At 54.8% G+C, this 57671-nt stretch carries 49 protein-coding genes, 1 tRNA gene, 1 other RNA gene and 2 pseudogenes (2 of these 53 only partly in view); 37 read left to right on the forward strand and 16 right to left on the reverse strand.

Going from position 1 to position 57671, the window contains the following annotated elements; genetic code table 11:
- The 8 genes from HG15A2_RS04465 to HG15A2_RS04500 form a co-directional block, all read left to right on the forward strand.
- On the forward strand, positions 1 to 394 hold the 3' end of the coding sequence (locus HG15A2_RS04465; RefSeq protein WP_145058248.1) for a DUF499 domain-containing protein. It extends 2369 nt beyond the left edge of the window; 394 of the gene's 2763 nt are visible here — the last part of the coding sequence; its start codon lies beyond the left edge, outside the window; it ends in the stop codon at positions 392 to 394.
- Positions 394 to 1425: a hypothetical protein gene (locus tag HG15A2_RS04470; protein ID WP_218932320.1), complete on the forward strand. Its 1032-nt coding sequence runs from the start codon at positions 394 to 396 to the stop codon at positions 1423 to 1425. Before HG15A2_RS04465 ends, HG15A2_RS04470 begins: the two co-directional genes overlap by 1 nt.
- A gap of 27 nt (positions 1426 to 1452) precedes the next feature.
- A complete protein-coding gene (locus HG15A2_RS04475) occupies positions 1453 to 4725 on the forward strand; it encodes a hypothetical protein (protein ID WP_218932321.1) in 3273 nt (1090 codons plus the stop codon).
- A gap of 3 nt (positions 4726 to 4728) precedes the next feature.
- Positions 4729 to 5244, forward strand: a complete 516-nt coding sequence (locus HG15A2_RS04480; protein ID WP_145058250.1) for a hypothetical protein — start codon at positions 4729 to 4731, stop codon at positions 5242 to 5244.
- Between the two features lie 37 nt (positions 5245 to 5281).
- Entirely contained in the window at positions 5282 to 8041 is a 2760-nt protein-coding gene (locus HG15A2_RS04485) for a DEAD/DEAH box helicase (RefSeq protein ID WP_145058252.1), read from the forward strand.
- A gap of 13 nt (positions 8042 to 8054) precedes the next feature.
- On the forward strand, positions 8055 to 9221 hold the full coding sequence (locus tag HG15A2_RS04490) for a hypothetical protein (RefSeq protein ID WP_145058254.1): 1167 nt from the start codon (positions 8055 to 8057) through the stop codon (positions 9219 to 9221).
- 15 nt (positions 9222 to 9236) lie between these two features.
- Positions 9237 to 10832 (forward strand): phospholipase D-like domain-containing protein, encoded by a 1596-nt coding sequence (locus HG15A2_RS04495; RefSeq protein ID WP_145058256.1) that lies wholly within the window; start codon positions 9237 to 9239, stop codon positions 10830 to 10832.
- Between the two features lie 495 nt (positions 10833 to 11327).
- Complete coding sequence (locus HG15A2_RS04500; RefSeq protein ID WP_145058258.1) at positions 11328 to 11669, forward strand: hypothetical protein; 342 nt, start codon at positions 11328 to 11330, stop codon at positions 11667 to 11669.
- A gap of 165 nt (positions 11670 to 11834) precedes the next feature.
- On the opposite strand, the gene HG15A2_RS24765 is transcribed toward HG15A2_RS04500, so the two are convergent.
- Positions 11835 to 12347 (reverse strand): ISAs1 family transposase, encoded by a 513-nt coding sequence (locus HG15A2_RS24765; RefSeq protein WP_145057890.1) that lies wholly within the window; start codon positions 12345 to 12347, stop codon positions 11835 to 11837.
- A complete protein-coding gene (locus tag HG15A2_RS24770) occupies positions 12307 to 12978 on the reverse strand; it encodes an ISAs1 family transposase (protein ID WP_218931927.1) in 672 nt (223 codons plus the stop codon). Before HG15A2_RS24770 ends, HG15A2_RS24765 begins: the two co-directional genes overlap by 41 nt.
- Positions 12979 to 13229: 251 nt before the next feature.
- Here HG15A2_RS24770 and HG15A2_RS04515 point away from each other — a divergent pair, with 251 nt between their 5' ends.
- The 3 genes from HG15A2_RS04515 to HG15A2_RS23795 all read left to right on the forward strand — a co-directional run bounded on the left by HG15A2_RS04515 (position 13230) and on the right by HG15A2_RS23795 (position 15523).
- Positions 13230 to 13994, forward strand: a complete 765-nt coding sequence (locus HG15A2_RS04515; protein ID WP_218932322.1) for a lectin-like domain-containing protein — start codon at positions 13230 to 13232, stop codon at positions 13992 to 13994.
- Positions 13995 to 14392: 398 nt separating this feature from the next.
- Positions 14393 to 15139: a DUF4339 domain-containing protein gene (locus HG15A2_RS04520; protein ID WP_145058264.1), complete on the forward strand. Its 747-nt coding sequence runs from the start codon at positions 14393 to 14395 to the stop codon at positions 15137 to 15139.
- 219 nt (positions 15140 to 15358) lie between these two features.
- The gene (locus tag HG15A2_RS23795; protein ID WP_218932323.1) at positions 15359 to 15523 is read left to right on the forward strand and encodes a hypothetical protein; all 165 of its coding nucleotides are present in this window, start codon (positions 15359 to 15361) and stop codon (positions 15521 to 15523) included.
- Between the two features lie 123 nt (positions 15524 to 15646).
- On the opposite strand, the gene HG15A2_RS04525 is transcribed toward HG15A2_RS23795, so the two are convergent.
- Positions 15647 to 16465: a hypothetical protein gene (locus HG15A2_RS04525; protein WP_145058266.1), complete on the reverse strand. Its 819-nt coding sequence runs from the start codon at positions 16463 to 16465 to the stop codon at positions 15647 to 15649.
- A gap of 508 nt (positions 16466 to 16973) precedes the next feature.
- On the opposite strand from HG15A2_RS04525, the gene HG15A2_RS04530 reads away from it, so the two are divergent.
- On the forward strand, positions 16974 to 18191 hold the full coding sequence (locus HG15A2_RS04530; protein ID WP_145058268.1) for an IS256 family transposase: 1218 nt from the start codon (positions 16974 to 16976) through the stop codon (positions 18189 to 18191).
- Between the two features lie 442 nt (positions 18192 to 18633).
- Here the strand turns inward: HG15A2_RS04530 and HG15A2_RS04535 are convergent, their stop codons facing one another.
- Positions 18634 to 20250, reverse strand: coding sequence for a hypothetical protein (locus tag HG15A2_RS04535; RefSeq protein WP_145058270.1), 1617 nt, complete (start codon positions 20248 to 20250; stop codon positions 18634 to 18636).
- Positions 20251 to 20766: 516 nt separating this feature from the next.
- Positions 20767 to 21018: pseudogene (locus tag HG15A2_RS04540) on the reverse strand (transposase); the annotation flags it as partial.
- A 91-nt stretch (positions 21019 to 21109) separates the two neighbouring features.
- Between HG15A2_RS04540 and HG15A2_RS04545 the strand changes: the two are divergent.
- Together HG15A2_RS04545 and HG15A2_RS04550 are read left to right on the forward strand one after the other, a co-directional pair.
- On the forward strand, positions 21110 to 22024 hold the full coding sequence (locus tag HG15A2_RS04545; protein WP_145058274.1) for a metallophosphoesterase: 915 nt from the start codon (positions 21110 to 21112) through the stop codon (positions 22022 to 22024).
- 1205 nt (positions 22025 to 23229) lie between these two features.
- Positions 23230 to 23730 carry a hypothetical protein gene (locus tag HG15A2_RS04550; protein WP_145058276.1) on the forward strand — a complete coding sequence of 167 codons (501 nt, stop codon included), beginning with the start codon at positions 23230 to 23232 and terminating at the stop codon, positions 23728 to 23730.
- 212 nt (positions 23731 to 23942) lie between these two features.
- On the opposite strand, the gene HG15A2_RS04555 is transcribed toward HG15A2_RS04550, so the two are convergent.
- Positions 23943 to 24125, reverse strand: coding sequence for a hypothetical protein (locus tag HG15A2_RS04555; protein ID WP_145058278.1), 183 nt, complete (start codon positions 24123 to 24125; stop codon positions 23943 to 23945).
- A 151-nt stretch (positions 24126 to 24276) separates the two neighbouring features.
- Here HG15A2_RS04555 and HG15A2_RS04560 point away from each other — a divergent pair, with 151 nt between their 5' ends.
- The 6 genes from HG15A2_RS04560 to HG15A2_RS04585 all read left to right on the forward strand — a co-directional run bounded on the left by HG15A2_RS04560 (position 24277) and on the right by HG15A2_RS04585 (position 28574).
- The gene (locus HG15A2_RS04560; RefSeq protein ID WP_145058280.1) at positions 24277 to 25401 is read left to right on the forward strand and encodes a hypothetical protein; all 1125 of its coding nucleotides are present in this window, start codon (positions 24277 to 24279) and stop codon (positions 25399 to 25401) included.
- Positions 25402 to 25498: 97 nt separating this feature from the next.
- Entirely contained in the window at positions 25499 to 25699 is a 201-nt protein-coding gene (locus HG15A2_RS04565) for a helix-turn-helix transcriptional regulator (RefSeq protein ID WP_218932325.1), read from the forward strand.
- A 107-nt stretch (positions 25700 to 25806) separates the two neighbouring features.
- Positions 25807 to 26190, forward strand: a complete 384-nt coding sequence (locus tag HG15A2_RS04570) for a hypothetical protein (RefSeq protein ID WP_145058284.1) — start codon at positions 25807 to 25809, stop codon at positions 26188 to 26190.
- Positions 26187 to 26534, forward strand: coding sequence for a hypothetical protein (locus tag HG15A2_RS04575; protein ID WP_145058286.1), 348 nt, complete (start codon positions 26187 to 26189; stop codon positions 26532 to 26534). Before HG15A2_RS04570 ends, HG15A2_RS04575 begins: the two co-directional genes overlap by 4 nt.
- On the forward strand, positions 26531 to 27898 hold the full coding sequence (locus HG15A2_RS04580; RefSeq protein WP_145058288.1) for a DNA primase family protein: 1368 nt from the start codon (positions 26531 to 26533) through the stop codon (positions 27896 to 27898). Before HG15A2_RS04575 ends, HG15A2_RS04580 begins: the two co-directional genes overlap by 4 nt.
- Before the next feature lie 436 nt (positions 27899 to 28334).
- On the forward strand, positions 28335 to 28574 hold the full coding sequence (locus HG15A2_RS04585; protein ID WP_145058290.1) for a hypothetical protein: 240 nt from the start codon (positions 28335 to 28337) through the stop codon (positions 28572 to 28574).
- A 74-nt stretch (positions 28575 to 28648) separates the two neighbouring features.
- Here HG15A2_RS04585 and HG15A2_RS24480 read toward each other — a convergent pair whose 3' ends face one another.
- Positions 28649 to 28885, reverse strand: coding sequence for a hypothetical protein (locus HG15A2_RS24480; protein ID WP_246117879.1), 237 nt, complete (start codon positions 28883 to 28885; stop codon positions 28649 to 28651).
- Positions 28886 to 28966: 81 nt separating this feature from the next.
- On the opposite strand from HG15A2_RS24480, the pseudogene HG15A2_RS25035 reads away from it, so the two are divergent.
- A pseudogene (locus HG15A2_RS25035) lies at positions 28967 to 29773 on the forward strand (tyrosine-type recombinase/integrase); the annotation flags it as partial.
- Between the two features lie 290 nt (positions 29774 to 30063).
- Here the strand turns inward: HG15A2_RS25035 and HG15A2_RS04595 are convergent.
- Both HG15A2_RS04595 and HG15A2_RS04600 read right to left on the reverse strand, forming a co-directional pair.
- Positions 30064 to 30137, reverse strand: a tRNA-Met gene (locus tag HG15A2_RS04595).
- A 320-nt stretch (positions 30138 to 30457) separates the two neighbouring features.
- Positions 30458 to 32734, reverse strand: coding sequence for a tetratricopeptide repeat protein (locus tag HG15A2_RS04600; RefSeq protein ID WP_145058292.1), 2277 nt, complete (start codon positions 32732 to 32734; stop codon positions 30458 to 30460).
- Positions 32735 to 33335: 601 nt separating this feature from the next.
- Between HG15A2_RS04600 and HG15A2_RS04605 the strand changes: the two genes are divergently transcribed.
- From HG15A2_RS04605 to HG15A2_RS04645, 9 genes are all read left to right on the forward strand, one after another.
- Entirely contained in the window at positions 33336 to 33848 is a 513-nt protein-coding gene (locus tag HG15A2_RS04605; RefSeq protein ID WP_145058294.1) for a TIGR03546 family protein, read from the forward strand.
- A gap of 58 nt (positions 33849 to 33906) precedes the next feature.
- Positions 33907 to 35703 (forward strand): TIGR03545 family protein, encoded by a 1797-nt coding sequence (locus HG15A2_RS04610; protein WP_145058296.1) that lies wholly within the window; start codon positions 33907 to 33909, stop codon positions 35701 to 35703.
- A gap of 90 nt (positions 35704 to 35793) precedes the next feature.
- Positions 35794 to 36738 carry a methenyltetrahydromethanopterin cyclohydrolase gene (mch, locus tag HG15A2_RS04615; RefSeq protein WP_145058298.1) on the forward strand — a complete coding sequence of 315 codons (945 nt, stop codon included), beginning with the start codon at positions 35794 to 35796 and terminating at the stop codon, positions 36736 to 36738.
- Positions 36735 to 37607, forward strand: a complete 873-nt coding sequence (locus tag HG15A2_RS04620) for an ATP-grasp domain-containing protein (protein ID WP_145058300.1) — start codon at positions 36735 to 36737, stop codon at positions 37605 to 37607. The genes mch and HG15A2_RS04620 overlap by 4 nt, the downstream gene beginning before the upstream one ends.
- Positions 37608 to 37693: 86 nt before the next feature.
- Positions 37694 to 39439, forward strand: a complete 1746-nt coding sequence (locus tag HG15A2_RS04625) for a fatty acid CoA ligase family protein (protein WP_145058310.1) — start codon at positions 37694 to 37696, stop codon at positions 39437 to 39439.
- Between the two features lie 7 nt (positions 39440 to 39446).
- The gene (locus tag HG15A2_RS04630) at positions 39447 to 40460 is read left to right on the forward strand and encodes an NAD-dependent epimerase/dehydratase family protein (RefSeq protein WP_145058312.1); all 1014 of its coding nucleotides are present in this window, start codon (positions 39447 to 39449) and stop codon (positions 40458 to 40460) included.
- 234 nt (positions 40461 to 40694) lie between these two features.
- The gene (aspS, locus tag HG15A2_RS04635; protein ID WP_145058314.1) at positions 40695 to 42467 is read left to right on the forward strand and encodes an aspartate--tRNA ligase; all 1773 of its coding nucleotides are present in this window, start codon (positions 40695 to 40697) and stop codon (positions 42465 to 42467) included.
- Between the two features lie 25 nt (positions 42468 to 42492).
- Positions 42493 to 43227 (forward strand): TlpA family protein disulfide reductase, encoded by a 735-nt coding sequence (locus HG15A2_RS04640; protein WP_145058316.1) that lies wholly within the window; start codon positions 42493 to 42495, stop codon positions 43225 to 43227.
- A gap of 259 nt (positions 43228 to 43486) precedes the next feature.
- Positions 43487 to 44842 carry a cytochrome c peroxidase gene (locus HG15A2_RS04645; RefSeq protein WP_145058318.1) on the forward strand — a complete coding sequence of 452 codons (1356 nt, stop codon included), beginning with the start codon at positions 43487 to 43489 and terminating at the stop codon, positions 44840 to 44842.
- A gap of 8 nt (positions 44843 to 44850) precedes the next feature.
- Here the strand turns inward: HG15A2_RS04645 and HG15A2_RS04650 are convergent, their stop codons facing one another.
- The 3 genes from HG15A2_RS04650 to nrdR form a co-directional block, all read right to left on the reverse strand.
- Complete coding sequence (locus HG15A2_RS04650; RefSeq protein ID WP_145058320.1) at positions 44851 to 45294, reverse strand: dual specificity protein phosphatase family protein; 444 nt, start codon at positions 45292 to 45294, stop codon at positions 44851 to 44853.
- Positions 45295 to 45307: 13 nt separating this feature from the next.
- A complete protein-coding gene (gene mutS, locus HG15A2_RS04655; RefSeq protein WP_145058321.1) occupies positions 45308 to 47974 on the reverse strand; it encodes a DNA mismatch repair protein MutS in 2667 nt (888 codons plus the stop codon).
- Between the two features lie 213 nt (positions 47975 to 48187).
- The gene (gene nrdR / locus HG15A2_RS04660; RefSeq protein ID WP_145058323.1) at positions 48188 to 48658 is read right to left on the reverse strand and encodes a transcriptional regulator NrdR; all 471 of its coding nucleotides are present in this window, start codon (positions 48656 to 48658) and stop codon (positions 48188 to 48190) included.
- A gap of 266 nt (positions 48659 to 48924) precedes the next feature.
- On the opposite strand from nrdR, the gene HG15A2_RS04665 reads away from it, so the two are divergent.
- The 3 genes from HG15A2_RS04665 (at position 48925) to HG15A2_RS25040 (ending at position 50162) form a co-directional block, all read left to right on the forward strand.
- A complete protein-coding gene (locus HG15A2_RS04665; RefSeq protein WP_145058325.1) occupies positions 48925 to 49548 on the forward strand; it encodes a PH domain-containing protein in 624 nt (207 codons plus the stop codon).
- Between the two features lie 78 nt (positions 49549 to 49626).
- On the forward strand, positions 49627 to 49872 hold the full coding sequence (locus HG15A2_RS04670) for a hypothetical protein (protein WP_145058327.1): 246 nt from the start codon (positions 49627 to 49629) through the stop codon (positions 49870 to 49872).
- On the forward strand, positions 49869 to 50162 hold the full coding sequence (locus HG15A2_RS25040) for a type II toxin-antitoxin system RelE/ParE family toxin (RefSeq protein WP_145058329.1): 294 nt from the start codon (positions 49869 to 49871) through the stop codon (positions 50160 to 50162). The genes HG15A2_RS04670 and HG15A2_RS25040 overlap by 4 nt, the downstream gene beginning before the upstream one ends.
- A gap of 16 nt (positions 50163 to 50178) precedes the next feature.
- On the opposite strand, the gene rpoN is transcribed toward HG15A2_RS25040, so the two are convergent.
- The 4 genes from rpoN to ffs form a co-directional block, all read right to left on the reverse strand.
- Positions 50179 to 51699, reverse strand: a complete 1521-nt coding sequence (gene rpoN, locus HG15A2_RS04680) for an RNA polymerase factor sigma-54 (protein ID WP_145058331.1) — start codon at positions 51697 to 51699, stop codon at positions 50179 to 50181.
- A 283-nt stretch (positions 51700 to 51982) separates the two neighbouring features.
- Complete coding sequence (locus HG15A2_RS04685) at positions 51983 to 52357, reverse strand: YbaB/EbfC family nucleoid-associated protein (RefSeq protein WP_145058333.1); 375 nt, start codon at positions 52355 to 52357, stop codon at positions 51983 to 51985.
- A gap of 165 nt (positions 52358 to 52522) precedes the next feature.
- On the reverse strand, positions 52523 to 54469 hold the full coding sequence (gene dnaX, locus HG15A2_RS04690; protein ID WP_145058335.1) for a DNA polymerase III subunit gamma/tau: 1947 nt from the start codon (positions 54467 to 54469) through the stop codon (positions 52523 to 52525).
- Between the two features lie 255 nt (positions 54470 to 54724).
- Positions 54725 to 54819, reverse strand: an RNA gene (ffs, locus tag HG15A2_RS04695) — signal recognition particle sRNA small type.
- A gap of 252 nt (positions 54820 to 55071) precedes the next feature.
- On the opposite strand from ffs, the gene HG15A2_RS04700 reads away from it, so the two are divergent.
- The 4 genes from HG15A2_RS04700 to fliG all read left to right on the forward strand — a co-directional run.
- Positions 55072 to 56058, forward strand: coding sequence for an alpha/beta fold hydrolase (locus HG15A2_RS04700; protein ID WP_246117880.1), 987 nt, complete (start codon positions 55072 to 55074; stop codon positions 56056 to 56058).
- A gap of 24 nt (positions 56059 to 56082) precedes the next feature.
- Entirely contained in the window at positions 56083 to 56964 is an 882-nt protein-coding gene (locus HG15A2_RS04705) for a triphosphoribosyl-dephospho-CoA synthase (protein WP_218932326.1), read from the forward strand.
- Between the two features lie 29 nt (positions 56965 to 56993).
- Positions 56994 to 57485 (forward strand): 6-pyruvoyl trahydropterin synthase family protein, encoded by a 492-nt coding sequence (locus HG15A2_RS04710; protein ID WP_145058337.1) that lies wholly within the window; start codon positions 56994 to 56996, stop codon positions 57483 to 57485.
- A 174-nt stretch (positions 57486 to 57659) separates the two neighbouring features.
- A protein-coding gene (gene fliG / locus HG15A2_RS04715) for a flagellar motor switch protein FliG (RefSeq protein ID WP_145058338.1) crosses the window boundary here: on the forward strand, positions 57660 to 57671 show its 5' end (the start). 978 nt of this gene lie beyond the right edge of the window; 12 of the gene's 990 nt are visible here — the first part of the coding sequence; the start codon lies at positions 57660 to 57662; the stop codon falls past the right edge of the window.

Genomic DNA, 57671 nt, shown 5'->3' on the forward strand with positions numbered 1-57671 from the left:
CAGCGGCGGCAAGCCGATTGTGACTGAAACCGGCGGTGCTACGGGCACTCCCGAGCCGGGAACTGACCCAATATCGGGAGGCTTGTTTGGCGGAGGTACACCAGACGCAACTGGTACGGGTGAACCGCAACCGGGGACTGACCCAACAGGCAGTGGGACAGCGGGCGTAGGTACCGGCACGGCCGTACCAACCACGTCACATTCTGCTCCCGCCACGTCTGCACTGAATTTACTTGGCCAAATCGAAGACTGGGGCATCAACCCGGGAACACCTGTTACCAACGTAAGGGTATCTGTTGGTCAAATGACCGGTGCACAGCTGCAGAAGCTTATCAAAGACTTACCCGATGGAGTCACTTACAGTCTGGAACTTGAGAAAGAGGCGGATAACTAATGTCTCTTGCATCAGCGCCATTATCGAGGGGACTACTCGACACGATTACCAGCGGCTCACCCCAGCAAGCTTGGGATGCGATTGGTCAGTCGTTATGGGAGACATTCTCGGCACCTATAAGTGCGGCCAGCAAGCAAACCGCCACGTCCGAGATTGTTAACCGCGATGCGAATATCAACGAACTTGAGAATGTAGTGTCTGGCTCCTGCTGGGATTTGTGGCAACACTTCGGCGACTGCGTTCCACGTACCAGTCAGTCGCTTATCGAATTCTGGGGCCGTGTTGGTGGTGGCAAAGCGGTCCTCATTTTGGACGGGTTGTCGCTGCGTGAATCTCCTTGGCTGCTCGGCGCGCTAAAAGAGCGGGGTTACACAATTCACAAAGCGGGCTATCGAGCATCCGAGCTTCCCTGCGAAACAACTCCTTTTGCCCGTTCGCTTGGGTTCCAGCAGAGAGCCGACTTGGAGAACAATGGAGCGAGCAAGACGCACAGTCTGACCGGAGCTGCCACAGAATCCACCGGGCTCCCTTGGGAAGATTGTGTGGCCAGCGTCAAATCGCAGGAGCACTTTGTTTATTGGCATCATTGGCCAGACAGCCGCATTCACGAACTGGCCAAGCCTGGTGAAGGGCTGAGAAAATTAGCTGCCGAGGCCCAGTCCCGGCTATCAGAAGATGCTTTTTGGGAATTCGTTGAGCGGCTTGCTCATGGTCGCCGCTTGGTGATAACTGCCGACCACGGCTTCGCCGCTTGTGGAAATTTTCCTGACCTGGGCAAAGAACAATCGAATTACATGAAAGCCCTATTCAAGAGTGGCCGCACAGCGGTGGTTCCACCGTCGACGGAGCCGACGGAACCCGCTGCATGGATGCCGCCAATCGACTTAGAGCTGGAAACGGAACACGGCAAGCATCGCTTTGCATTGGGCAGGCGTAAATGGAAAGTCTCTGGCGAAAAGAATCGCTTGCTCGCACACGGCGGGCTCTCGCTGCTGGAGGTGTTTGTTCCTTTTTTCGAATTGTCAACGTAAGAGTGCGAAGCCGCACGGGGAAATCACGTGGCGAGAATTAAGAAGAAGACGAAGGCACAGTTGCTACAAGAAGCGATCGCGGAATCCGTACGCGCAGGAGAAGCAGTGCAACTCGACACGGTCGACTTCTCTGACCCTGATCGCCCGTCAACCTGTCTCGAAGTAGATTTTCCGATCCTCCCCGTGAATCGTGTTGCCGCCATTGAAGGCAACGCTGGTAAGCCGGTTTATCAAATGTCAAAATGGTGGGCCCGACGACGTTCGAGCGTATTCCGCGCGTTACTTCTTGCGGCAGCCACGAGAGCACCAGATGATCCTTTGGAAGCCGCCAATAAGATCTGGGAAGCCTATTATGGTAACCATCAATCCAATGAACGCTTCCGCCAGCTCACCGTCGCTGATGTCTTCATGGGTGGTGGAACTACAATCGTTGAGGGTGCTCGCCTCGGAATGCGGATGCTTGGAAACGACCTGAATCCGGTCGCTTGGCTAATCGTCAAGAACGAGCTGTCGCAAGTTGCATCTGAAGACGTACAAACACTGCTCGATGACATTCGTGCAGAAGTTCGGCCGCAGCTTATTCCCTTTTATGCTTGTGATTGTCCACGCGGCCACAAAGGCCAATGGACACATTCAGACGGCGAGATAATGCCGCCATCTTTTGACCCACTATCCGTACCACCGGAGGATAGGTCTCAATACGATTATAACGGTCCGGAAATCATCTACACATTCTGGTGTAAGCATGGCCCATGCACAGCTACAGAATGCGACCATCGCACACCGATCATGACTAGTCCCGTGATTGCAGTAAAGGAAATATCCGCAAAAGCGTGGGCACAATGGTCTTGCTCAGAGTGTCAACAGCTATTTGACATAGAGCAGAAGCAAGTCCGAATGGCCCCAGCGTCGCCATTGATAGTCGCGGAGGATGAGGCTCCCTTTGCCACGATGGACGAAATGGGCAACTACACTTGTCCGCATTGTGGCGTAGCGTTTCAGGATGAGGCGGCGGCTGCGACGGGCGAGTCTATCACATTGAAGAAAGCAAAGAACAAGAAGGTCAGTTTGACCTTGCTAGTACACCCATCGTGGTTGCGTGGAGCGTCAGCGCAAGATGCCGTCGGGCCGTATGGCGGTCGTGCGATCGATGGTGCAGAGGCGACATCTCGTTGGAATCACGCTCGCTCTAAGACACTATCATTCATCGAAGTTCGAGGTAAGCTGCCAGACGAAATCACAACGCCCGATACAAATGAGACTGTTGCAACGGGAAAGAAGGGAGGAACTATACCTGGAAAGTCAGCCTTTACATGTCAGGAAGCAACATGCGGATTGGACCAGGACATTCTTACTGCTATTCGCCAAACTGAAACCACGGGCCCACTTGCAGCCTACGCGGTACAGGGGTACTGCTCAGCCTGCAACGAAGACAAACAGCCCTATGGTGGTCGCTTCTTTGCAGAACCTAAAGCTGACACTATCAATGCCGCATTTGCGGAATGGCAAAGCCGAGGCAAAGAAGAGCTAGATGCATGGTGGCCGAAGACCGAATTGCCATTCGGATTTATGACACACCAGAACAACGGAGGAATTCCAAATCACGGTTTCACGCATTGGTGGACGATGTTTAATCCACGCCAGCTACTTGCTCAGTCACAGCTCCTTCGGGCAATCACGACGGTAGGCGAACACGATTGGACAGTGCGAGAATTCTTGCTCGGTGGTTTTCAACAAACTCTTCGTAATAACAACCTCTTCTGCATCTGGAATCCGCAACGTGATACTCCGGAACCGATGTTTTCGAACAGCAACTATCACCCGAAGGCCACAATGGTCGAGAACTGCGTTTTCGCAAATCTCGGTCGTGGAAATTGGCAGTCGTCGAGTGAGAATACACTGGAAGGCTTGGGATGGTGCGATGATCCATGGGAACTTGTTTCTAAAGCGGGTTTGGCGACGACGGCACCAGAAATTGCAGAGTCAATTGGTGGCAAGAGTGCTAAGACATTTCCAAACGACCCCGTTACCGAAGGACATGTATTATCATGCCGTTCATCAAGTGACTTAAACGAACAAGGAGACGAAACGGTTGACTTGGTAATTACTGATCCACCTTTTGGTGGCCTCCTTCATTATTCGGAGTTGTCAGATTTTTTTCACGTATGGCTGCGGATTCCATTGCAAGAACGCTTTCCCGACTACTTCTCAGCCGAGTACACGCCTAAAGCTCTGGAGGCGGTAGCCAATCGCGCAAGAAATCCAGAGGACCCAGACGGCTTTTATCAGCAATTGCTGACGGAGTGCTGGCGAGAATCGGCTCGAATCCTGAAACCATCTGGCATTCTCGCTTTCACCTTCCACCACAGTGAAGATGAACCTTGGGTCGCCGTTCTCGAAAGCCTATTTAATGCTGGATTCTATTTAGAAGCTACCTACCCAATTCGCAGCGATGAGACTAAGGGCGAAGGTGGAAAGCCGGGGACTTTTGGTTCACAACTAATTGAGTATGACATAATTCACGTCTGTCGAAAAAGAACCGAAGAACCAGAGCCAATCAGTTGGGCTCGACTACGTCGTACTATCATGCGTGATGTTCGTGAATTACAGGACATTCTCGAACAACATCATGGGGATGGTCTAGGTGAGGCTGATTTACTGGTCATTCGAAGGGGGAAGGCGCTTGAATATTTCTCGCGGCACTATGGTAAGGTCTATGTTGAACGAGGTCGTGAAGACGAATTCTCGGTGCGAGATGCGCTTCTCGGTATCAATCAGCTGCTTGACGACACTGACGAAGACTCAGGTGACACCACACCTGTGACAGCCGAACTCTACACCCGACAGTTCCTCCGCTTGTTTACGGATAAGTCAGAGCTTTCACGCGACCAAATACAGAAGTTCCTTCGTGGAACGGGCGTATCGAGAGGCTGGTTCATAGATCGCGGCTGGTGTTACGAAGAAAAGAAGGTGCTCTTTCTAAAGCCGCCATTGGAATGGGCTCGCGAATGGAAGGGAAAACATCGAAGCAACATGTCTCGCGACTTCGACCAGGCCTATTTCTTGATTGGGGCTAGTTACGAAGAGAGCGGTATCCGCCTCAGCGATACACTCCAGAGCGGCAGCTTTATACCGCATCCAGCCATTAGCGATCTACTCGATTGGTTCGCTCGCCACGGGTACGACCAAGACGTGAAAGATGCGGCATCCCGGGCGCGCCAGATCTACAGACGATGGGAAGCAGAGCACGTCGCGGAGGTATCCTCGCAAAAAACCTTATTCGATATGGATGAGGAGTAACTGATGGACAAACCACTCATCAATGATGACCTCTGGAAGCGTCGCGGCATTAGCATTCTCTGGGATGCGGATTCGCTCAATAGTCTTTGCCGTTCAGACGAAGTCATCAGTCTGCGACATTTTCGCCAACTGTTCAACGACCGGTGGTCAGATGTGGATGCCTCAATGGTTGACGAAGAGACGCTGGTCGTTGCCGGTTTGGAGAGTTGTATTGATGCCTTGCCTCCCGAAGAAGCCACCAAGTGGCTGCAGGACGTGTTCTACAAGGCTATGGTCTCATACCAGGGCGAAGTAGCCGACGGTGGCACTCAAGCTGCTCTCATCTTGTGGTTTGTCGATTCACGGCGGCTGAAATATAGAACCAGCGATGATGGATGGAGCATGCATTGCGCCGGTGAATTCAAGGGCCAGCAAATCCCACTCGGACGTTGCCTCTTCAACGGCGCCGCAAAGGACCTCAAGGAAATCCAGGACGCCGACGGAAACAGTCTCGGACTCTATCACCCTCGAATCTCATAACCCGTGCCGGACACCATTTTCCTCTGCTGCCAAACTCATGAGCGAAACGCCACTCCAGCCTGGACAACGAGTACGCCACGCTCAATACGGTGAAGGTGCGGTGCTCGTTGCCGGTACGGATGGATTTGCTCGTGTGTTGTTTTCTGGTGATGCGGGTGAACGCCAGGTGCCGTCCGCCTCGTTGTCAGCAGCACTTAGTCGTGCTGAGCTTGTCGTGCAGAACGTTGCCTCGGGCCAGCAACGCAACCTCCGAGCGTGGTTGGCTTATCAAGCTCATGCGCTCCCCCTAATTGACAGTGCGGCAGCTCTGACATCAGCTCGAATTGATCTGCTGCCGCATCAAGTTGTCCTGACCCATCGCGTAGCCACTGCTTCTCCTCGCCGCTATCTGATTGCGGATGAGGTAGGGCTAGGTAAGACCATTGAGACGGCTTTGGTACTTCGTGAACTCGCCAGTCGTGGAGAATTGAATCGCGCGTTGATGGTGGTGCCCGCTGGTTTGGTGAATAACTGGCATCATGAGCTGAACGAAGTCTTCAATCTGGATTTTGAGGTCTTCGGTTCGCAGGGTGACGTCACCGACCGGAAGTCCAATGCGTTTGCCAAACACGATCGGCTTATTGCCAGCGTCGATACGCTCAAAATGAAACCGCGTTTGAGGAGACTCAAAGACGCACCTACTTGGGATTTGGTGGTTTTTGACGAAGCCCATCACTTGAGTGCCTACCGCAACGGCACCAAGGTCCGTCGCACCGAAAGCTTCAAATTGGCCGAAGTACTGCGAGACCATTGCCGTGACTTGCTCTTGCTGTCGGCCACGCCTCACCAAGGCGATCACTTTCGGTTTTACATGCTGGTCCAGCTGCTAGAGCCGACGCTGTTTACGAGCCCCGCCGACATGATCGACAACCGGCATCGGTTGAATTCGGTCATTTTCAGACGCACAAAAGCGGATGCCTGCCGTCCCGACGGCTCGACACTGTTTGCTCGGCGGTGGGTGCATACCGAGTCGTTTGTGATGTCGGACGACGAGCGGGATTTCTACAACGAACTGAACGTCTACCTGATGGACGGCTTTGCCCTGGCGAAGAAACAAGGCAACAAAGGCCGAGCCTTGGGATTCGTGATGACGATATTCCAGAAAATCGCCGCCAGTAGTTTTGCGGCTGTGCATCGTACGCTTCGCCGCCGCCTGATTGCGTTGACGGTCCAAGAAGGCTTGATGCACGACAACAATTTGGACATCGAGGCTCGGGATGCGTCGTACTCGGAAGCTCGCGAGCTGATGCGGAACGAATATGGCTTGCCTGACGACCAAATGGGTCGAGTTGAAGCCGAGCGTCTGGTTGCCGACATGAAACGGCGGCTACTCAAGGACATGAAAGACGAAGACTTGGCTGTCTTGTCGAGTGAGTACTCTCAAGAGACCGCCACCACTTCGAGTGAAGACTCGGTCGCGACAGCCGTCAAGCTGGCGCTACCCGAAGAGCGAAACCGCATTCGAGACCTACTTCAAAAGTTTCCCAAGCAAACGGAGACTAAGGTACAGAACCTGATGCAGGCGCTCGGTACTCTTTGGAAACAGAATCCCCAAGAACGAGTCGTTATTTTTGCGACGTACTTGGGTAGTGTTGAAATGCTGGGAGAACAGATTGACCAAGCCTACCCTGGCCAAGGTGTTGTGGTACTAAAGGGTGGCGACCACGGTACCAAGGCAGCTGCGGAGAAGCGGTTCAAGCAACCGGAAGGCCCTCGAGTGATGATCTGCACAGCAGCAGGTCGCGAAGGTATCAACCTGCAACACGCCCGGATCCTCTTCAACTTCGACTTGCCGTGGAATCCGATGGACCTCGAACAGCGGATTGGGCGCATTCATCGCTATGGTCAAAAAGATACAGCCCAAGTCTATAACCTCGTGCTCTCCGACACGATCGAAGGCCGTATCTTCTTGTTGCTCGACGACAAGCTGAAGGAAATCGCCAAGACACTGGGTAAAGTCGATGAGCACGGCGAAGTCGCTGAAGACCTTCGTAGCCAAATTCTTGGCCAACTCTCCGAGCGACTCAGCTATGAGCAACTCTACGCCCAAGCCATTTCTGACCCGAAACTAAAACGGACCAAGGTCGAACTCGAAGCCGCGCTGTCGAACGCTCAAGAAGCTCGTACAGCCGTCCATGAACTCTTTCAAGACCTCGATGGGTTTTCGCTCGACGACTACGAACCGCTAGCGGATACAAGCAAGGGAATGAATGATATCGTCGCATTTGTGAAGGCAGCAGCGCAACAAGAGGGTCGAGATTTGCGAATGGAGCCCAATGATTTGGTGACCTTGTCGGCCGCTAACGGAGACTCGGAGAAACAATTCACAACGGACCGCGAACAATCATTAGATTCCGATACGCTTGAGCTTCTGGGTCTCGATCATCCACAAGTTGTTCGCTACATCGAGGAGTTTCGTGAGCTCGACCCGGTACAGCTCGGTATCCGAGTCGCTAGCGCTGACGGACAAAGCGGCGTCTTGTCTCTCTGGCACGTCACGACCCACGGTGACCGTGGCGAAACAAAGAACTTGATCGTTCCGTTGGGAATCGACACAGAAGGGGCTCGCGTTCCCGTGTGGGAAAAGCAAGTCAATCAGCTTTTCCGCTTACCGCCCGCGAGCGGCTCTGCCAGTCCCCTCAAAATCGCCACGGATGTTTTCGAGCCGATGATTCAGCGCGAGTTGTCGCACCGCGGCGTACTGGGCAAGGACCGAGGGTACGATTCGCGATTAGTTGGCTGGGTGGAAGTTATTTAGGGATGAATCGACGATGACACTAATTGACCTATGGAACAGTGACCGAACCCAAGTTACAAGCAAACGATTAGAGCAACTAATTGCGTTTGCTGGTGAAGGGAAGCTTCGGGATGGCAACGAAACCACCGCCGAACTGAGAGCGTTGCTGGCCGTTGTACCTAGCGACATTCTTGGTGAATGGATTGAAGAGTGCCTGACATCACGATTCTCCGATTTCGGTTTCGTCGTGCAGGACATAGTAAACGAGATTGGTCACCGGCTGAATTTTGTTGTCCGTCCGGGTGTGTATCGAGGTCATAGTAACGAAGGGTACGATGGCCTGTGGCAGATTCCCAATGGACAATCAATTCTAGTAGAATCGAAGTGCTCTACAGCCTACTCGATCAATCTCGCCCGAATTGCTGACTACCGAAAGCAGATTGCTCCTGACCTAGCTGTCGAACCAGAAAGCATCTCCATCTTGCTGGTCGTAGGTGATGAAAGTACCGAAGACCTCGAAGCCCAAGTTCGCGGTTCACGGTTCGCTTGGGACATCCGTCTTCTCGGCATGCGCGCTCTGTTCCGTCTTTTGCAGCTAAGGGAGTCGCTAGACGACCCCGCTGTCGAGCGGCAAATTCAGAACTTGCTAATCCCCAAAGAATTTACACGTCTCGATAGTATTGTTGATCTGGTGTTCTCTACCGCTGAGGACGCACAGGACAATACCGAGGAACCGGAAGTCGAGCACTCAGAGCCCCGAACGAAGGATACTCCTGCTGCAAACTTCCACGGCGAGATTCTTCCTAGGCTGGAAAGACGATTTGGCAAGTCGTTGGTAAAGCGATCTCGCGTTGTCTGGGGATCGCCTGACGATTCCGTCTTGGTCTCCTGCCAAGTGTCGCGAGAATATGATTCTGGAGGCTACTGGTTTGGTCTTAAGCGTACGACAAAAGAATCTCTCGAAAAACACGGCAATGCTCATTGCGCATTTGGTCTTAACTCGCCCGATAAAGTGCTACTAATCCCATATAACGACCTCGCGAAGCAGCTCGATAACTGCCACACGTCGCCAGATAGGGACGGGAGCATCCGCCATTGGCACATCCGGCTCGAAACAAATGAGGCTGGAGAAATTTCGATGTTGTCTAGAGGCGACCATGCCCACCTCCCCGTCAGTGAATTCCTGCTCGATCGTACTTAGAACCCTTGAAAGACTGTGACAACATTTTTCAGCGAGAATCTGGTTTCAAGAGAGTTTGTGGAGCGGCTTCAGGGCGACCTGCGCGAGTGCCTGATGTGCCGATTCCTCGTTGCCTATGTTTCGAATGCCGGAATTTGCACCATCGGCCGGCCGTTGCTTGTCGATGCCATGAGCAAGACCGGTTCATTTGGAATTAGCTCTCTCAGCTGTAGTTGCGGTTTTGACCCGCTGCTTGATTTGCAGGGCGCCATTGGTTCCAGTCGCGCCAAGCTCAAGTACTTCATGGACCCAATAGTCCGCACGAGGCGCGAACCTAGGCTTGTCTTGCTGCATTCCAAGCTCATCTATCTTGCGATTCCGTCACAAGGGAAATCGGTCGTCTACATCGGTTCTCACAACTGGACAGGCTCTGCACTGTCTGACGATGGCACGGTCAACGCAGAAGCATCATTGAGAATCGAAGTCCCCTATGACACCGAACATGCGTATGGCCGAGGTGACTCTATTGCCGGACAAGTCAATCGGCACTTGCTTGAAGCCAAGGATCTCCCCGCGTGCCGTGACGCTGTTGAGTCGAATCGCCAGCTATTCGAGCAGTGGTACGACAAAGGTTGTCGAACTAACCCATCGCCGAGCACTGATGATGCGTTCATCCTCCTTGCGGTTCTCAAAGATGCCGAACCGATCTCCCCGTCTATTTTCGATGAGCTGGTTGATAAAGGCATCTACTTGCGAACCGACAACACCGGCAAACGAATGTATCTCGCTGAGCACCGGCGGTTGATTATCATGCTCTGGCTCTCGGAATCGGATTTGCAGAATGGCCAACAGCCTATTCTTATACGCTGTCGGCGTTCGACCGATGCACCCGACGTATCCGCTGACGTGAAGTCTACGAATACCTCTCCGTCTCCCATCGAGGGATTCGGAGCCGCTATTTTTGGCAGTAAGAAGCTAACACTGTGGTCCGGGCGTGAAGCGCAAGCCTTCGACTTTGCATTCCAGTCGGGTCCCACCAGTTCACAATCGTTTGACACAACTCTGGGCGGCCGAGCGCCCAAGTACCGGTTCCATCTGGAAGTGATGAATGTGGTCTTTCCTGCTTTTGGCATGGATGAGCTTTTTTCTTCGCAATCGGCCAGTTCGGAACAGGCTCGCGCTGAACCTCAAGGAGATGAACAGAAGTCGGCCAAGCCTCCCTGCTGGTACCCGGATTCATTTGCTGTGGCGAACAAACGCAAAGACTTCGCCTTTATCGGCATCAATGGGTATCTGGTCGGAGAAGAAGATGAACAAAGCATCGCGAAATGTTTCAAGGATGTTTTCAGTATCACTGAGAACGATGCGACCGTGTGGCCGACTTCGAAGACGGCAGAAGAACCGCTTGGCAATTTCGTGTCGAGCCACCCACTCCACGAAACCTATTTGCATGGCATCGAGCATCAGTCTCTCGCCACGAAAGTCAAAGACTTTGCAAAAGCGTTGATACCACAGCTCCCTAAGGAGGCGTCGGAAGAGGACGGTGACAAACGCACACTCCAAGCGATCACGCGTGTTCAGCACGGTGTCGTACGACAGCTTGATGAATTGTTTGGCCAGTGGCACGAATGATGGTTCCTCAACCGCAGTAGCTTTATTGCTGCATGTGTCTTCTTAGCGAGGCTTTCTAGGATTCGCTGAATCGGGGTCGTAAAGCTCCGAGTCCATCTCCAGCAGCACGCATCCATTCAATTCGAACGTAAATCGCTCCGCAAAGTCTTCTGGCTCGTCCGGCTTGCCGAGCTAGCATCCCTGCTTGGGGATCGTGCCACGTGCCTTAGCCCAAGGCTTCTTAAGTACCTTAATCTGCTCCAGACGCGGACTATCACGCAGCCCATGACCCCGGTTCCGCCAGATCCACTCTCAATGCAGGGGAGCGACTCCTGTTGAATGAAGCTGTCCTGCGACAACTGCGCTAGCTCTGGGAGGTGCTAGGCTGCAATCGCCCTCAGCAGGCTTGGCAGGCCGTATGAGGACAGCTCAGACTTTCAGATGCTATAGCTTAAGGAGGTCGGGCCCCTTCTTCCGGAGGCCTCACTTTTCAAGCGCTATTCACAGGATCTCACCATGGCTAGGGACCGAAGCAACAACGGGCGATTCTTAAAGGGGAACCCCGGTGGGCCTGGGCGGCCTCGACGAGCGGTTGAAGCTGACTATCTTGCCGCAATTACCAACCGCGTCACTCTCGAAGATTGGCAGGAGGTCGTCGGCCGGGCAATCGAGGATGCCAAGAAAGGGGATGCCCGGGCGCGGGATTGGTTGTCTCGCTATCTAGTGGGTGTCGATCCGCCTGAATCTGAGGACCAGCAAGAGCCCTTGCGTACAGTCATCATCAATTGTCCCGACAACGGGCGTGGGCCGAAACGTGACGCTGACGGCAATGTGATACCGCATACCCCCGGTGTCTAGGTTCTCCCGTGGGTACTCCCACACATGTCCGTCAATTCAGGACCACCTCGCAGGGTATGTGAATCCAGGCAATTGCGGGAACGCTTACTAGACTATTCAATCTTCTCAAGGGCTTTCTTGTTTTACTGCTGCTCTTGGCATTCTCTTATACCCCCTCAGGGCGATTCAAAGTTTCATGATACCCAGCTTGGCGAATAGCTTATCGACTCGGTAAGCGTTTTCTCTGATAGCACCGATGAGGCTGGGGACTTTGGCTAAACGGAGCAGATTGATAGCCGCATTGCGGAAGCAGGCTAAGTTTTGGCTTCCACGGTGATGACGGACCCCACAACGGTCTTCTTGCCAGAGGACATCACGAACCCAGTGCAAACGGTTTTCAATGCCCCAATGGCTACGCCAGATCTCAAGCAGCTTCTCCGCATCGGCACGCTGCGGAGAGAGACTGGTGATGGCATACTGGACCTCGGTGATCGTCTCGTTGTTGCGACGACTCGTACGCTCTAAGCGAATCACCTGCCGAAGTCCGGGCCAGCGAGAGAGGTGCGGAACGATCCGCGTGCTGGCCTGAAGATGCCGCGTGATAACGCGACCATGCTCTTTGGTGTGCGTCCGGACCTCGGTTTGGAACGCCTCTTTTTTATGCTGACTGGCGGGGGGAAAAGGCCGGTAAGAAATCACCGGCGATGTCTTCTTCTAAGTTTCCCTGATTGCCTTTTACGACAATCAGGAAGTCACCGCCCGAATCGGTAATGGTCCTACAAATCTCGGTCTGTGCGAACATCGCGTCTCCGGTCACCACACGTCCTTCCAAGACAAGCGTCTGGAGAATTTCGGGGGCGGTCTTAATCTCGTTCGTCTTTCCCGAGACAGGCATTTGGCTGAGTACGCAGCCGGTCTGCTGATCAAACAGGCTCAAGAGATGGACCGACTTGCCGTACCGATCCAGGGTCTTACAAAGCGTCTTTCCATCAATGGCTAGGCAGGCCATTGCTTGGGGGTCGACTTCTGCGTGAGGAGTGATCCAAGCACGCAAGGCTTGTTCGAGTTGCTCCGGGTCCATCATGTTCAGTAAGTAACGAAACGCGCCTTCTTTGGGCGGCGTGCGAAAGTACCCCAGCAGATACCAAACGCTCTTCTCTTGAGCGTGAATCCACTGGGCAATGGCTTCATAGCCTCGCGCACCGCACAATACGGCACAGGCAACGGTGGCCAGCATGGCCTGCAATGAGTGGCGCCTTCCTTTAGCCCCACGCGGGTCGGGAATCTGCTGCAAGTGAGCTAGCAGACTCTCCGCGTGAGCGGCATTCACAGTAAAACCTCCTGAAATTAAGGACGAAACGTTAGTTGCTCTAAAACACGTACGCAACCTGATCTGCACAGGTTCATTCTTTGCGTAGTCCTGTATACCCCCTCGTTTTATTTGAAGTTCTTCAATTTTCGTGGTAAATTGCCATCCAATTTGAACTACCTGATAAACGATCAATTCAACTGGAAAAAGTACTAATGCAAAGCAAAACCAAGGGTCGTGGACTACTAAAGTTCTGCTTGTTCGCTGGACTTGTGGGAATTCAACAGCGATCAGCACATGCGATTACATTTGAATACACTGATTTTTCAGACACATCCGCGCTGATAATAAATCGTGACGCTAGTCCGGTGACAACACCTGCTGGAGTGGTGATGCGGCTAACTCCAGCACTCGGAATTCAGTCAGGTAGTATTTATCGAAACGAGGAGGCGAGTGTTTTCAAGTTCAGCACGGCTTTTAGCTTTCAAATTGCTAACGACTCTAACCCAGGAGCCGACGGACTTGCCTTCGTGTTGCAACCCGGTGGTACTCTTGCTGGCAATTCTGGAGGCAGCTTGGGGAATGCTGTTCCAAATACCGTCGCGGTAGAGTTCGACACTTGGAACAACCCCGAGAACAACGATCCAAACAATAATCATATTGGTATCACACTTTTTGGAATGGAAGATCATGGAGCGGGCTCCCCTTTCACAGTCACAGCTCCCAGCGATCTGAATGATGGACTCGTAAAATATGCTTGGATCGACTATGACGGAACGAATTTGGAAGTCCGGTTCTCTGACCTTGCGGCGAGACCTGAATTGTCGATTCTTACGCAAGCAATCGATATCTCAACTGTACTCAAGGGATCTTTCAGAGCATTCGCCGGTTTAAGCGCTGGAACGGGCGGCGCTTCTCAGAATCATGATATCTTGAGTTGGTCTTTTGAGGGCATTCCCGAACCAAGTTCTTTGTTCCTGATCATGACAGCGACACTCGCTGCTTTGGCGCACCGCACTCGCTATACAACCAGGTAGGGTCAGCTGTGCGGGACGCCGGAAACGACTTTTCTAATCCTGAGTTAGTGATCACAGCGATGGCTCTTATCTCCTGTCCTGACTGCAAGCATGACGTTTCTGACAAAGCTACCGCCTGTATACATTGCGGTTGCCCTTTAAATACGAAAGAGGCGATCGAAGTGAGACCGCCGGGATCGGTGGGGAAGTGCCCCGCGTGTGGTAGTTTGAACACGGTCGATCGGATTGCATTGGAACGAAATGAGGGCGGTTTCTTTCGAGCACTAGGGGCGCGTGTCGGACGACGTTTCGCTGGCCACGGGAGATACGAATGCAGAGATTGTCCTCATACTTGGGAATTCGGCCAAAATATCTAAGCTTTTCGAGAATGGAAAATAACCTTTAGTAAGGTGAATAAAATGTCTGCTGAATGGTATTACCTGATCGAAGGTATCGAAATTGGACCTATTTCTGGTGACGAAATAAAGTGTCTCGCGGATACCTGCAAGATACTGCCATCAACATCAACTCGTAGGGTCTTTAGAGGCGAATCGACACCTTGGACTCGCGCGGGGGCCATTAAAGTTCTTTACTCTGACAATGTCATAGACAAGCTTGGCCCACCTATTTGTGACGATTGTGGAAGTACTCTAACAGGAGATGTCTGTTGCAATTGCCAACCAAGCGAAGCCGCGTTGGCCGAAGGAATTGCACTAACCTGTACCGAAACTAGCTTCATGCAGCGCTATTCTGGTATGTCAGCACACGATATTGAAAGCGCACTCAAGAATCGCGAGTATCGAGAAAAGGAAATTACTAAACCCAGAAAAAAGGTGAACCCAGTCAGAAAACGCCGATCAAAACCTCAGCGCAAAGTTTCTCAAACTAGCCAAGAGAGCGAATCAAATAATGGTTTCTTAGTAGTCCTTGCGTTCTGCGCATTGCTTGCGTTGTTTACAACCTCCGATTCCTCAGACACGTCATCGATGACATCCTCTTCAAGGCATTCATCGACAAGGCCACGTGACATGCCACAAAATCAGTGGGACTATTTGAATAGAAAACTGCAGAGAGAGCTTCCTGGTGAGAGTCGAGCTGATATTGAAAGCGCATCCAGGGCGATCTGGGAATTTGAGAAGGCGAAACGAACACGTGGCGAATATTAAGGCGGGCTAACACGTACACTTCCTCCGCCTTCACGCTTGCCACCTCACACGCGCTGCCCGGATACGTGGATTCAAGGTCTTGTTTCGTAAAACTCGCTGTACTTTCTCCATTCTAAAAGTGAATTACTCAATACCTTCCAACCTAACGAAAAATCGAATGGCGATACGAAGGGTGCAGGCTAGCACAGCAAGCAACTCCAGAACGATAACAAGCTCGTCGTGCAAGCTGCAGGGAAGGCCCAGAAGGCCGCCGATTGGATGTTTGGGACGACGTTTGAAGAAGTCGCCCCGCCTCAAGAGCCAACGGTGACGGCGGCGATCGCCAGCACTGAACCAGTGCCCTCAGAGCCAGTGACCGAACGCTCACAACTCGAAATCTTTTAGAGGCCGATTATGTGTGAATCTGTACAATGGCAGGACATTGCGACCTTAGCCGCTAGGGCTTTGAGTGAATGTTAATGCCATTCAGACCTGACCCTTTTTTATCCTCCTCTGGCATTGCCCTTCTCAGTCTTTTGTCCACCTAAGTCTTGAAGATAGCTCAACGAGTTCAAGCCACTGTGCCTCGTTATTCACACCATACTGTCTCAGATGGTCACTCATAGAATGATATTTGTCCTGCTCCATTTTATGCCCTAATCCAATTATCAACGCCAGCTGCAGAGCCTCGACTCCCCCTCCTTTTGGCAACTCCTTCAGTTGCAGTCTGAACTGTTGAAGTGTTTCTGCGTCGTAGTCATATTGCCTACTGCTGTAATATCCATCTTTCTCTCGGGCTTTTGCTTCACCCGCGTACCATGCTTCCTTCATGCTTTGTAGTTTTCTCTTCTTCGCTTCCTTCCTTTCGGCTTCTGCTTGCTTTTCTCTATGTACAGCTCTTGCATACTTCCAGGCCTTAATCCAGACACCCTTTAGTTGCTTGGGCGCCTTTGTGATTGGGATTCCCTTATTGTACGCGTCGAATCCTGCCTGATCAGCTAAAACTTTTTGACTTGCTAGTTCTTGAACCCTGCTTTGAGCATCGATCGCATCCTGAATCATTTCGCCAATGAAATCGTGATGTATTTCATTATCACCAATGAAATCCATCAATTCTCTATGAAGACGTGCTGTCTCCGGGTGGTTGTCTTCTGAAGCTGCTTTAATCACCGCCTTTGACCGTGCGGAAATCTCACTTGAATTGTCAATGTCCCAAGTATCGTGAAAGAAGGCGAAATATGTAGCTAGAGCAACTAGGGTAACTAAAACGACAGCGACAAGAAGCTTTAACGAATTCAGCGAGTTTCCCAAAGCAGGGTCAACGTGTTCGTGTTTTGCCTTGGGCATTTTGGATTAGTTCCTCATTGCGACTATGATCGGCCGCAGCAAATAACCGCGCTAGCCCACGACTTACGGACAGCGGCGGGCCGGATTTTTAGGCCACTAGGGCGGGGCGTATCCGGCTTCATATCTATCGGGTGACTTATAATCGAGCAACTGGCACAGTCGCTGTTGATTGTAAAAGGATTCGATATACGTGAATAGTAGATTATAAGCTTCTTCTTTTTGAACACCTCCTTGCACTTGACGTCCACACCAGTGTCGTCATTGACGAAGTGATAGATTTCCTTCGTCGCTAAGTTCCTTCGCAACTCTTCTCTTCGTGGATCGACATTCTTCAGATTATGCGTCCGCGCCCGCGAATGCAGATCGCGCCAGCAGTGTGACGCGACGAAGCAGGCGATGGTTGCTCGGATAACGTCCTAATAGTTGCGCACTTAAACGGGCAGCCCCTGCTTGGTAGGAATTGTTTTTGAACGATTCCAATACCAACCAAGCGAAGGAGACTGCCACGATGGCAAGTGTAACCGGAGACGTAATTTCAGTCGATGAGTCAAAGATTCGCGGTCATGTCGATGAGGTGGTTCGCACGAGCGTCGAAGAGACTCTCAACGGGCTGCTCGACGCAGAAGCGGACCAGCTTTGCGGAGCGAAGCGTTACGAGCGGTCTGCCGACCGTGTCGACACGCGAGCTGGCTCGTACGACCGAAAGCTGCAAACGAAGGCAGGAGAAGTGAATTTGAAGGTCCCTCGCTTACGCTCGTTACCTTTTGAGACGCAGATTATTGAGCGTTACAGACGGCGAGAATCGAGTGTCGAAGAAGCGCTGATGGAGATGTACCTCGCAGGCGTAAGCGTGCGACGGGTGGAGGATATTACCGAAGCCTTGTGGGGAACGCGAGTTTCGCCGAGTGCGGTGAGCGACTTGAACCAGAAGTTGTACGAGCGAATCGAGCAGTGGCGTAACCGTCCCATTGAGGGCGAGTACGCTTACATTGCCTTGGACGGCATTTGGCTGAAACGCTCGTGGGGCGGTGAAGTGAAGAACGTGGCCGTTCTGGTAGCAATTGGCGTGGACCAGGAAGGCTATCGTCAGGTGCTGGGTGTCTGCGAGGGAACGAAGGAGGATATCGAGAGTTGGAAGAGTTTTTTAAGGCATCTCAAAGAGCGTGGATTGAAAGGCGTGCAGTTGGTGACCAGCGACAAGTGTCTCGGTTTAGTGGATTCGCTGGCCGAGTTTTACCCAGAATCTGCTTGGCAGCGTTGCATGGTGCATTGGTATCGCAATGTGGCGTCATCGGTACCTACGTCGAAGATGAAGGAAGTGATGGCGATGCTCAAGGCGATCCATGCCCAAGAAGACCGCGAGGCGGCGGAGAAGAAGGCTACTGATGTCGTAGCGAAGCTCCAGGTAATGAAGTTGGCCAAGGCGTCCCGCTGCGTCGAGGAAGGGGCGAGCGAGACGCTCAGCTACATGGCTTTCCCTCGCGAGCATTGGACACGGATTCGGACGAACAACCCGCTGGAGCGGATTATGCGAGAGATCCGTCGCAGGACTCGAGTTGTGGGAGCGTTCCCAGACGGCAACAGTGCTTTGATGCTGGTCGCCGCTAGGCTGCGTCACATCGCGGGCACGAAGTGGGGCACTCGGAAGTACCTGGACATGAGTCGGCTTGCCGATCAGCAGAAGGAGAGCGAGCAACAGGAAGGGACTGAGGAGGCGGTCGCGTAGGCCGCGCCCGCCCCCAACTTCGGAGCTGCGTAGCAGCTCCGAAGTTGGGGGCGGACCTACCAGCAAGGGCAAACCCTAAAAACTAATGTGCGCATCTTGACGGACGCTACCGTTGCTCGGAGTCTACTTCTTTGGGCAGAACGGTCGTGGACATAGAACGCTAGGCGAGGGACTTTGCGGCCTGGGCAAACAGTTCAGCCTAACATGGAGCTGCGGAAAGGGGAAACGGCCTGCCATTTTTGAGGCCGATCGAGCCGTGTCGTCCCCGACCCCGACTTAGAAGCACGTAGCACTATCGCTCCGCGACCGGAATTGCCGAAGCAGGAAACGACTGCCACCATTATAAAGGTGACGAAGCTCTCCTGAGGCTGCGGCTTTCGTATCGCGGAGCGATACTTGGCCTCCTTTGCTTCGCACACAGAGCTTCGTGGGTGCGAGTGTACTAATCCTCGAGGATGGCCTTGTAAGCCCCGTATAGCTGTGTCAAGCCTGCAACCTGTTGAACAGATAAGTCTATTGCCTTTTCCTTCGAGCGGGCTACTAGCTTTAGCTCAACCTTCTTTGCCTTTTCCAATGCATCGAACATCTGTATCACTTCGTTGTCGGGCTTATAAATCAACTTGGCTTCTTCTTTTCCGGACATTCTCCCAGCACTCGATTTCACAAAATCTACGCCATCTATTACCAGATTTGCACTTTTCAGGTGCAATCTCGCGTCACCGGACTCGTAGTGTATGATTACCTCTACTCGCAATGCATCGGGCTTCGGCAGATCAACTTTGGCTTGAAATGACGCCAAAATCTCGATGCGGTTGGGACCGCTTGAGTACGACACCTGGAATGCATCGTCGAATTTAATGTATTCGGAACGAAGCAGGGGGTACTTATGATCTCGCAGACGGGCAAGCTTTTTGCTAGCTGAGACCCCCTGAGAACCCTCGGTTCGCCTGTCTTTCCGATCGAATCGCAATTCATTCGATGATTGAATTGGCTTACCGAGAGCCAAAGCACTTATCTTGTGTGCTTCCTCTATTCGTTTCGCAACTCGCTCTTTTTCCCGATCGTCTAAGGAATCGAGTCCTCGTTGATAGAGCTTGCTGGAAAAGTTTGCCAGCACCCTCTTCTTACGTCCCTCTAATGCAGAGATTCGCTTCCACCATTCATCAGCCAGCTTGACAGATTTTTCATTGTCATTCTTGTCATTCTTGTCATTCAGTAGATCGCGCGTTTCATTCGCCAGTTGTCTGAGATTCACATCCCCTGAACGGGCTAATAATTCTAGCCCGCTTGTCCATTTGTTGAGAGCCAAGCATTCGAACAGACCAGCTATTCTACAAGCTTCCGCCGAATCGCCCTGCTTGAGTTGCTCCTTGGCACGAACGTATCTAATAGTTTCTCGCCTTAGTACTACAACATCATTCCGGAAGTCTGAAGCAATCTTGTAAAGAGGAAAGTCGCGAGCACCCTTCGCCGTCTCGGCAGCATAAGTTGCAAGTTTAAACGCGAGATCAATATCGTTCTCAGCCACCAATGGGTCGATCAACAAGACGGCATCTCTAGCTATGCGTTCTCCTTCCTCTCGGCCTAGTCGCATTTTCGCTTTGTCAATGGCACAAATAGCAAGTGCTTTTGAACGCTCGGGTGATATCTCAAAACTCTCCGCAATCTCATCAGCTATACGAAGGGTCAATTCTATATCGTTAGCAGATAAGGCTTTTGATCTAGCAAGCATGAAGAGGGCATACTTTGAACGGGGATCGCCTTTTATTACTCTTGCATCTTCCAGTAGTGCTTCTGCAAATACCCCCTGTTGTTGCGAGGTCTTCGTCTCAGATAACTCGGCATCGTAAAAGTCTTGGATCTCCGATTTCGCTTTGCGAATATCTTCGTCCGAAGGCACTGCTACCCTCTGATTAGCATGCCCAATCAAAGCGTGAGACAATAATCCCAGCAATAAGAACACAAGTCCTAGCGGTTTCAATGGGGCGTGCTGCGCTAACTTGCCGTGAAATAAATACATCTCAACCACCTTCTTCGCTGAATTGTCTGGTGACATCATGCCACGACGTCTCTATCGTTTACCGAGAGGCATAGAACACGACACGATGGGCAGCAACACTATCCGGAGAGTCTAGCGACAAACTGGCTAGCAAACAATAAAACTACGATTGCCGTAACCCCCCAATCACCCCACCCTGGCCAAACTTCGTCAGCGACTCCCCACGTAACATCACTTATAATGACACGACGCCTCTTTCCAGCAACCAACCCGCAGTCCCCAATTATGCTTGCGCAAAATTCATTAACCGGCGACGAGTGCGATCGGCCCAAACTGCTGAAATGGTTCTAACTTAACCAGGATTCCCCAGATGGATTAGCCGGGAACCGCTCCCGGCACAGTTTGGTCCCCATTGTAACCGCTGCGCGCCCCCCCCCGTGTCTAGCGCGTCGCGATTTTGTGTCATTTTTTCGTTCTGTGGTAGGCGCAAGGTAGCTTAAGGCTGTTCTTTGAGCTTCAAATCGCCCTTCGGCGCGCAACTTCTCGTCAAATCGTGACTTACATCGACCAATTGAGTTAGCCTCGCGGCGCAGCGACCTCGGACGGCGGGATCGCCAACCGCGCAATGCGGTCGAGGATCGCGGCGAACAGCCGCCGAGGCATTGCCACTTCGGCCAACTGGAACGTCACGTACTTCGCATGCCGCACGACTTTTGCCCCAGTCTTCACTAACTTTTCGCGGAGCGTGGTCAGCGACCAGTGATCGATCTCCCGGGGTAGCGCCAGGCGACGCAAGAAGTTCGCCACGTTGTAGGCTACCCTAGGTAGAGTGGCAATTGACTACGTCGTAGCACGCGTGGCACGCTAAAGCAGCTCGACCAGCCACATCGTATCCCCAGCAAAAAGAGATATTAAATCGATGACTAGCTTAGTTCGCAAACTATTCTCCGGCCCGATTGATCTTGTAGGCGATGTCCATGGCGAGATCGGCGCGCTGGAAACATTGCTAGACCGCCTAGGCTACGCGGCCAACGGCACCCACCCACAAGCCCGGCGGCTGGTGTTTCTGGGAGACCTCACCGACCGCGGTCCTGACAGCCCGGCGGTCATCCAGCGTGTGTCGGAATTGATAGCAGCGGAGCGAGCCCAGTGCGTGCTCGGGAATCACGACCTGAACATTTTGCTGAAAGACAGGAAGCACGACAACCACTGGTTCTACGGCGAGCCGTGGGCACTTGATGGGGAAACCGAGACACCCGCTCGCTTAGCCGACGAAGCAACTCGCCAGCGGACGCTCGACCACTTCCGCCAATTGCCGATCGCTCTGGAGCGTGACGACCTGCGGGTCGTGCATGCGTGCTGGGATGATGCGGCAATCGAAGCCGTGCGTAACGAGACCGACGCGGCGGCACTATTGCGACAGAGCCAAGAGCAGATCGAAGCAAGTTTTGCGGATCATCCCGAGTGGGACGAAGTCGATCGCGGGCTAGCGCTGCAGAACCTGAACCCGGTGCGACTGCTCACCTCAGGGCGGGAGCAACGAGCCGCCGAACCGTTTTTTGCCAGCGGCAAGCTGCGTCGGCAAGAACGCGCCCCATGGTGGAACGCTTACGATGCGGAAGTGCTGTGCGTGTACGGGCACTATTCACGCTTTCGCGATGCGGAAGAACCCATGAGCAACCCGGTTTGTATCGACTTCGCGGTCGCAAAGCGCTGGAAAGAACGCCAGGAAGGCAAGCAGCCCAAGGAGTTCCGCAGCCGCCTGGGTGCCTTGCGTTTGCCAGAACGAGAGCTTGTTTACGACCAGGGCGAGTCCGAGCGGCTGGCAGAGTAGGACGCCGGTGACGGTGACAGAAGTCTGCCGCTGCGGGCACTAGCCGCGCTTGTGTCACCGGGCTGTGAGCAGCTGTACTGGCTTTCTTAGGAATTTAATCTGTTCCAACTTGGTCCGTTCCTCCAGCCAGGGCCCCAGATTTCGCCAAATCCAATCCCACGACCGCTCTCTTTCAGGAGCGATCTCCCGCTCCGCCTGGTAGAACTCAGGCGGGTGACTGACGAGCTGGCCGTCGATCTCCCGGCCGGGCACCCGCATGTGCGTTAGCTCATGCTCGCCCGGCCCCTTCTGCGGAACTCTGGGGATGTACGATGCAGGCCAGCGTATCCTGCTGCACGAAGTGGATCTCCGGAAGCGGCGTGATTTCAGGAAAGTACTGTACTGGTCGCGAATCTCTCTCAGAAGAGTCCGTAGACAGGTCTGGGCCAACGGCAGCAAAGGCTGTTGACGTGCGCTGCGAAGGCGTTGCTATCTGCGGAACTTGGCTAGCATACACGAGGTGCTAAATGGGCTGGAAAATGAAGGTGCCGACAGGCTGCAGGCTAGTCTGGGTCTGGCTGGAAACCAGGCATAAATCCCCCAAAATTGAGAAGTTTAGGCAGGCGTTTGATGGTCAGCTTTCAGGATGAAGGTAGCCTAGCGAATGGCTAGTCTACTTTCCGCAGTCGCCTAGCCGCCCTGCGCCTGCCGGAGCGAGTACTGCACTACGATCAGGGCGAGGTAGAAGCCCTGCCTGTCTAGCTACGCTCTAATTACCCTGCTGGGGGACCGTGCTGCGAGGCTTGCCCCATGGATCGCTGAATGCCTTGATGTGCTCCAAGCGTGGACATTAAAGCAGCCCATGCCTCAGATTCCGACAGATCCAACTCCAATGCAGGCTAGCGACTCCTGTTGAACGAAGCTGAACTACGGCAACTGCTCTAGCTCTGGAAAGTGCTGGTCTCCAATCTTGCGGAGTAGGTTCGGCAGATCGTGGGAGGCTAGAGATAGTAGCGGCTGGTTGCGAGCTCGTAGCTGCTTTTGGACTTCTCGTGAGGCGGCGATCATCTAGGAACTTCCAGTAGCATATACCCTTTGAGGAAAAGGGTGTCCGGTGCTTGTATATAGCCAGAATCAGCAATAGCGGATAGCATGAGGGTAGCGAATCCAGCCTAGCAATCACAATTGATTTAGGCAAAAAGTTGCCACTAATTTAGGGTAATGTCGTGGGTGGAACCGGCAGTGGAAGATGGCGGCGGACCGACAAGATGGCGACTGTCGAAGAGTCGCTGGTGCTGGAATTGCGCGACTTCCGTGGACAAATTCGCCCTCGCGGTCGTGGCCAAATCGGGTGGGAGTGGCCAGGAGGCCAACGCAGCGAGATAGCCTTTGTTGTTGAGTGGGGGCAATCGCCTACGATCGTGCTGAGGTACAGCTCAGGCGAGCAAGAAAGTATCGAAATACCGATCCAATTGCAGTGGACCGCGACGAACTTTGGCGGCCAGAGGCGATGGTTTACGTGCCCGCTCATCTCAGGCGATGTAGCCTGCCGAAGGCGGGTTGGGAAGCTGTATCTGCCGCCAGGCGCCAGGTATTTTGGCTGCCGTAAGTGTCATCGGCTTACGTATGAGAGCTGCAACCAGTCCAACGTGTTTGAGCAGATCGCACACATGACTGAATATTTTGAAAAGCTGATCGAGAAATCTACAAGTGCGGATTTAAATTAATCTTCGGGTCTTGCGGGTCGTTCTCGCATCGGTCGATTTGCTGGGTGGCTGCTGTCGGAGAGGTCTGAGAGTGAGAGCATCATTCGACACTCCCGAGTCACAGAGAGAGTCCGCTGTCCATGTGGCTGAACCTAGTATTCCAAGCACGAAAACTCACCGGGGTGGGCTATCAATCGCAACTGCGAGTGTTTCGGACGCCGTGCAACTCTAGTTCACTGTAGGCGATCGTATTCCGTGAATTTAGGCCATTGGCTGGACATGAGAGCATGCTGAAAAGTGGCCAGCAATAGCCCAGAAAGGTCGTCGGCGCGGGGCTGGCGGATTGCATGCGAGTTTTCAGGACGCTGCCTTCCCTCGCATTGCAGCAGCGGTAGCGTTGCTCGTGGCAATTTCATGCGACCGCTAGATACTCGACGCATGAATAGTGCACAAGGTACAATAGCACGCGGGGATAGTGTCGCTCCTGAACGCGGTTTTCCCGAACCGCTTCCCCGTTTTTATTGTTCTCGGGATTCTCCAGCAACACCGCGACGGGAATCGGATTCGATGGCTGATTGGTATGAGGAAGACATTCTCCCTGACTTGGAACGCGTGAGAGGGTCGATCCACTACGCGTCCGAGAACTGTGGAGAACCTAGCTTGAAAGACGAACTGTGGACCAAGGATGACAAGGCCGCTTGTCGTCGCTTGGCGAAGTTTTGGACGGAAAAGCTTTCTCAAGAATACGCTGGCTTATTTATCGATCTAATATGGAATGGGCCATTACACGCGATTGAAGTCAGAACACACGAGCCCTTCATCATCGAGTGTTATGAGGATTGCTTTAGGGACACGGAGCGGTACGCCTACGAACTGCCAAGCAAGCCTGAGAATGAATCCGGATCAGGCATCGATGCAGTTGCCGTTGCAGTCGATGAGAAACCGCTTCAGGTATGGCCACACGAAGGACGTGGAGAAGCACTTTTATTTTATGCAAGTCATTGGCAACTACTCGGTGAATCGGACTATCAAGATGAATGGAATGCGATCGAACAATTCTTCAACTATTCTGGTGATGAAAGACTCTATCGACATCGAGAGGACGAATCCTACTTGCTCGTTCGGCAGTACTCACACTGCGAAGCATCTCACCTAGAACAATCCACGTACCAGTGGCTTTCACGTGCCGAAGCCGCCAATTGGATTCTCGCAACTGGCAACGAAATTCCCCCCGTATTGAAGGCCGAAGTCAATTCGCTTCGGAAGATGAGAACGCTGAGGCCACCATCGCTAGAGCAACAGACACCCGCTGAAGAATCGCCAACAATAGCCCGAAACGGCGAAGCGGGCGAAGTTGCTGAGGACAAAGCTGAGCTTCCTAGCATCGACAAACTGGAGCAGGAAACGCCAGCGCTGGACACGGAGGACTCTCAGAACTGGATCAAAGCATCGGAACTCAAGAAACACAAGGAACCGGCTGACTTGAAGTCGTTTGACTCACAGCGTAGCCGTGGCCTGAAAACTGAGGACAAGCTATTTGGCGTGGATGAGGTTGGTCGAATCTATCGCAAGCATGGTGGCCGAATCTGGTACTACGCGCCCTCTCTCTTGCCGCGCCGCGACAAGGATCAACCCTTGATTTCTCAAGCGTTAACCTTGATTTCTACCCTCGATTTACCCTTGATTCGCTGAAATCAAGGGCAGTAATTGGGCTGTTTGCTCTCAATGATTGATGACAGAAGCAAGCGAGTGCTTGCCAACGTCACTTTCAACATTAGGAGCAACCCCGATGCAACACACTGACCCCATCCCTGCCGCTCACCGTCGCCTTCTGACCCGTCCTGGAGCGAAGGCCTATCTCGCTGTCTCTCAGCGGAAGCTCGATTCCTTAGTGGCGGCTGGCGAGATTCCAGTCATCCGCATCGGCACTTGCGTGAGATTTGATCCGGCCGATTTGGAAAAGTGCATTGCCACTTGGAAGAGCGCCTGATTGACATTCGCTGCGTGGTCAATCGATGCCCGCATTCTCACACAAACAAAGCCCGTGCCGGCGTGTTTGGCGACCACCGGTTACGAGCTTCATTGGGAGGTTTCTTTATGTCTCATTCTAACAAGCCTAGCACGCTGGCGGACGCCACATTTACGAAGATCGAGCAAAGGAAAAAGCAACTACTTGCCAACGACAAGGAGGCAAAGCGGCTTTGGCAACAGCTTAAAGAAATCTCGAAGTTCAACGACGAGTTGCAACGGAATTTGCATAAGCAACAGCTGAAGGCGATTGTCGGCCAACAAGTGAAGCCGCTCTATCGCAGCTCAAGCAATCCGGAGTTGAATGGCACGGTTAGTACGCTACTGAAAGTTAATCGCACATTCTGCAAAGTAGACTTTGGCGAATTCGGTCGCTGGGATATGCCCACTGGCGACGTGACCTGGCTGGAAGCTGAGCAAGGCACGATGCTACCGATTCGAGTTGTGCGATGAAAAGCATCCTTCAACGACAGCACGTTCTGATCGTAGCCCACGCAGACGGCTACCTAGAAGTCTTCGGCGAGAAAAATCTCGACATACGAATCAGCAATATTCCGTTAGCACATTCACGGGAAGCAGAGCGCATCGCGGAGGACGCGCTCGAGTTGTCCCTGCCACGTTGCTACCGGCAACTTTACTTCCCCGGCAAGCGTCGAGCGACTGCCACGCTGATGCCACTGTTGCCGAGTACAATGGCACGGGCAAAAGCTGTGAAGCGGACAATTAGACAGTTGAACCAGCTCGTCCAGAAAGTCACCAAAGCTAAGGCCGCCAGATCCAGACAGGGGGCGGCATGATGGAACAAGAATATACGATTGCAGAAGGCCCGGTGTCACTGACCGACACCGGCAACGGCGAACGGTTCGCGGCTCAACATGGCCACTGTGTAAAATACGTTCACCCCTGGAATAAGTGGCTCGTTTGGGATGACTCCCGCTGGCAGTTCGATCATAGTGGACAGATTCACCGGCGAGCCAAGGCGACAGCGAGATCAATCTACAATGAGGCGTCACAATTCGGTGATAAGGAAGAGCAGAAGGCGGTAGCACAGTGGGCGTATGGCTCACAAAGTAAATCACGCCTGGAGAACATGCTTTATCTAGCACGTTCCGAGCAACCGATACCGCTTGACCATGCCGACCTCGACGCCGACGGTTGGCTGTTGAATTGTGACAACGGCACAGTTGATCTTCACACGGGAGTCCTGAAGGCCCACAATCCTGGCGACCTCCTCACGAAGTCCACTGGCGTTGAATACTCGGACCATCCCGGCGCCGATGCGGTTCTCTGGACCGACACCCTCGATACGATCTTCGCGAGAGATACGGAACTGATCGGATTTGTGCAGCGGCTCCTCGGCTCTGCCCTGGTTGGTGAGGTGCATGACCATATCTTGCCAATTTTCTATGGCAGTGGTGCCAACGGGAAAAGTGTTCTGATCGAGACGGCAATGGCAGCCATGGGGGATTACTCCATGAAAGCACCGGCTGGCTTGCTGGTAGCTCGCAGGAACGAATCACACCCCACCGAGCTGGCGGACTTGTACCGCACTCGGTTAGTGGCGATCACCGAGACCGGCGATGGCCAGCGACTCGACGAACGGCTTGTAAAGGAATTGACCGGCGGAGATACAATTCGGGCGCGGCGCATGCGAGAAGACTTCTGGCAGTTCGCTCCGTCCCACCTGGCGTTAATGGTGACAAATCATAAGCCGATAGTTCGCGGAGTGGATTACGGCATTTGGCGGCGATTGAGACTAGTCCCGTTCGAGGTGACGATCCCCGAAGAAAAGCAGGACCGTCAGTTGTCCCAGAAGCTCCGAGCTGAGTTGCCAGCGATCTTAAAGTGGATGGTGCAAGGTTGTCTCGACTGGCAAAAACAGGGACTCGCAGCACCACCACAAGTCATGGCAGCCACGGACGACTACAAGGCCGAATCAGACACGTTCGGACTCTGGTTTGAAGAGCGCTGCACAGCCGGTGAACGGTTCCAGTGCAAGGCGAGTCAATCGTTCACCAATTACAAGCAGTGGGCAGACGAAAATAACGAGCGAGCCATGAATCAGCGCAAATTCGGTGAAAGAATCGGTGAAAGGTTCACTAAAGAAAGGCGCAATGACGGCTTCCACTATGTCGGTTTTTCCCTGGATTCTCACACTTAGTGAACAGAGTGAACAGTGTGAACCCAAGTTCCCTATGACTCTAAACGCGAGAGATTTTCTTAGAGTTATACCGCAACTGGGTACACAAGGTTCACTAGGTTCACCGCAAACCCGTTTGGAGCACGGCACCATGAATGGAAAATTCGACCCCTATGTGTGTACCTGTCAACTTTGCGGCCAGCGATTTAGAGCAAAGCGGGAAGCAAAGTGGTGTTCCTACCGGTGTCGAAATGATGCCTCCATCGCACGGCGGCGCGAACGCCTTGCGGCCCAACGTGTAAAGCAATGTGGTTGCTGTGGGCAGACATATAACGCCAATCGACGCGATGCTGTGTACTGTTCCGCGAGTTGCAAGCAAGCCGCTTACCGACAGCGAAAGCGTGACTGATACCAGTTCGGGAATATTTGCGGGAACCTGAAGCCGTAACAATTGACCATGAACAACCAACAGCGAGAGTTCAAATTCACACCCGGCCACGAATCGAAAGAGGCAAGATGCCAGCGCCTACTAGCTCGCCTGAGCAGTACCGGCGTGCTCCGGGCGTCAGACTTACCGAAGATCGATACGACGCTCAGCGCAGCGCATCAACCCCAGGCTGAGAGACTCATGAAGTCTGCGAAGGAAGCGAGCATCTGTGCAAGCGAGGGACACAACAACACTTCACTTGCGCCCTAGTGCGACACGCTGCTATGATGAACAGGGCGGGGCAAGCGAACTGGTACAAAACTGGACATCCATGAAAGCAGGAATCACCGATGGCGAGCGTATTTAAGCGAGGTGGAAGCAAGGCCAAGGGGCCGTGGTATGCGGCTTGGTATGACCACCAAGGGCGTCGCAAGACCTCCTGTACTCGCACCACGGACAAAGCCAGCGCGACGCGGATCGCCAACAAGTTCGAGGCTGAGGCCGCACTGCGCCGGGACGGTGTGATTGACGCCACGATGGACTCCATCGGGAGACAATCGCAGCGGACGATTAAAGAACATCTACTCGACTTCAAGAGCAAGCTGCAAGCGGGCAACCGTACTGCTAAGCATATCCGTAGTACCGTTTCGTTCGTCGAGGCGATTGCTGAACATGCCGACTTCCACACGGCGGCGGATATTTCAGCCGATGGTGTGAATCGGTATGCCGGCAAGCTCCGCGATGAAGGCCGAGCGGCCCGCACGATCAGCGCCCATCTATCTGCAATGACCGCGTTCACGAAGTGGCTCGCTGCCCACCACAAGCTACCACGGGATCCGTTGCAATCGGTCAAGAAGCCGAATCCTCAAACCGACCGTCGGCATAAGCGACGAATGTTGTTACCCGACGAATGGCAATGCCTGGAAGCTGCTACGCGCATCGCAGGGGAGCGTTTCGGCATGGAAGCTAGCGAGCGGCTCACACTCTACCGGACGGCCATTCAGACGGGCTTGCGTTCTGGAGAGCTGCGAAGCCTGACCCGTGGAGGATTGTATCTGGATGGCGAACAACCTTTCATAACTTGCAAAGCTGAGTCAACCAAGAACCGCAAGGACGCAAGGCTCTATATTCAAACTAACTTAGCCAGAGAGCTAGCTGTAATGATTGCTACGAAGTCTCCCCAAGCTCCAATCTTCAAGCTGCCTCACGAGACGAATGTCGCACGCATGTTGCGCGACGACCTATCTGATGCCCGCAAGGCATGGCTGAGTGAGGCTAAGCACGATCCCGATGAACGGCTACAGCGTGAGCAGAGCGACTTCCTCAGTCCTACGAACCACGAAGGGGAACAATTCGACTTCCATTGCCTACGCCACACTTGCGGCGCATGGCTCGCAATGACGGGCGTTCACCCCAAGACGGTGCAAACGGTAATGCGACACTCAGCCATCACCCTCACGATGGATACTTACGGGCACCTCTTCCCTGGTCAGGAAGCCGATGCGGTCGGGAGATTGCAAAGCATGATGAAGCCTGTCCAATCCGAAGCGTGGCAATCGACCGGAACGGACGATTTGTCCACGAGTGAGGTGGCAGTTGCGCAGCGCCAGGCGCAGCGCGCATCATTCAAAACGGCACAATCGGGTGCAATCGGGTGCGACGGCCTTGAGAATGAAGCCGCTGCGGGCGAGAGTCGTAAGCCCCTACAAATTGCAGACTTAAGCGACCCGATGCAAGAGAATGCGTCCACAGACGCAAGTAGCGGTGGAGGGATTCGAACCCCCGACACGCGGATTATGATTCCGCTGCTCTAACCGACTGAGCTACACCGCCAGACCACAATGCTGAGATTGGGAAGGACTGATTTTAGAGGGGGATTCGGTGGGGAGCAATGGGGCGAAACCAAGGTGTCTGGCAATCATTTCTGGCGAGACATTTTTTTTACCACAAAGAGCACAGAGGTCACAAAGAACGAAAGAAAAATGAGTTTCTCGCAATACTGAAAAATTAGGCATGCTGATTGCGGATAGGGAGTTCTGGCAGGCGAATTCTTTGTGATCTTCGTGCTCTTTGTGGTTCCGACGGTTTCGCCATAAAGATTTGCCACACATAAACAAAGGGGGAGGGCGGAAGGCGGAATGTCCTAGATTTGGTCACTCTTTCTCCTCAGACTCGATCTGTTGGCGGATTTCTCGATAGAGGTTCTGCACATCGGGCGAACCGGGGCGGAGGCGTTGCATCTGTTTGAGTGCTTCCAGGGCTTGTTTCCAGCGCTGTTGTTTTTGACAGATCAGCGTCAGGGCTAGCCAGTTCTGGTAGTTGTCTGGGCCTAGCTGGGCAGCCTTGGCGAATTCCTCGCTCGCCTCCTCGACTCGCTGGAGCTGGTAGAGCAGCATGGCGCGGCGGTAGTGGGTGTGATCGACCCCGGGCAGCAGACCCTGATCTCGCAGTAAGAGTTCGGCCTCTTTTTCTCTCAATTCCCTAATTTCGGCTTCGTCTCCACCGTCGGCTACGAGCAACTGGATGAGCATGTCTCGTGTGCCAGAGCGATAGGAAGCGATCCGCACGGCATCGCGCAGGTGCTGGATTGCTTTTTTGGTGTTTCCCAGGCGTGCTTCGAGCTGTCCTAGGCTGAGGTGCCCTTCCACGCGGTCGAGATTATATTGTTGGCTCTCGCGGAAATCTTTGATTGCTCTGGTAAGTGTCGCTTCGAACTTGGCATCATCGGTTTTACCTAAGAAATCGACCAGTCGATTGGCCGCCCCGATGCGCACCGCCTCGACGGGGTCGTCCAACTGACGGCGCATGAGATCGATCATCGTAGATTGAGAAAGGGCATCGGCTGAGCGTGTGGCGGCAATGCGCATGAGCGGGTCGGAGTCTTTAAGTGCCTCTTGGCGAAGGTCTAGGCTTTCTTTGCCTGGGTAGCTAGCCAAGAGTTGCAGGGCGGTTGCGCGAACGATGCCGGGCATCAAGCTGGCGTCTACCGTTTCGACAAGAAGTGGTTCGCCTGCGGGCTTCAATTGTCGCGCCGCGTGAATTGCGCGGGTAGCTACCTCGTTGCCGGCGGTTTGTGGTGGGCGTTTCTCGCCGTGCCATTTTCTCACCCAATCGGCCGCCCAGGCGGCATCTTCCTCGGTATGGCAATCATTACATGTGTTGGGCGTACCGAGTTCGGCTGAGAGATCGGGCCGGGGTATGCTGAAGCTGTGATCGTGTCGATCATCGATGTTCATGTAGGTACGCACTGGCATGTGGCAGCTGATGCACTGGGTTCCATCTCCTCTTGTGGCCCCGTTTGTGGCCCCTTCCGTGGCAGGCCCTTCAGGGTGGCGGTGATGAGAGAGCGTATCGTACTTGCCCGGCGTGTGGCACTGGGTGCAGAGTTGGTTGCCTGGGAATTTTAATTTGAGCGAATGCGGATCGTGACAGTCGGTGCAGCGAACTTTCTCGTGATACATTCTGCTCTGCACGAACGAGCCGTACACGTAAACTTCATCCTGAATTTGGCCGTTCGCGTGATACAGACCGGCATCGAGCAACGAAGGCTGATAGTGATCTAACCATTGCTCGCCAGCATGGTAGTTGGGATGGATGGCCGCGCGGCGTGAGTGGCAAGGAGCGCAGGTTTCAATCTGCTTGGTGTTGCTTACGTTCTTTAACTCGTTCGCCAGCCCGAATCCATGATTGCGATCCCAAAAAAGGCCGCCGCTCTCGGCAATTTCCACGTGCACACTGCCCGGTCCGTGACACGCTTCGCAACTGACGTCGATCTCTGAATAATCGGTATGGTAGGTGTCGGTGGCGAGGTCGTAGTTCTTGTGCAAGTTGGTCGAGTGGCAATCCGCGCACATCGTGTTCCAGTTTTGCGCAAGGCCGGTCCAATGCAGGGGATCGTCGTGCTCGATGCGACTATCGGGCACATCGGGTGGAGTGACGGCGAACCACTCTTTGTTTACCACATCCCACGATGCGGGCAGGACTTGCACACGGCCGTCGGGGAACTCGGTCATGTATTGCTGCAACGGCTCGATTCCAAAAGTCCACTCGATGTGGTAGTCGTGAAACTCCCCATCCGGACCCTCTGCATTCATATAGTACTTGCCGTCGCGACGAAACATTTTCGTGGTGACACCCAGTCGAGTGAATTCCGCATCGTCGAAGTCGCCCAGGATGGTTTCCTCGTTGGCCAGTTCCATGGCACGATCGTGATGCGAACCGTGAAAGAGCGAAGCCTGCTGCTGATGGCATTTGACGCAGGACTCTCGGCCAACAAAGGTCGCGCTTTTCATTGCCTCAGGCGGCAAGGCTTGCTGCCAGTCCCAAGCCGCCCAGGCGAAGAATGCCAGCAACGAAACTGCCAGCAGGACCAGTGGAAGCCGCGATTTGCTAGCAGTCTCGGGTTGGGGGTCGGTTGGGCTTTGAGTCATGACCCCATCTTAACATCGAACAGGCCAGAAGCGTTAGAGCCCGGAGTGTGTGGCAAAATTCTATGGCAGGTCTATTGATGAACCACTAAGTGCACTAAGTGCACAAAGCACACAAAGAACTAAACAATTGAGTCTGAAATACTAAAGAAGAAGCCAAGAATCGTGAGCTGTGAAGAATTGCTGCAGAATGTGCCCCTATCAACCCTGGTTGAGGTTTTAGCCAACACCTGTTGAGCTTTTAGCTAGATTAAACACTCCAATTCAAGTTGCTCACTCCAGTAGATTCTAGCCAACCCTGTGATTGCAAAAAAAAGTATTCTTAGTGCTCTTTGTGGTTTTAAGTTTTTTTCAGAGATTTTTGCCAGACACAGCCTTGATCGCTTAGGGAGGAATCACGCGAAATGCTCCGGGCGCTTACGCTTCCGGCTGGGAGTTGCTAGCACGGCTCATGCTTCTGCTGTAGACCGACACCGAAAACGTCCGATACCTTTCCCAACCGCTAAAGTTTTACAGGTTTCGTAAAACTAGCTCTTTTCAGCCACTGCTCTTATCACATATCGCGCAAGCTTGGCGGCTTCGTGCGCAACGGGGAATCTCCTCCATGCTTGGATTTCTTCTTAAACCACTGCGTCTGTTAGCGCAAGCGCTCACTTCGAACGACTCACCCAGACAAGTCGCCTGGGCGATTGTGCTAGGCGTAATAATTGGGCTTATGCCGAAGGGCACGCTGCTCGCGCTGAGCTTTGGTATTTTGTTGTGTGCGCTGCGCGTGAATCTTTCTGCAGGGATGATGGCGGTTGGAATCTTCTCGTTGATCGCACCCCTGTTGGATCCGCTGGCGCATCGACTGGGAGAAATGTTTCTGTTGTGGGAGCCGCTGCGCTCGAGCTTCGCTTGGTTGTATCAAAAGCCGTTGGGTCCTTGGATCGGGTTCAATAATACCGTCGGCATGGGTCATCTTCTCATTGGTATCTATCTCGCCTACCCGGCGTATCGAGTGGGTTGGTTCCTGGGTGAGAAGGTGCAGCCACGCGTGAGCCGCTGGCTGATGGGCTATCGCATGATCCGCTGGCTCCGTGGTGCTGAGATTGGTGCCCACTGGGGGATTTCATAAGTCGCCTTCCGCTTGCAGCCCTCAGTTACCCGCTATCTTTTTGTAGACGAGTGATCAAATGAAGCGCCCAAAGATACAGCGTCCAAAGATTAAAGGCCTCTTGCGATGGAAGTACGTACTTCCGCGACTGGCCATCGTTCTGGTGATCGTGCTGGCTGTGCGATTTTGCTTGGATGGCGCGCTGCGCTGGGCGATGGTTGCCGGTGGAGAGTCGGCACTGGGTGCGAAAGTCGAAATTGCGGAGCTGGAAACGAAGCTCAGCGAGGGACGAATCACGCTGCGCGGCATAGCGGCTGTGAACCCTGGGAAGACGTTTCACAATTTGGCGGAAGCCGAAGAGGCGAACTTTCAGATCGATATGACAGCGTTGCTGCACAAACGCGTGGTCGTGACTGACGGTACGATCTCTGGTTTGCAGTTTGATACGCCTCGCGAGACAGACGGTGCGCTGGAAATCGTAGAAGTCGAGGAAGAGGAGACAGGGCCTTCAGTTCTCGATCCCCTCAAAACGGCTGCTGGTGAGTATGGCGCTCAATGGGCGGATAACCTGAGCAAGAAGTTGGAGACCGACCTCGAATCTTCGCTCGAATCGCCCCGCGTTGCCAAAGAGCTACAAGAACGCTGGCCTGCGGAGTACGAGACACTTCAGCAGCGAGTGAAAGACCTACAGGTGCGCGGCAAGGAAATTGAGAAGAGCTTTCGCGAGGTAAAATCGAACCCGCTACGCAACCTCGATCGATTGCAGAAGCTTGAACAGGAATTGCAATCCACTGAGCAGGAACTCAAGAGCCTAACGGCGAAGATTCAGAGCCTGCCGAAGCAAGTCGAGGACGATCGCAAACTGGTGGATGCGGCACGCAAGAACGACGAAGCGTTTGTTCGTAAGATGCTGCATCTGGAGGATCTGGACGGTGACCAACTCAGTAGCTATTTGCTAGCTGAAGAAAGCAGCGGCTATCTCAGCACGGCTGTGGGGTGGGTCAAACGGGCACGCGGATTGATGCCGGAGAAGCCGGAAGTCGTACGTAGCCGAGGCGTGGACGTACTTTTTATTGATCGCCAACGCCCCAAATGGTTGGTGCAAAAAGTAAATCTCACAGGCAACGCGACTCTCGGTGGCCAGGAACTATTGATGAGCGGTATGCTCACCAATGCGAGCTCGCATCCTCGACTGCTCGAGCAGCCTATGCAGATTTCACTCGCTGGTCAGGGTGCCCTCGAGTGTGACCTCGACGTGATTGTCGATCGTCGTGGTGAGCAAGCGGTGGATACTTTGACATTCAACTGTCCTCTGTTGGCGATGCCTAGTCGCACTTTGGGTAAGCCGGAGAAATTGGCCGTGTCGGTAGCCGGCGGACCGGCCCAGCTGCATGGCGAAGTTTTGCTGACAGGCAATAACCTCTCTGGCGAGATCTGGTGGAATCAAACCGATGTGCAATTGGGAGCGAGCATCGGCAAGCTCAAGGATGAGAACCTGAAACTCGCGTTGCAACAATCGCTGAGCAAGCTAGATACGCTCGAAGCAAACATGAAGCTGTCAGGCACATTGGAGCGACCCCAATTGAAGTTGCACTCGGATCTCGGACCGCAACTGGCAGGCAGCATGAAGGCTGCCATGAGTGAGTACTTGCAGGGCCGCACTGAAGAGGTGATGGCCGGGGTTCGGGAAAAGGTAGACCAGCAGCTGGCTGCCCTCACGCAACAACGCGAACAGGCCCAGCAAGAACTACTGGCCAAGCTTGGTGAGAACCAAGAACTGCTCACTCAATTGGCGTCGCTCACCGGCAGTGGCACTGGCCAGCGGTTGTCGATACCCCAACTGGGCGGACTGCCCTTCGGCAAGCTGAAACGCTAAGACCGTACCATCACGCATCACGTCGTGCCTTGTTGGGTGGTGCGTCGCGGGGTAGTTCACCACACGGAGTGTGGTGATACAATGCGTTCCATGAACCTCAACCACCGCGCTGCCCTACTCTGTGACGACATGCTTGCTCGTGCTGACGAGCTTGGCATTCGTTCGCAGCAACTCGATTGCGGCACGACGCTCATTGATTGTGGGATCCAAGCTGCTGGCGGTTTAGCCGCTGGAGTCATGCTGGCTCGGGCGTGCACGGCCGAGTTGGCAGAAGTGACGATCGTGCCCAGCGGAAGTTTGCCCCGACCCACCGTCCAAGTGACGACCGATCATCCCAAACTGGCCTGCATGGCTTCGCAATACGCGGGCTGGGAAGTAAAGGGCAAGGGCTTCTTCGCGATGGGCTCCGGACCCATGCGAGCGGCGGCCGCGCGCGAGCCATTGTTTGAGGATTTGAAATACAAGGAACAGGCTAAGCGGGCGGTTGGTGTGCTTGAGACGGCTCAGTTTCCCGGTGAGGAAGTGTGCGGTGAGTTGGCTGACAAGTGCGGCGTGACGCCGGATAACTTGATCCTGCTGCTCGCACCCACCAAGAGTCTCGCCGGCGGAGTCCAGGTAGTGGCACGCAGCGTGGAAACTGCGTTGCACAAATTGCACGAACTGAAGTTCGATCTCGACTCAATCTGTAGCGGCTGGGGTTGTGCGCCACTTTCGCCACCCGCCAAGGACGATGTGTCATCCGTTGGGCGCACCAACGATGCGATTCTCTACGGCGGCCATGTCGTGCTACATGTGAGGTGTAAAGACGCAGCCGTCACGAGTATCGGCGAGCAAATCCCCAGCAGTGCCTCAAGCGACTACGGCCGCCCCTTTGGAGAGGTGCTCGCTAGTTACGAATACGACTTCTACAAGGTCGATCCCCTGCTCTTCAGCCCTGCGATGGTCACGCTGGTGAATCTTAAGAGCGGCAACACCTTTCGCTATGGCGAACTGAACCAAGCGGTCCTAGCCCAGTCGTTTGGCGAGTCATTATGAAAATCGCCGTGCTAGGTTCTGCGACAAGTTGGTACGTCGGTGACTTGCGTCGTGCGGCGGGCGAGCGGCATAGAGTGACGCCGGTAACGTATAGCCAGCTGGCTTCTAAGGTGACTTCTGAAACATTGACGGTAGAGTCGGGCGAAATTGCACTGAATGAATTTGATGCCTTGCTCGTGCGCTCGATGCCGCCGGGTAGTTTGGAGCAGGTGGTGTTTCGTATGGACGCGCTTGCTCGACTCGAAGCGGCAGGCGTGGCGGTTATCAACTCCGCGAAGGCTTGCGAAACGGCCATCGACAAGTATCTAACGACGGCAAGGCTGCAAGCCGCGGGATTAAAGGTTCCTGACACCTTTGTTTGCCAGACGGCAGAGCAGGGGCTCGAAGCGTTCGAAAGATTGGGCGGCGAGGTGGTCGTCAAGCCACTGTTCGGTGGCGAGGGACGAGGGATAACCAAGGTAGACGATCCGGCAATCGCGTTGCGAGTGATGAAAACGCTAGAGCAACTCGGCAGCGTGCTCTATCTGCAGAAGTTCATTCCGCATAGAGGACACGATTTGCGGCTGCTGGTGATTGGCGAGCGAATCTTTGGCATGCGGCGCAGCAACCCTGATGACTGGCGAACCAACGTGGCACTGGGGGCGCAGGGAGAGCCGCTGGAGGTCACCCCAGAGCTTGCTGAGGTAGCGCTCCAAGCGGTGAAATCTGTGGGAGCAGATATCGCGGGTGTGGATTTACTGCCGGGGCGCGATGGGCAGCTCTACGTGCTGGAAGTCAATGCGGTACCCGGCTGGCGAGCTTTGAACCGTGTGACGGGCGTCGATGTGGCTCGACATGTGTTGGACTTCGTTGAGCGCAGAGTTTGCTAGGATGTCCCCGATCGCGGCTATGGAGAAAGTGTAGCTTGGTGCACTCAAGGCTTCCCAGTGCGCGTCAGCTCCGTCAGAATAGGTATATGCCAGCGGTTGCTCCCAGTCTTGTAGACCACGATCCCACACTTGTGAATGTGGGCGATCGCTTACGTGAAATCGCAGCACACCTGCCCGACGCAATCGCGGTCGCATGCCCGGGGCGTGGGGATGTGGCGGGGCAGAATTCTTACGCGACTTGTACGTTCAGTGAGTTGAAAGACCATGCCGACGCTTTGGCTCGCGGGTTGGTGGACCTGGGAGTTGAACCTGGGATGCGGCTGGCGCTGTTGGTGAAGCCGGGCGTGGAGTTTGTGAAGCTGGTGTTTGCCTTGCTGCGTAGCGGGGCGACGACCGTGTTGATCGACCCCGGCATGGGGCGCAAGCATGTGGTTGATTGTCTCGCCTCGATGCAGCCCGAAGGTTTTGTGGCGGTGAGTGCTGCACAGGCATTACGAACGGTATTGCGCCGTCGGTTTCCTGAAGCGGTCCACAACGTGACGGTTGGGCGTCGCTGGTTTTGGGGCGGGCCGACATTTCAGCAACTACTCGCTGCTGGCGATAAGAGCACTACTGAGCTACCGATTACACGTAGCGATGATCCCGCGGCGATCATTTTCACCAGCGGCAGCACAGGGCCACCCAAGGGCGTGGTCTACACACACCGGATGTTCGATACGCAGGCGCTGGAAATCCAGCGAGCGTACGACATCCAACCGGGCGGGGCCGACCTCGCTTGCTTCGCGCTGTTTGGGTTGTTTAATTCCGCGATGGGTGTGACGACGGTTTTCCCGCAGATGGATTTTTCTCGCCCGGCGTCCGCAGAGCCTCAAGCGTTACTGACAGCGGCTCGGGATTGGCAAGTGACGCAGGCGTTTGCTTCCCCTTCGGTGTGGGACAAGTTGAGTCGTCATTGTGAGCAGACCGGTGACATGATTCCCACGTTGCGTAAAGTATTTTCATGCGGTGCGCCGGTGCCGGCAGAAGTTCTCCAGCGAACCCTCAAGATGATCGCCGCCAATGCGGAAATGCACACGCCCTACGGAGCGACCGAAAGCTTGCCGGTGGCGACGATTGAAGCGAGCGAAGTACTCGGCGAGACTGCTGGGAAAACGGCGCAAGGTGCGGGTGTTTGCGTGGGGCGGAAGTTCGACACTATCGACTGGAGGGTGATCCGAATTTCCGACGAGCCTATCGACCGGATGGAAGACACCGAAGAACTGCCGACCGGCGAGATTGGCGAGCTGATCGCCCGCGGCCCGCAAGTATCCACGCTCTACGAAAGTGAAAACAAACGCCACAACGCCATCGCCAAAATCGACGATGGCGATACCGTCTGGCATCGCCTGGGTGACGTAGGCTACTTTGATGAGCAGCAACGCTTCTGGTACTGCGGGCGGAAGGCGCATCGGGTGGAAATGCTGCAAGGAGCTTTCTTCCCAATTTGCTGCGAGTCGGTTTTCAATAGTCACCCTGCGGTGCATCGCACGGCGTTAGTTGGTCCCGAGGGCCGTGGCAAGCATCGACTTGTCTTGTACGTTGAGCCGACTGATAACTGGCAGGAAAGAAATGCCAACGATGCTGCCTTTGAAGAGTTAGGTGATGAGATTCGGCAGCTGACCGATAAATTTTGCTTCGGACCAGCAGCATTTCCAGGTGCAGCAGAGTTCATGATGGAGCAAATGGAAATCGTCTTCGACGAATCACTACCTGTGGATGTTCGCCACAATGCGAAGATCAACCGGGAACTCATAGCCGAATGGGCCTCGAAAAATCCAACGTCGGTAGAGTAGGACCCTCATGCACGCACTCGTTACCGGTGGCGGAGGATTCCTTGGTCGCTACATCGTGGAACAACTCATCGAGCGCGGCGACCAAGTCCGCTCTTTCGGGCGGGGCGAATATCCTGAGCTTTCCGAAGCTGGCATAGAAGTCGTGCGAGGCGACATCGCCAATGAAATTGCTGTGGCCGACGCTTGCGCTGGCATCGATTGCGTATTTCACGTTGCGGCGCTACCCGGTGTTTCGATGCGTGCGAAGCCTTACTACGACGTGAACTTGAGCGGCACGCTCAATGTGGTTGCCGCCTGCAGGGAACACGACGTTTCAAGATTGGTGTACACGAGCAGCCCCAGCGTGGTTTTTGCTGGCGAGGACCAAGCGGGGATCGACGAAACGGCGCCACTGGCCTTGGATTGGTTACGCGAGCATCGCAGCTATTACTCGCACAGCAAAGCACTCGCGGAAGAACATGTTACCAATGCCAGCGGCGAACACCTCAGAACCTGTGCGTTGCGTCCTCACTTGATTTGGGGACCGCGAGACGGGCACCTTGTGCCGCGCTTGTTGGATCGCGCGAGGAAAGGCCGACTGAGGCGTGTCGGTTCGGGCACCAATTTGGTCGATATGATCTATGTAGAGAACGCCGCGGAGGCTCATTTGCTGGCGGCGGACGCGCTCGCGCAGGAGGACTCGCCAGCAGCTGGCAAAGCGTATTTCCTCAGCCAGGGCGAACCGGTGAATTGTTGGGGCTGGATCGATGAGATTCTCGGGCTCGCCGGGCTGGGACCCGTGGAGCGTCCCATTTCACTGCCAGCGGCATGGCGAATTGGGCATGTGCTCGAATCGCTCTACAAGACGCTGCAGCTAAGCGGCGAGCCGCCGATGACGCGGTTTGTGGCCGCCCAGCTTGCGAAGTCGCACTGGTACGACATTTCGGCGGCACGGCGCGACCTGGGCTATTCGCCTCAGGTCACCACCGAAGAGGGCATGCGGCGCTTGGGGGAGTGGATCCAGGCGCTGGAAACTCAGTAGTCACTTGACCCATCCCGGTAGCCGCAGCCAAACTAGGCTGCTGGGGAATTGCTCTGTAACAGAGTCTAGTCGTTGGCAGGGGCTACTCCTGTGCACCACCGAGCTGTCAGCTCGCGGCTATTTCTCCCTGGGCTGGCCGCCTTCCAACTGGGCAAAGTCCGAACTACAATCTGGGATTGCATTTCGGTCAATTACTCAGCCTGTTCGGCTGGCAAAATACGATAGGGAGTCAAAGTGCTACGCACTCATACTTGCGGCGATCTTAGCGAAGCAAACATTGGCGAATCAGTGACTCTGTGCGGATGGGTAGACTCCTATCGCGACCACGGCGGCGGGCTATTCGTCGATTTGCGCGATCGGTACGGCCTCACCCAAGTGGTGTTCAATCCGCCCGACACATCAGAAGAGTTGATCGAGCTGAGCAAGACCTTGCGTACGGAGTATGTTATTCAAGTCACCGGCAACGTGGCTGCTCGTCCTGAGGGCATGGCGAACAAGAAGATGAGCACCGGCGCGATCGAGCTGCGCTGTACGGATTTCAAGCTGCTCAACAAGAGCAAGACCCCGCCCGTCTCGCCCAGCGCAACTGGGAAGGATTTGCCCGGGGAAGACCTGCGACTGAAACACCGCTATCTCGATTTGCGTCGTCCCGAAGTCCAGCGAACGTTGTTGCTGCGAGACCGGCTGATTAAAGGCATGCGGGACTATTTTGCCGATCACAACTTTGCTGATATCGAAACGCCCGTGCTGGGACGTAGCACTCCTGAGGGAGCTCGTGATTACCTGGTGCCCAGCCGTGTGCATCACGGCACGTTTTACGCGCTACCGCAGTCGCCACAGTTGTACAAGCAGATTCTCATGATCGCGGGCTACGACCGTTACGTGCAACTGGCCCGTTGCTTCCGCGATGAAGACCTGCGTGCCGACCGCCAGCCGGAGTTTACGCAACTGGACGTGGAGATGTCGTTTGTCGATGGTGACGATGTGATCGGCGTGATCGACGGATTGGTCGCGAAGCTCGCCAAAGAGCACCTAGGCATTGATGTGCCAACGCCCTTGCCGCGTATGACTTACGACGAAGCAATGGAACGCTTCGGGCACGATGCGCCCGACCTACGCTTCGGCATGGAGTTGATCGATTGCTCCGACCTCGCACCCAAGAGCGACTTTGGCGTGTTCAAGAGCGTCGTCGAAGCAGGTGGCCACATTCGGGCAATCAACGTGAAGAACGGCACGAAACAATACAGCCGTCGCGGTATCGATGGGCTTACCGAGTTCGTGCAGGGCCTCGGGGCCAAGGGCCTCGCTTGGTTCCGTGTGGAAGAGGATGGCAAGCTGGGCGGCGCGATCGCGAAGTTCTTTTCCGAGGAATTACTCGAAGAGTTTAAGGAGCGATTGGGTACCGAACCGGGCGACTTGATCCTCTTCTCGGCAGATAAGTTTGCCGGCACGTGCAGGATATTGCACGCATTGCGTACGAAAATTGCCAAGGAGATGCAACTCTACGAGCCCGACACGATGAACTTCTCGTGGGTCGTGGAATTCCCCATGTTCGACTACGACGAAGACACCAAGAGTTGGACCGCGATGCATCATCCGTTTACCGCACCACTGGAGGAGCATCTGGAGTTGCTCAAGACCGATCCCGGTAAGTGCCGCGCACAAGCGTACGATCTGGTGATCAACGGTAGCGAAGCGGGTGGCGGCACGGTGAGAATTCATGATTCGGAAGTGCAGTCGCAGGTGTTCGAACTACTGGGCATCGACGAGCAGACCGCCTCCGAACGATTCGGCTTCCTTTTAGACGCTTTGCAGTACGGTGCGCCGCCTCATGCTGGAATCGCGTTGGGAGTCGATCGCTGGGTGATGCTCTTTGCAAAGCTCGACAACATTCGTGATTGCATTGCATTCCCAAAGACTCAGAAGGCAGGCGACTTAATGACCGACGCCCCAGGGACGGTCGATGCGAAGCAGCTCAAAGAGTTGGCGATCAAGTTGGATATGTAACCACGACGTTTTGTAGCGAGTATTCATGATGAAATCTTCTGCAAAGACTCTCTTACTAGTTGCAGTTGTGGCAGGTTGTACCCAGTCCTTTAAGCAGCCGTCCAGCGCCACTCAGCAAACTCAGTCAGGTGGCGGTGCCTCGCAGGAGTCCGCCATCTCTAAAGCAATCGCTCCTGAAGGAGAGCAGAGTGAATTCGAGGACACTCTCAACGCACAACACCGTGCTCCCATAACGCCTACGCCGCAGCGATACGAAGTTGCCAAGCCGGCGATCAATCGATACTCGGCAAAAATTCCACCCGTGCTACTGTCTGAGGAACATCGCAGTCGTTGCCTGGTGGACATCGGAGAATCGTTTCCTAGCTTCGAGCTACCCAATGGTGATGGCACCCAGTTGCAGCTTGCTGACACTCTCGGCGAGCAGGCAACGGTCGTGCTCCTCTGGACGCCCGACCGCTGGATGTCGCGAGCGGCGATCTCCGATTTGCAGCGAGATGTGGCCGATCAAGAAGGCGTTCGCGTGATCACCATTGCCGTGGGCGACAACTTCGATACGGATTCGAAGGTAACCAAGGCAATCGCTGGCGGGCACCAACTGCTCGACCGTAATGGCAAGACATCAGACATTCTCGGCGCAGGCCTACTGCCACGAATTTATGTATTAGACGCCGAAGGTACCATCGCGTGGTTTGATGTGGAATACAGCGAAGCGACGCGACGCGAGTTGCAGACTGCGTTGACGGCGTTGCTAAGCGAGTAATTCTTCCCGGGGAAGCAAAGCCTAAAACGCCTTTAGTTTTCCATCTCCCACCTGGGTCTTCCCCGCTGTTCTTGCGGCGAACCGCTTCTTGCAGCTGCTGGATTTGCGAGTTTCTCCCGAGTATTATCGATACAACTCGGGTTCGTTGGTGTTTCAATGGAGTGTTGGCAGATACTCTCCCAAGTTTTGGCGGAGTACTGCGAAGTGAATGAGTGAAGAGATTCGGAACAAGAGCGGCACACTAAAGTAACGGAACATCATGATCAGGCTCCATCAAAGAGCTGCGGCTGTGGCCGCAGTTGCGGGGATTCTCTCGCTTGTACTACCAGCTACTCTCAGCGCAGAAACCGTCGGCGTCCCGTCGCTTCCCACCACCCCGGACGACTACATCGACTATGCGGTGACAAGCCTGCCGACACATTTTAAGATCGGGCCGACGGGGAATGCCGACAACACTCCCGTCGATAACCCCATCACCAATGCGGGTGCTGCGCTCGGGCGGGCATTGTTTTACGATGAGCGGCTTTCCCATAGCGGCGGAGTCAGTTGCGCTTCTTGCCATCAGCAAGCGAACGGATTCTCTGATCCAGACCAGTTTAGTGAAGGGGTTGATGGCCTCACGGGTCGGCATTCGATGGGTCTTTCCAACTCGGCAATCTATGCAAGCGGTAGCTTCTTCTGGGACGAACGTGCTACCACGCTTGAAGATCAGGTGTTGCAGCCGATTGAAAACTCCGTTGAAATGGGAGGCGATCTCGACGTACTGCGTGGAGAGTTAGCGGTCACTGAGTTCTACCCGGTGCTTTTTCAGGAAGCCTTCGGCGATAGCCAGATTACTGATGATCGCATCTCCAAAGCGCTCGCCCAGTTTGTCCGGTCCATGGCTTCGTACCAATCGAAGTTCGACGAAGCCTTTACGCCTGCCAACCCGATCAATCCGGACTTCGATTCCGTTTTCACAGAACAAGAGCAGCTTGGAGCCACCATTTTTCACGCTCGCGGAAGCTGCAGTACGTGTCATACGACCAACGCCCAGGTGGGCAACAATGTGCACAATATTGGCCTCGATGCGAATAACTCTTCAGACGAAGGAGCAGGCAATGGCGCGTTCAAGACCAACTCACTGAGGAACGTTGCCGTGCGTGATGGGTACATGCACGACGGACGCTTCAGCACCTTGGAAGAGGTGGTCGAGCACTATAGCTCGGGCATTCAAAATAATCCAAACCTCGATCGTGCCCTGCCGGTCGGCGGATTCGGGTTCACTGCGGCAGAAGAAGCTGCCTTGGTGGCTTTCTTGGAAACGCTTACCGACGATACATTCCTCAATAGCGAGCTCTTCTCTGACCCCTTCGTCACGCTGACAGGCGACTACAACGACGATGGAATCGTCGATGGCGACGACCTTGGAACGTGGGTAACCGGCTACGGATCACCCGCAAGCAGCGGGAGTTTCCTCGAATGGCAACAGAATCTAGGCTTTAGCTGGCTCGACCTCAGGTCGTCAGCGACTGTTGTGAGCGGTGCGGTGCCTGAACCTTCGGCTGTTATTTTGCTCGCACTGGGGGCGGGGGCATTGACGATGAGGAGAGGGCGTAGGGGAGGGCCTCCGTAGCTATCTCATCACCCCTTGTTGTGTATTGAGGAATTTCTTATTTGCTCAACTACAGTTTTTATATCCCTCCACAAGACAGTAGAAATGTCATGTGGATAACCTTGGACAACGTTCTGTAGACTATCTTCTAATTCGTCTTGATTAGTCAAAGATAGTGCTGCCGCTGTGACTGAGGGAGAACGGCTCATCCCTGCACTGCAGAAGACAAGAGTTGGAATCTCATTTTTCAACAGCAATAGTAGTGACTCAATCGCTAATCGTAAGATATCACTGTCCGATTGTTCTCCGTCCAAAAGTGGAAAACGGTAGTAAAGCGTTCTTCTAGGGAGCTGTTCAACTAGTTCTTCCATAGCAAGATCAAAGACCGCGACGATCTCGTTTGATGCGATATTCTCAATCGTCACATCTCGGATATTTCCTAGCCACAATCGGAATGGAATAATTTCACGCATGCAATTCTCGCAATTAACTGTCTTGCAGCGTGCCCAGCTGCTCGTGCCAATCGGAGAGCTTCCCAAACGCTTCTAGCGGCGTCATGGAATCGATATCAAGCTCGCGGATTTCATCCAGCAACGGGTGGTCGGCCATCTCAAAGAGGGTCATTTGTAGAGAGCCGTTCTTCGCGGGCCGGTCGAGGCGGTATCGTTGGTCGGACTCGCCGGTTTGCGCTGATTTGGCTTCGAGCTGTTCGAGAATATCTGCTGCTCGCTCGTTCACCTCACGAGGCACACCGGCCAACTGGGCGACGTGGATGCCGTAGCTCTTGTCGGCGGAGCCCGAAATAATTCGGTGCAAGAAAACCACGCGGCCCGCGTGTTCTTGGACGGCGACATTGAAATTGGCAAGGCCAGTGAGCTGCGCTTCGAGGTCGGTCAGCTCATGATAGTGCGTTGCGAAGAGCGTACGGCAACCGACTACATTGTGTAGGTGCTCAACCACCGCCCAGGCGATTGACAGACCGTCGTAGGTACTGGTGCCGCGGCCGATTTCGTCGAGGATCACTAAGCTGCGCGGCGTTGCGGTATTGAGAATGCGAGCCGTCTCGGTCATTTCGACCATGAAGGTGCTGCGCCCGCGCGCGAGGTCGTCGCTCGCGCCGACGCGGGCAAAGATGCGATCCGCTACACCGACGGTCGCTTTCTCCGCAGGCACGAAGCTGCCGACCTGCGACATGAGCGTGAGCAGTGCGACTTGGCGAATATACGTGCTCTTACCAGCCATGTTCGGGCCGGTGATGAGGAGGAAGGAAGCTCCCTCCGCTGGATCCTCCTCGAGACTCTCGACACGAGACTCTCGACTCTTGCACGCCACATCATTCGGCACGAAAGTGCCCTCAGGCTCAGTGACATCGAGCACGGGGTGACGACCGCCGATGATTTCTAGCTTCGCCTGGTCGACCATTTCGGGTCGGACGTAATTGCGGGAGCGAGCTAACTCTGCGAGGCTCGCGAGGCAATCAATCTCTGCGAGTGCGGTCGCGGTGGCTTGCAGTCGCTTTGCGGCAGAGGCAACCGTTTCGCGAAGTTCGACAAACAGATCGTATTCGAGCGTTTGTGCGCGTTCTTCGGCGGCAAGGACTTTCTCTTCGTACTCTTTGAGTTCGGGGGTGACGTAGCGTTCCGCGTTCTTGAGAGTCTGCTTGCGGATGAAATCGTCGGGGACTTTATCGCGGTGGGCGTGCGTGACTTCCAGATAGTAGCCGAACACGCGATTGAAGCCGATCTTCATGCTGGGGATGCCGGTGCGCTCAATCGCCTCGGCTTGGTACTTGGCGATCCACTGCTTGCCCCCTTTGGCAAGCTCGCGTTGCTCGTCGAGTTCTGCATTGAACCCGCTCCGGATGAAGCCGCCTTCGCGGGCAGTGAGCGGGCACTCCTCTTCTAAGGCCGTTTCTAAATCTTTGCGAATTCCGCCACAAAGATCGATCCGCGTGTGCAGCTGTTCGAGTCGCGCGGAAGTGCGATCGGCCAACTTCGCTTTCACCTTAGGCAAACAAGCCAGTGTGCGAGCGACGAAGCACAGGTCGCGTGGTGAAGCTCGACCGGTCGTGATGCGAGCGAGCAGGCGTGGCATGTCGTAGATCGAGCGGAGTGTTTCGCGTAGTGCTGTTGTGAGAGAGGCGTTCTTGAGTAGCTCTTCAACCGCATCGTGACGTGCAACAATGGTGTCTACACTGGTGAGTGGATTCGCCAGCCAGTCGCCCAGCAGTCGTGCGCCCATGGAAGTGATGGTGCGGTCGAGCACGCCCCACAGTGAGCCCTCGCGGGTGCCATCGCGAATGGTCTTGGTGATCTCCAAGCTGCGGCGTGTCGATTCGTCGATTTCCAAGGTAGAGCCGGTGCGATGCGGCACAAGCCGATCGATGTGTGCCATTGATGCCTTCTGAGTTTCGACGAGGTAATCCAGCACCGCGCCAGCAGCGGCCAGCGCTGGCGCATCACTCTCGTTGAAACCAAACCCTTCGAGGGCATGTGGGCCAAAGTGCTTATCCAGGGCGGCTTTAGCGGCTTGCTGGCCGAATGCCCAGGGAGGGCGGCTGGTGACGACACGACGCTCCGACCACTCCACAGGCAGTGGCGGGCGATCTTCACGGACCAGTAGCTCTACGGGAGCAATGCGGGCCAGCTCGTCTCCAAGGCGAGAGGGGTCCACTGAGGTGGCCTCAAAGCGGCCTGTGGAGACGTCGATCCAGGCCAAGCCGCATGCGCTGCGGTCTGAGGACTCGTAAGGAGCAATCGCCAGCAGGAAGTTGCTCGATTGCGGATCAAGCAGAGTATCGTCCGTAACCGTGCCGCGGCTGACGATGCGCGTGACATCGCGGCGGACGATGCCTTTCGCTTCCTTGGGATCCTCTACCTGCTCACAGACGGCAGCCCGCATCCCTGCGGCAATAATCTTCGCGAGGTACTGATCCAGTTGATGATGAGGGAAGCCGGCCATGGGAGTCGGCTCTTTGCCATTCTTGGGGTCCCCTTTGTCGCGACTGGTGAGCGAAAGGCCGAGGATGCCGGCAGCTTTTGTGGCATCTTCGTGGAACAGCTCATAAAAATCGCCCATGCGAAATAGCAGTAGCGCATCGCCAGCGACTTGCTTAGCGTCGTGATACTGCTGCATCATGGGCGTGAGTGCCATGGCGGTGGGGGTCTGCTAGAAGGGAGTATGCTGATTGCGGACCGGCATTCTAGCAAATACCACGAGCGACTTCGACCGGCTAACAAAACCCAGATAACGGGTTGAGCGGTATGATCACTCAGAGCAGCAGCAATCCGTGGCTAGCGACCCCCCCTCTATCAATTCGCGTCCTTTGGGGTGGGCTCTGTGTGCGACTCTAACCTAGGCCCGGTCCTATTTAGGTGTGCGAGAGGTGTCGCTAAGGAAGGGTCGCAGCTCTTCGACAAAGTCACCAGCATCAGCAAACTGGCGGTACACGCTGGCGAAGCGCACGAAGGCGACCTCATCGAGCTCACGCAGATGCTCCATGACGAGCTCGCCCAGTTGGCGACTGTCGATCTCGCTCTCGAACGATGTGTAGACGTCGTTCTCGATTGCTGAGACAGTCTTCTCTACATCGCGATCGCTAATGGGACGCTTCCAGCAGGCGCGTTCTAGGCCACGCTGGATGTTTTCGCGCAGGAAGGGGACTCGTGAGCCGTCCTTCTTCACCACCTTGATCGTGGACTCTTCGATTCGCTCGTACGTTGTGTAACGCCGTTTGCAGGAGTTGCACTTCCGGCGGCGACGAATCGCAAAGCCATCCTGGCAGGCACGGGAGTCGATTACGCGGTCGTTATCGACGCGGCAGAAGGGACATTTCATGTCTCGTATGATACCCGAGCCACAGCGGGCGTAAAGCGACCAGCTTCTTTTGAGGCGGACGACTCGAGCAGGGAGCGGGATTTGCCCGTTCGTTGCCCTCAAATACCGAAGATAACCCTCGCTGCTAACCTGACTTGTCAAGAATGCCGATTGCAAAGGACAGGTTACAATGAATCGGGCCTATTTAGCGATTTGCTAGCAATCGCAGGTGATGAGGCAGGAGTGAACCGAGATCTGGAGTGAGCCACGATCTGGAGTAAGCCAAAATGAAATGCAAACAGTGTGGCGCCGGAGCACGCAAAGATGCTGTGTTTTGTCCGAAGTGTGGAGTTCCTTTTGCCAAGCAGCGTGCTAGCCAGAGCACGAAGCGGCGCTTGACGGAGTCGCTGCCAGCCGCTGACGAGGAAGCTGAAAGTGTACTTTGGCAGGGGCGTTTTTCCCCGCGAGCAATGTTTACGCCCTTGGCTACCGCCGTCCTCTTCACCGTGGGGCTGGTTTTGCTCGCGAAGCTCGCTCAGATTCCGCAGGAAGGTTGGTTGGTGGTTGCCGGGCTACTCGGCGTGGTTTGGATTTGGATGGTGGGCTTGCTCTTTTACCGAACGATGAGCGTTCACTACTCCCTCACCAGCCAACGTTTACTTCACGTAGAGGGGCTACTGTGGCGAAAGATCGACCGTATCGAAGCAATTGACATCGATGATGTGATCCTCAAGCAAGGTCCGATCGAGCGGTTGATGGGAGTCGGTACCGTGCAGCTCACTTCGAGTGACGAAACCACGCCAGAATTCCACCTGCCGGGAATCCGCCATGCACTGGATGTCGCTACCCTGATCGACAACGTCCGCCGTCGAGAACGCCGCGAACGCGGGCTGTATGTGGAGTCGGTTTGAGTGTCTGTGTTTTTTGACGATTTCGTTCCGCTGAGCTAGAATGGCTTGGTAGCCAAGTGCCATTAGGAGACTCAAGAGATGATCGCGACAATTGCTGAAGAACAAGCCCGGTTTCTCGAAGCTGCTATTGCCAGTGGCAAATATCAAGACGAAAAAGCTGCGCTTACCGAGGCGGTGAAGCTCCTGCAGCGGCGCGATGAGTTTGTGCAAACTCTTGATCGAGCCAGCGCGGATATTAAAGCTGGAAATGGAATACCTGCCGAAGAGGTCTTTCGCAAGCTCGAAGAACAAATCGCCCGCGATGCGAAACGCAAAGTCATATGAGTTTCAAGTTTGAATTCTCAGTAGAGGCTGAGAATGATCTCGCTGGGATCTATGCGCACGTAGCTCAAGAGAATGTCGCCGCAGCCGCTAAAATCATTGCCGAGATTAGAGTGAAATGTAAGAGACTGAGGACATTCCCCAAAAGTGGCGACCCCTGCCACGATTTAGCACGAAGCAACTATCGTCGGATCTTCTGCGGGAGTTACGTGATCTATTACGAGATATTTGAAGGTGCTGTAATGATCTTGCATATAGTTCACGGATCAAGAGATATCTCACAATTATTTTGACCCTAGTTCCTGAACCCTACTTCTCAGTCTTCGACCAGTCCTTGCGCTGCCGACTACTGGGGATGCTCATCGCCTTGCGGTACTTGGTTACTGTGCGGCGGGCAACGGTGATGCCCTCTTTGGCGAGTTCTTTCACCAGGGCATCGTCGCTGAACGGCTTGGTCTTGTTCTCGTTGTCGATGATTTCTTGCAGTTGTAGGCGAACCTTGTCCCAGGCGACCTCTTCGCCATCGGCGCCGGTGGTGCCACCGACGAAGAATCGCTTCAAAGGAAAGATGCCGCGGTGAGTTTGCATCCACTTGTCGTCGACTGCGCGGCTAACCGTGGTGACATGCACACCGACTTTGTCGGCGATTTGCTGCATCTTGAGTGGCTCGATGTGCTCAGGGCCATCGTCGAGAAATTTCGTCTGGTGGTCAACAATCGCTTGCGACACCTTGGTGAGCGTACTGCGGCGCTGCTCGATGGCTTCAATGATCCACTGAGCCGCCATGATTTTTTTCTTAATGTAATCGCACGTTTGCTTGTCTTTCGCAGTGATCGCCTGTTGCAACATGCGGCGGTGGGTGGGGCTAATGTACAGCGAGGGTAGGTCGCCATCCTCCAAGCGTACCGTGTAGCCGCCTCCTTCTTTGCGATCGATGAACACGTCGGGCGTAACCGCGGCGACGGTCGTGTCGTTGAACTCAGAACCCGGCTTAGGCTTGAGCGTCTTTAGGTCTTCCCACGCTTCCTGGATTGTTTCTATATCGTAGCCTGTCTTCTTTTCGATCAACGGCAGGCGATTGTTCTCCAGGTCTTCGAGATGGTTCTCAATAAGAACTTGCAATTCTTCGTAGAATAACAGGCCAGGTGTAAGTTGCAGCATTAAGCACTCTTTGAGCGAACGCGCGCCAACACCGGGGGGGTCGAGACGCTGAACCGTAGTGAGCGCCTCCTCAGCGACTTGCAGTTGCTCTTCGTGCCACTTTTCGGCAGCGCCATTGAGCTCTACGGGCTGGGGCGGGAGCAAATCTTCCAGTGGCGATTTCAGGTAGCCATTGGAGTCGAGGTTGTAGATGATTCTCTCGCAAAAACGCGTATGCTCCTCGTCGAGGTCGTACCAGCTTAGTTGATGCTCCAGGTAGTCTTGCAAGGATTCCGGTCGGGCGACCATGTTCGCCATTTGGTCGTGGCGGCGATCTCCTTCAGCTTCGATCTCACCGCGCGAGGGACCAGTGCGCTCTTCATAAACGTCCGGCATGTTCTCGACCATGTTCGAGAGCCGTTCAAAGTCGTCCTCGTTGTTGTCCGTCTCATCGACGACAAGTTCCTTCTCGCTATCCGAAGGAGCATCCGGATTAACTTTCTCTTCAAGCTCGTACTCTTCACCGGCAGGCTCGACTTGGTCGAGCACCGGATTGTCTTCCATCTCTTGCTCGATCCGCTCTTGTAGGGCGAGGATCGGGAGCTGCAGAATCTCCATCGATTGAATCATCCGCGGTGCAAGCACCTGCTTCTGAGACATCTGCATGCTTTGGCCAAGCGAAAGTCGCATCTGATATCGTTCCGTCTGAGAAAGAGTACCGAGTTTGGTTCTGGGTGTGAGCAGTCACAATCTGTAACAGACGGTACTGACTCAGCGAAGGCCAAAGTCCGCTAGCGACTGCCCGTAAGGACAGCCCCAATTGAACTTGCAATCCCTTCGCCCGTGCTGAATTCTACCCCGAAAAGCCCTGTGAGGACTACGGAAAACATCTTCCCGGCGGTGGGAATCGCTCGCTGGCAGTGGAAAATCGGTCGAGAAAGCGCAAAGCCAGCGGCTCCCGGCAGTGCTGCGACTAACCCGCTGGAGGGTCTTCGCCCGTGAGAGAGCCGAGGGCGTCGCCTAAGCCGGGTAGGTTCAAACCCCCGGTGAGTTCCTGCATCATTTCCGCGTTCAGAGCCTTGGCCTTTTGCTGGGCTGCGTTGATTGCGGCAGGTAGCAAATCTTCTAGCAATTCCTGATCTTGTTTTTCGACGAGTGAAGGATCGAGCCGCACGGCCAGAACTTCGCCAATGCCGTTGGCTTCCACTTCAACCATACCGCCACCAGAACTGCCCGTGACACGCTTCTCTTTGAGCTGCTCCCCCAGTTGCTGCATCTTGCCGCCCATCTCCTGGGCTTGCTTGAGCATGCCGGGCAAGTTCGCTAAGTTTCCAAGTCCTTTAAGCATCGTTGTAGTTCCTTATGACTCTCATGTTAGTCTTGATTTACTGGGTGAACTGTTGGTTCGTAGGGTGCCGTGAGCGACAGCGAAAAGGACCGTCGTGAGTGGTGCGTTTCGCTAAAGCTTACGACACCCTACCTCTAGTTCCTTTCGCGCCCTTGCAAAATACTCTTACGCGTCACCTTTGGGCGGCACGTATCGAACTCTACCGGGGTCGCCCTCGAACAGTTCCATTGCCTTTTGCACGAAGGGCTCAGCAGCGGCGTCGGACTGTTCTCGGCGACGGCGCTCTACCTTGCTTTCCGTTGGCTGTGCGACGGCATTGGGATCGTCGTGCGTGGCGAATGTCAGCTTCACCGGGCGACCGGCAGCTTGTGTCAGCGATTCTACAATACGGTTGCGATTCGCAGGGCGTTCGCAAGCATCGCGATGAAAGGCGTGCTGCTCGGGAAAACTGGCCTCGATGCGTCCTTGAGAGTCCAGCGTGATGCGATTCGCAAAGGAAGCACTATCGGCTGCCATGCCGGGGATCGCAGCCAAAGTTTCCGCCCACAAGGCCTCGACACTTGCCGGATCGAGTTGTGTTGCTTGCGAGGAGTCTGCTGCGGCAGTCACCTTGGCTTGCGTTGCTTGATTCTCCTCCGGCGGAGCTGTTGCGACCTCAGGAATGATCTCTTCGGGCCGCACTTCAGCAACCGTTGCTGCCACACTCGCTGATGGAGCAGCAATAGCTGGCTCGGGCTGGACACCACCGGTCGAAGGAGGACGTTGATCGGGAGCAACGCCGTTGTTCGTAGGTACCTCGCCCGCGGCTGGTTTGGTTGCCGTAGGCGTGGTTGCGACTGGTCTCGCTAACGTGCTAACGCCGTTTTTTTTTGAGCTACTTGGCGCCTGATTGCTTTGAGAAGAGCTGACTTGGACGTCAATACTACCTCCGGCAGCAACGCGGGCAGCTAGGGCGGCCAATTCGTCGAGGTTTTCCAGGTGGCAGATACGCACGATGGCCATTTCAGCCAGCGTTCGCGTCTGGGTGCTGACGCGTAGACGGGCAGCGGTTTGGTCGAGAACTTGCGCGATTGCCAGCAGCGTCTGTACGCCTAGTTGGTCAGCAACACCGCGGATTTCTTCTCGTTGGCCGGGGAGGGCGTACAGCAATTGGCTCTCGTCGCAGCCCACGGCTTGAGTCATGCAATCGCGGAAGTAGCCGAGCAGTTGATCGATAAGCTGCCCTACCTCAGCACCCTCATCGACAGCGGCATCGAGTTCGGTCAACGCGGTTGAGGCATCGCGGGCAACGAGCGGCTCGACCAGACGGCTCAAACGGGCTGCAGGGGCGATCCCCAAGAGTTCCGTGACATCAGTCGTGGTGATTTGGCGGCTGCCAGTCGAAAGGAGTTGCTCCAAGAGTGATTGGCTATCACGCATGGAGCCGGCCGCCCGCATGGCGAGGATCTGGAGGGCGTCTGCCTCGACCTCTACACCTTCAGCCGCTGCAATTTGGGCGAGGCGGTTCTGGATTGATGCAGTTTCAATACCCGCGAAGTCGTATCGCTGACACCGTGAGAGGATCGTAATCGGAATCTTGTTCGGCTCGGTGGTTGCGAAGATAAACTTCACATGCTCGGGCGGTTCCTCTAGCGTTTTGAGAAGCGCGTTGAACGCTTCTTTCGTGAGCATGTGGACTTCGTCGATGATGTAAATCTTGAAGCGAGCACGACTGGGCCGCACCGCTACGTTTTGCCGCAGTTGCCGAATCTCGTCGATGCCGCGATTGCTGGCACCATCGATTTCGAGCACGTCGACATCGTCGCCGCTGGAAACGCTCGTGCAGATTTCGCATTGGTTGCAGGGCGCCTCGGCTGGACCATCGACGCAATTGAGCGCCTTGGCAAGAATGCGAGCTGCGGAGGTCTTACCAACCCCCCGAGCACCCGTGAACAAATAGGCGTGCCCCACGCGATCGCTAGCAATCGCCCCTGTGAGCGCCTTGGCCACATGCTGCTGGCCGATGAGTTCCTCAAACGCCTGCGGGCGATAACGGCGCGCGACCACGACATAATCGCCACTAGTCGCTTGGGCAGCAGCGGCAGAGTCGGCAGTTGTGGGGGAGTCGCTCATCGAATTTATCTATTGCCCAAGAGATGATCGACCAAAGAGCCGTTAGCCGCCGAGCTTGCTCGACGCGCGGCTGGTGTTCCAACCCCGCGCCGAACAGGTTCGGCGGCTAACGAACTCTAGTTATTGTAGCGACAGCACTCGAAGCCCGAAGCGTAAGCGAGGGAGATGATCCCAAGCAGCTTCTCCCCTCGCTTACGCTTCGGGTTGCGATTTTTCTAGGTAGAGAGTTAGAACACAACGCTAGAAGTCGGTCGTCGGCGAGAGGCCCCCACACAAAGAAGCTCAAACTTATGGCTGCTGCGTTTCCACCCTGACCAGGTTCGTAAGGCCCCCATTGCAGGGACCCCTCGCCAACGACCGGCAGGCCGTGTAGATATGTTGTATGCCACGGGGCAGCCGGAGTCAAAGGGATCAACCTGAATTCGGGCCTCGTATCTCCGGACAATTCACACAATACGGTTCTCACAGTTTAGACCTACGCAGAGACGCAGCCAGCGCAGTGTTTTCTCGATTTTGATTGGTGGGGTATCTCCCCGAACTCCGCCACCTCCGCGACACTGTGTGAGAATCAGCACCTTTCCACTTTTCCGAGTCCTTGCCCCTTGCCCAACCGAAATTTACAAAGTGCTGACGCCATCCGAATTCGCGGTGAATTGGGCGATCTCTACCCCTTTACGTCCCATTGGCAGGAAACACCGCAAGGTCGGTTACACTATTTGGATGAGGGTCCCGGCTCGGGCGAGACTTCCGATGCCCCCCCTACCCTGCTCTTCGTGCACGGCAATCCCACGTGGTCGTTCCACTGGCGTGAGTTGATCGGCAAGTTTAGTGATCGTTACCGCTGCGTAGCGGTCGACCACCTTGGTTGTGGGCTCAGCGATTTGCAGCCGGAGCCGCAGAGCCTGGCCGATCATATTGAGAATCTGTCTGGCCTGATTGAGTCCCTCGATCTTCAAAATGTGACATTGATAGCACAAGATTGGGGCGGAGCGATTGGGCTGGGGGCGGTGTTGAAACTGAAGGAACGATTCGAGCGGCTTGTGTTGCTCAACACGGGCGCCTTCCCTCCGTGGTATATCCCGTGGCGAATTCGTGTTTGCCGCTGGCCGGTGGTGGGGAAGTTGATGCTGCAGGGATTCAATGCATTCTCGCGCGCGGCACTCACGATGACGGTCAATCGAGGGCCGCTCACGGAACAAGTCAAAACAGGCTACCTCGCTCCGTACCACAACTGGGAGCGACGGGCCGCCGTCTACCAGTTTGTGAAGGACATTCCTCTTTCGGCAAGTCATCCCACGTGGCAAACGTTGGCGGACATCGAAGCCGGTTTGCCGTCGCTCGGCGAGCTCCCGAAATTACTCGTCTGGGGCGAGCAGGATTGGTGTTTCACGACGGAGTGTCTGGACAAGTTCGTTGAGATCTGGCCGGACTCAACAGTACTAAGAATCTCCGACGCCGGGCATTGGGTCGTGGAAGATGCTACCGAGCAAGTGATTGCTCGCATGGAGCGGTTTCTAACCGCTGAGCCGAAAGAGCCAGCGGTCCACTTCGATCATCGTGAAGATACGAAAGGGACGCGGATCGTCTAACTATCCGTGGCATCAGTGCCATCCGTGGCTGACTCCAAGTTCGAACCACCCCTGACGATAGGCCAGTGTGCAACGCTTGCGTGCATCTGGGAGGCGACCGCCGCCAAGCCGGGCAACGTGTATCGTGGGGCCGATTTCGAGGACCTCACCTATGTTGACTTTCTCACGAGTGCGACGGTTATCGGTCCTGCTCTTGAGCGGGCGAGAGAGCAGGGCGTGGGGGCAACTGTGCTTGCCGGTGTCCAAGCGACTCGGTCGGCGGTCGGCACGAATACCAACCTCGGAATCTTACTGTTACTCGCCCCGCTAGCGGCCCAACAACCAGACGAGAGGTTGGCCGATATACTTGCCTCGCTTTCGGCCGAGGACACCAAACGCGTCTACGAGGCAATACGCCTCGCTAAACCGGGCGGACTTGGCAAAGTCGACGCAGCGGACGTCCGCGCTGAACCACCGGCGGGGTTGTCGCTTATAAATTCCATGCAATTGGCGGCGGATCGAGATTTGGTCGCGAAGCAGTACACCAATGGTTTCGCGGACGTTCACTGGCTGGCAGATCGAATTGAGACATTCGAAAACTCAGGCGAACCCTTCAGCGGCGCAATCGTCCGTGGCTACTTGGAACTGCTCAGTCGCGAGCCCGACAGCCTCATCGCGCGCAAGTGCGGACTATCGGTTGCCCAAGAAGTAGGCTCCCGCGCTGCTGCTGTCCTCGAGAGGCAGGGACAGGACAAAGAGGCTTTCGAGGGAGCCATCGCAGACTTCGACTTCTATCTGCGTAGTGACGGTCATCGGCTTAGCCCGGGCACCACTGCCGACCTAGTAGCAGCGGCATTGTTCGTTTTGCTCCGCGATGGTCGAATCGGATTCCCTCTGCGATACTACCCGTGCGATACTATTAGCTGACAAAGCAGTTGAGATACACGAGAGATTCTATGAGCGAAACTTACCGCGTGAAGATCGAGAAAGAACGCCTCGTGTTCTCTGCTGCGCACTTCATCACCTACGACGGTGATACTTGCGAGCCGCTGCACGGGCATAACTATCACGTACGGGCGGAAGTTGCTGGGCCGCTGGATGAGAATCATTATGTGATCGACTTCATTGCACTACGGGATTCCTTGCAGCGGATCGTCGATGGTCTCGACCATCGTATGCTGCTCCCGACCGAGCACGCAACGATTTCTGTCAGTCAGGAGGCTGGCGAGGTCACCGCCAAGCATGGCGAGCGTCGTTGGGTGTTCCCTGAAGGTGATTGTGTACTGCTCCCGATGGCCAATACCACGGCAGAGCTGCTGGCCAAGTGGATTGGCGGGCGATTGCTCGAATCGCTCGCACAGCGCTCGCTAGAGCCGCCTACAGAGCTCATCATCGAAGTGGATGAGTGCGACGGCCAATGGGGCGTGTGGCAGCTGAAGGTCGAATGAGCTGCGGCGATGCTAGCACTCGGGTCTGCGAGTACGTCGGAAACTCTGCCTTATCGGCAAAGTCCCCTTCATTCTCCCACTCGCGCGATCCGATATTCAAGGTAGATGCTTGGGGTCAGGCTGCGCGGGAGAGTCCCTGCGCAGTCGCTCTGCTGTCCGCCGATGTCGTCCACCATGTCCGATCTC

Origin of the sequence: Adhaeretor mobilis (assembly GCF_007741515.1) — a bacterium.
GTDB classification, from domain to species: Bacteria; Planctomycetota; Planctomycetia; order Pirellulales; family Lacipirellulaceae; genus Adhaeretor; species Adhaeretor mobilis.

Bases quoted from the DNA above. Each gene is read 5' to 3' on its own strand.
- HG15A2_RS04480 (WP_145058250.1), top strand. From the start codon at position 4,729: ATGGACAAACCACTCATCAATGATGACCTCTGGAAGCGTCGCGGCATT.
- HG15A2_RS04470 (WP_218932320.1), top strand. From the start codon at position 394: ATGTCTCTTGCATCAGCGCCATTATCGAGGGGACTACTCGACACGATT.
- HG15A2_RS04485 (WP_145058252.1), top strand. From the start codon at position 5,282: ATGAGCGAAACGCCACTCCAGCCTGGACAACGAGTACGCCACGCTCAA.
- HG15A2_RS04685 (WP_145058333.1), bottom strand. From the start codon at position 52,357: ATGCTTAAAGGACTTGGAAACTTAGCGAACTTGCCCGGCATGCTCAAG.
- HG15A2_RS04570 (WP_145058284.1), top strand. From the start codon at position 25,807: ATGTCTCATTCTAACAAGCCTAGCACGCTGGCGGACGCCACATTTACG.
- HG15A2_RS04600 (WP_145058292.1), bottom strand. From the start codon at position 32,734: ATGACTCAAAGCCCAACCGACCCCCAACCCGAGACTGCTAGCAAATCG.
- HG15A2_RS04535 (WP_145058270.1), bottom strand. From the start codon at position 20,250: ATGATGTCACCAGACAATTCAGCGAAGAAGGTGGTTGAGATGTATTTA.
- dnaX (WP_145058335.1), bottom strand. From the start codon at position 54,469: ATGAGCGACTCCCCCACAACTGCCGACTCTGCCGCTGCTGCCCAAGCG.
- mutS (WP_145058321.1), bottom strand. From the start codon at position 47,974: ATGGCACTCACGCCCATGATGCAGCAGTATCACGACGCTAAGCAAGTC.
- HG15A2_RS25040 (WP_145058329.1), top strand. From the start codon at position 49,869: ATGAGTTTCAAGTTTGAATTCTCAGTAGAGGCTGAGAATGATCTCGCT.
- HG15A2_RS04630 (WP_145058312.1), top strand. From the start codon at position 39,447: ATGCACGCACTCGTTACCGGTGGCGGAGGATTCCTTGGTCGCTACATC.
- mch (WP_145058298.1), top strand. From the start codon at position 35,794: ATGAACCTCAACCACCGCGCTGCCCTACTCTGTGACGACATGCTTGCT.
- nrdR (WP_145058323.1), bottom strand. From the start codon at position 48,658: ATGAAATGTCCCTTCTGCCGCGTCGATAACGACCGCGTAATCGACTCC.
- HG15A2_RS04610 (WP_145058296.1), top strand. From the start codon at position 33,907: ATGAAGCGCCCAAAGATACAGCGTCCAAAGATTAAAGGCCTCTTGCGA.
- HG15A2_RS04585 (WP_145058290.1), top strand. From the start codon at position 28,335: ATGAACAACCAACAGCGAGAGTTCAAATTCACACCCGGCCACGAATCG.
- rpoN (WP_145058331.1), bottom strand. From the start codon at position 51,699: ATGCGACTTTCGCTTGGCCAAAGCATGCAGATGTCTCAGAAGCAGGTG.
- HG15A2_RS04580 (WP_145058288.1), top strand. From the start codon at position 26,531: ATGATGGAACAAGAATATACGATTGCAGAAGGCCCGGTGTCACTGACC.
- HG15A2_RS04625 (WP_145058310.1), top strand. From the start codon at position 37,694: ATGCCAGCGGTTGCTCCCAGTCTTGTAGACCACGATCCCACACTTGTG.
- HG15A2_RS04640 (WP_145058316.1), top strand. From the start codon at position 42,493: ATGATGAAATCTTCTGCAAAGACTCTCTTACTAGTTGCAGTTGTGGCA.
- HG15A2_RS04500 (WP_145058258.1), top strand. From the start codon at position 11,328: ATGGCTAGGGACCGAAGCAACAACGGGCGATTCTTAAAGGGGAACCCC.
- HG15A2_RS04575 (WP_145058286.1), top strand. From the start codon at position 26,187: ATGAAAAGCATCCTTCAACGACAGCACGTTCTGATCGTAGCCCACGCA.
- HG15A2_RS04560 (WP_145058280.1), top strand. From the start codon at position 24,277: ATGGCTGATTGGTATGAGGAAGACATTCTCCCTGACTTGGAACGCGTG.
- HG15A2_RS04490 (WP_145058254.1), top strand. From the start codon at position 8,055: ATGACACTAATTGACCTATGGAACAGTGACCGAACCCAAGTTACAAGC.
- HG15A2_RS04565 (WP_218932325.1), top strand. From the start codon at position 25,499: ATGCAACACACTGACCCCATCCCTGCCGCTCACCGTCGCCTTCTGACC.
- HG15A2_RS04710 (WP_145058337.1), top strand. From the start codon at position 56,994: ATGAGCGAAACTTACCGCGTGAAGATCGAGAAAGAACGCCTCGTGTTC.
- HG15A2_RS04650 (WP_145058320.1), bottom strand. From the start codon at position 45,294: ATGCGTGAAATTATTCCATTCCGATTGTGGCTAGGAAATATCCGAGAT.
- HG15A2_RS04555 (WP_145058278.1), bottom strand. From the start codon at position 24,125: ATGAAATTGCCACGAGCAACGCTACCGCTGCTGCAATGCGAGGGAAGG.
- HG15A2_RS04645 (WP_145058318.1), top strand. From the start codon at position 43,487: ATGATCAGGCTCCATCAAAGAGCTGCGGCTGTGGCCGCAGTTGCGGGG.
- HG15A2_RS24480 (WP_246117879.1), bottom strand. From the start codon at position 28,885: ATGTTCTTTAATCGTCCGCTGCGATTGTCTCCCGATGGAGTCCATCGT.
- HG15A2_RS04605 (WP_145058294.1), top strand. From the start codon at position 33,336: ATGCTTGGATTTCTTCTTAAACCACTGCGTCTGTTAGCGCAAGCGCTC.
- HG15A2_RS04525 (WP_145058266.1), bottom strand. From the start codon at position 16,465: ATGCCCAAGGCAAAACACGAACACGTTGACCCTGCTTTGGGAAACTCG.
- HG15A2_RS04520 (WP_145058264.1), top strand. From the start codon at position 14,393: ATGTCTGCTGAATGGTATTACCTGATCGAAGGTATCGAAATTGGACCT.
- HG15A2_RS04545 (WP_145058274.1), top strand. From the start codon at position 21,110: ATGACTAGCTTAGTTCGCAAACTATTCTCCGGCCCGATTGATCTTGTA.
- HG15A2_RS04530 (WP_145058268.1), top strand. From the start codon at position 16,974: ATGGCAAGTGTAACCGGAGACGTAATTTCAGTCGATGAGTCAAAGATT.
- HG15A2_RS04665 (WP_145058325.1), top strand. From the start codon at position 48,925: ATGAAATGCAAACAGTGTGGCGCCGGAGCACGCAAAGATGCTGTGTTT.
- HG15A2_RS04670 (WP_145058327.1), top strand. From the start codon at position 49,627: ATGATCGCGACAATTGCTGAAGAACAAGCCCGGTTTCTCGAAGCTGCT.
- HG15A2_RS04620 (WP_145058300.1), top strand. From the start codon at position 36,735: ATGAAAATCGCCGTGCTAGGTTCTGCGACAAGTTGGTACGTCGGTGAC.